Raw genomic sequence first — 57,671 nt, 5'->3', positions numbered from 1 at the left:
GGAATCGCCAAAGTACTCCAGGCCCAGAACCTGGGACTGGCCACCGATCAATGGGGAGCCGTACCTTTTTCGACCGCGACCCTGGGCGAGGAGGATTTCACCCCCTCGTTCGATAGTCAAGAGACTGTTTACACCGAGATAAATACTCTTCTAGACGATGCCATCTCCCTGCTGGGGCAAGCCAGTGGCGGCATTGGTCAAGAAGATTTGATTTTTGGGGGGGATATCTCAAAGTGGCAGAAGACCGCCCATTTTTTAAAGGCGAAATATGCGTTGCATCTGTCCGAAGTAGATCAAGATGCTGCCGTCAATGGGGTGCTCGCCAATGTGGCCAATGGCTTTGGAAGTAACGAAGACGATTTTCAATTGGTCTATAACACCCGAAACTTCAATCCTTGGCACGCGGGAGTGGTTTTACCGAATGCCACCGGTAACGCATCCGTCTTGCTTTCCGATCAGTTGGTCAGTACTATGAACGGTACTGCGTTCCCATTTACCACAATCGACCTCGATCCACGCCTGCCCCGTATTACTACGGTTGGGGAAGACGCAACGGAATATCGGGGCGGTATCAATGGATCCGCCGGGGTGCACAGGTTCGCTACGGATCAGGGAGCGGATTCCGTGAACATAAGCGCCAATACGGACTTTGGAGCAGATAACTTTTATTCTTCCCAAACCGCACCTATCATTCTCGGCAGTTATGCCGAGCAAAAGTTCATGGAAGCGGAGGCCCTCTTTCTTCAGAACGGAGGAAATGCCACTTCGGTCGGAACTACCCAGGCCGCCTATGATGCCTATCTAGAAGGGATTCGTGCCAACATGGAAAAGCTGGGGGTTGCGGCAGGAGAAAGTGCCGCCTACCTTGCCGAAGCCTCTGTTGACGTGGGAGCCCCGAACCTGACATTAAAACTGATTATGCGGGAGAAAAATATCGCTATTTTTCTCAATCCGGAATCCTTCGTCGATTTGAGAAGGTACGATTTTAGTACCGATGTCTTTGAAGGGCTGGAACTTCCGGTCAACCACAATCCGCTGTTAAACGGTCAATGGGTGCGAAGGGCGCAATACCCCGCCTCCGAACAAACGAGGAACGGTGCCGAAGTGGAAAAAGTGACCCAGGATATCGGAACCGGCGTTTGGTGGGATAGGGACTAAGATTAATCCGCTTTGCCGTTTATCATGTGAACCTCAGGCCCGTTGCTCGTTCAAGAGCTCGGCCAGGCGTAGTATATCCTTTTCAAGATGCTGCGCGCTTAGGACGATTCTGCTCATAAGTTGAGAATCCTCATCGGGGTAGGGGAAACTTGTCAAAACAATATCGCTCTGCTCCAAATACTCCATGAGCTGGACATCCGAGAAACTGAAGGCAGGATGATGTTTCATGTAACTGAGTTTTTGTGGGTTGGCCAAGGCATCCAAAAAGAGTGCGATGTTGCTTTGCAACTTTTCCCTTTTTTCAGAAAATATCGTCTCGGCCTCCAAAAGAGTGGCTAGGGCCGCGGGGGCCGGTGGACTCGCACCTCCGAAGAAAGGGGTCTCCGTCATGTAGGAAATTCGTTCCGTGCTTCCGAAAACCCCACCCGCCTGTATGCCAAAGCCTTTGCCCAACGAAGCGCAGACCAACAGTTCCTTAATAGGCAGTTCGGACAGCATACGGTAAACGCCGCCCCCATCTTCACCTACGATGCCGATTCCATGGGAGTCGTCAACCACAAGAATCAGCTTATCCAAGGGAAGAATTTGTAAGGGTATGAAATCGGGGAAGTTACAACCTGAAAAGTCGATGGAATCCAAAAAAATTACGGGCGTTTTATTGGGCTGTGAACTTAGATGTTCCCTGACGGCAATGTTCAGGGCCGTAAAGGTAGTATACGATTTCGTGGGAGCCGGGTAAAGCGCGGGATGGGTGTTGGGGGCATAAAAAAACCGATGCGTTTTGATATTCAAGGCTTGCGCCGTGAATTGTGCCGCCAAATAGCCCGATGATAGCGTTGCACAGGCCTCGGCCCCGACGAGTCCGGCCAAATGCTGTTCGGCTTTTCCGAAGATGGACATCCGAATGTTCGATTTTCGGGAGGCTCCGTAATTAGTACCGTATTTTCTGATATTCTTGACAAACAGCTCTTTAAAGCCATCATCTGTCTGCAGTCCCATATAGGCCGTGCCTCCGAAGTACAGGTGTTTTTTCCCCGCTATCGTGATTTCACGGCCTGGAAACGAATCGATATACTGCGCCATTATCCTTGAGCTTCAATAGACTTTACTAGTTGTTTTTCTTCCCATTGCAAAACCTTGTAAAATTCACCTACGCAGCGGAGAGTCCGTCCTTAACATGACCCCGCTCCCTCCCAATTTGGGAAAGATCAACTTTCCGCCGTCCAAAATCCGGATTCCGTCTGCGATGTCGTCCTTGAGCAATAGAGGCCCATCCATATCTACGTAATCGAGCTGGGGCAAGAGCTGGGCGATGGCCGAGATACCGACGGTCGATTCCGTCATACAACCGACCATGGTCTTTAGTCCCAATTCCTTGGCCCTTTTGATCATGCGTAGGGCCGGGGTGAGACCGCCACACTTGGTGAGTTTGATATTGATTCCGTCAAAATAGGGTCCGCATTTTTCCACATCCTCCTCGACAATACAACTTTCATCAGCGATGACGGGCAGAACGCTTTCCTGGGAAACCTTTTTCATGCCAGCCTCGTCATCGGCCTTGAGCGGCTGCTCTAAAAATTCCACTCCCAGTTCCTTGAGCAAAGGGGCATTTTCAATGGTCTCCTCGGCGGACCAGGCGCAGTTGGCATCGATCCGGAACACGGAGTTCGTATGTTTTCGCAATTCCCTCACGATGGCGACATCGTCTTCGGTGCCCAACTTGATTTTATAAATAGGCCATGGGGTCTCCTGCATTTTGGCGACCATTTTTTCCAAGGTTGCGATACCGATGGTGTAATTGGTGATGGGATAACGATCCAGATTTGTCCCCCAAATCTGGTAGAGCGGTTTGCCCAGTAATTTTCCATAAAGATCGTGCGCCGCCAAGTCTATGGCGCAGCGCGCGAAATACGACAGCTCCTTTCCCGAAAGACGTTCGTAAAGCTCCTCGGGTTTTTCAAAAGGGTAGGTCTCGATATCGCTTCGCACCGCCTCGATTTCCTCGGTGAGGCTTTGCATCGTTATTTTGTAATAGGGGTTGGAGGTGGATTCGCCGTATCCGGTTTTCCCATCCGATGAAAGGGAGACGACCAAGGTGTCTTGAAAATCGTGCGATTCCCTCGAAATACTAAAGGTATGCTTGAGGGGAAGGGTGTACTGTTGGAGCTTGAGTTGCATTAAAATTCAGTTTTGGCTAAGATACAAAAGACCCCAAAGGTTTCGAAAACCTTTGGGGTCTAAAGCAGGTCTCTTGATTGACGAATTTTTTAATACCTATCGACACTGCCAGAAAACGATTTCTTTTTCTGCACTTTGGGTTCACCCGAGTAGGAGATGTTTCCACCGCTGCTCGCATCTGCCACTAGGGATTCGGACACTCGTATTTTAAGGTTGCCACCACTGCTGGCATCGGCCGTACAGGCTTTGGTCTGCAAATCTTTGGCATTGATATTACCTCCGCTGCTGACGTCCACTTCGGCGCGGTCGGCCTCCCCAGAAAGGTTCAGGTTCGCGCCGCTGCTGGCATCGATTTCTATCGAATCGGCTTTGAGATCCAATTTGAGCTGGGCACCACTGCTGCCATCGACTTCGATCTCATCTCCCGTAAGCGTAGTTTCGCTCTGCAGCTGCGCCCCGCTTGAACTTTGTAGGGCGGTAATCTCGGGTAGGGACACGTATATTTTCTTGGTCGCCTTGCCGATGTTTTCACGGGCGTGAACGCGGAGCTTCCCGTTTTTGATGTCTGTCGCAATGAGGTCTATGATATTTTCGTCCGCTTCGACTTCTACACTGAAAGCATCGGCCTGGGTCACATAGACGCTTAGGCCTTCGGAGGCCGAAACTTCGGTAAAGTTCTCGGTGATGTTCCTGGTTTCGGAGACTACCTGGCCATTTCCTTTTTTACCGGGTCCGAAATTCGAGATATTGATGTCAAATCCGCACGAGGATAAAAATAGGGCTACTAGCGCGGATGCGGCGATACGTTTTAAGGTGTTCATGACTGTTGTTTTTTACTGTCCCCTAGTTTCGGTGGGCGCTTGACAGCAGCCTTTAGGGAAAAGCAGTTGTAATTATTACTGGTTTTAAGATTGATGTGAAATTGCACAATAGGATGATATTTCTCTAATTTGCGCTACTCAGTTGTCATATTTTGTTCCTGGATCGTAGTGGGGTTGTCGACTGCGTTCGAACGAACATCTTCTTTATCATGCCACTCCGGGCCGGTAGTTACTAGGTCAACGCTAGTTTTCGACTGCCCGCCAGCCTGATGATTTTGGGGTAGGCGTTGAAACGGACATCCATTTCTACAGGTCGATCGAATCCTTGTGCCCTTGCAAATCGATGTCCACCCCATCGCTATTGATATTGATTTCATGGTCCCCTTCACGCTCGCTTTCCTTGGCCTTTAGGTTAACACCGTCTTCGCTGATCTTAAGCGTGAACGACTCGCCGTTCTCCTGGATATCGATATCGACACCATCCTCGTTGATGCTAATCTTATTTTTTTCAGAAGTATTCGTTTGCTTGATGTCGGGACAGCCTTGACATACCAGTTCCCCCTTGGGGCCTACCTTCCAAACAAAATCCTGTAGATCACATCCACCTAAGTTCCTGTCATTGTCAAAATGAAAACGCCAGCAGCGGTAGCTTGTCTCGTGGTCGAACTCCACCAAGGTGCCCAGGGGAAGCCTTAGGTTGATACGGACTTCTTGATCCATCACCTTATTTTTACGGGCCGTGGTGATAAAATCGTTCAAGAATAAAACATTTCCCTCGATGGAATAACCATAGACGATGTCGGTGGCGATTTCTTCGGCCCTCTCGAACGAGGGTCCATCAGATTCCTTTATGATTTCGATACTGGCGAGGGTGTCTTTTGATTCTTCCAGATAGATTTCTACATCGTCTAGAACGATGACCTCCTCGCCCGCGTCGTTCCGGCTAAGAACACTTCCATCGCCCATTTTGACCGTACGCTTGTTTCGGTACGCGCGGTCGTAAGAAGCGATATCAATACGCAGGGTGTCGTTTACATCCTGAAAAGGGAGGTTTTCTTCAATCTGGACCGATTCGGAATACGCTCTGGCGGTCGCTTGTCTCACCCCAAAAACAATCAATAGTATTAGGGAAATCAACCACAGCCCGAGCAGGGAGAACTTGGCGATCCGTCCGATGGATTTCAGGTTGTTGACCAGAATTTTCAGCCCGAGGTACAATAGGAAGAAAAAGGGGATGCCGATGGCGAAAAAGCCCAGCAGCGAAACGAACCAAATGGGCATATTACTGGCATCGACGATATGGTACATGTTGAGTCCGGGAATATTGACAACATCGGCGATACCAACGGTAATCATTCCGATAAAAAGTCCAATAATTGTAGCGGCACCGATGATAATTAATAGAATACCAATGAATTTACCGATAACCTTGAACATGAAGAGAATGACATCGCCCACGGTATCGAAAAAGGTCTTTCCGCTGCTTTTTACTTTGTTTCCTACACCTTCGTAATCGACGCTCTTGATTTTTTGGGCAACATCATCAAAGCCTTCCTTGACCTTGCGTTCTATATTGCTGATGTTGACGTCCTCCCCCCGCATGTCGAGTTTCTGGGCGGTTGTTACCGCTTCCGGAACCAATAGCCACAAGAGACCGTACAACAAGATGAAACCGCCACTCGAACCAATGGTCAGTACGACCCATAATAATCTGATCCAGACGGGATCGATGTTGAAATAATGGGCCAATCCCGACGATACCCCGCCCACGTACTTCTGGTCCGTGTCGCGGTACAGCTTTCTTGTTCTTTTGGGTTCGGTGAAACCTTTGCCTGTTTGCGGTTCGTCTTCAAAGATATCCTCGTCAACGATGTAGTCCTCCGGCTGCCCCATGATGGCGATTACCTCGTCCACTTCTTTTTGGGTGATGACTTGACGTTCATTTTCTAGTTTTTCGTAGAAAAGTTCAGCGATACGGGCCTCGATATCGGCCAGGATCTCATCGCTACCGGGTGTATTCGCGAACGACCGTTTAACCGATTGAAGATACCGCTGCAGCTTCAGGTACGCCCCTTCATCGATGTGAAAGAGCCTATTGGCGAGGTTAATATTGACTGTTTTGTTCATTTTTTGATGATTTTACTTGCTGTCGTCCGAGGATGGATGGCTTCGGTAGAAAGCTAAGATATATTAGTTGATAGGTTTTTGTTTTTCAGGTTATTTGTTTTGGGTCACCAAATTGGTTGCCGTTCTCAATTCATCCCAGGTCGTATCCAGTTCTTTTAGGAATAAAATGCCGGTTTCCGTCAGGGCATAGTATTTACGGGGCGGCCCGGAAGTGGATTCCTCCCAGCGATAACTGAGTAGGCCCGCGTTCTTCAAACGGGTCAGGAGAGGATAAATGGTACCCTCGACCACGAGCATCTTGGCGTCTTTTAGGGTCTCCAGAATTTCGGAAGCATACTTGTCCTTTCCATTGAGGATGGACAGGATGCAGTATTCCAGCACCCCTTTTCGCATTTGTGCCTTAGTATTTTCTACGTTCATAATTTCCTTTTGCTTTTTATGCAGTTCCGCTTGATCGGGGGAACGCGGTTTTTGAATTGCCTTGTGTACCTGCATAGGTTGACTGCCTGTACCGAACCTTCCGGCCCTTGGTCGGGATAGGTTCGGTGTTTGTTTTCTGATGTCCGATATTGTGCGCTCGGCACAAATCGATGAATAAACTCCTTTTTAATGTTACGGGTGTGATTAAGACCCGGGTGGTAATGATTACTGATTATTAATTATTAATTATTAATTATTGAATTTATTTACTGCCTACTGCCACTGCCTACCTCCCTCACTCGTTATTTAATGAATTTGATCGTAATCGGATACTTGAACAGCTGTCCCTCGTTCGTGCGGAGGGTGGCTAAAATGGTATAGACGATGTTGATGACAAAAAGTGCGACATGCACCAAGCCGGCAATTCCCAAGGGAAGCATCCAAGGACCGAAATTAAAGTTATCGCTGTCAAAGTGGATGTTCAAGTTGTTGTAATCGCTCAGGCGTTCGAAACCGAAAAATCCTATCTCCAGAATATCGGGAAAGAACCCTAAAAAAAACGGGATGCTGATAAAGCCGAATACGATGGAGTAGAGGAGCAGGCTGATCTGAAAGTTCAGGGCCTGTTTTCCATTGTGGTCCACGAACTCGTAGTCCTTCTTATTGGCCATCCATAAAACGAGGGGAACGATAAAATTTCCGAAGGGGATAAAGAACTTCGAAAAGGTAGAGGCATGAATGGCCGTCGCTAAATTTCGCTCGTGCTTTGTCAAGGTAGTCTCCATTGGCTAATAGTTTCTAATGCAAATATATGGCTAAAAGAAGGTACTATGCAAAACAAAGTACTATAAATTAATAAAACTTTAACATATGAAGGTTCGCTATTTTTCAATATTTTTGAGGGAAAACGAATATAGAATGGGACTTTCCGCTGGACAATTCAACCGGTTCACTTTTTTTAAATTGCCGGCCGCTTGGTGGACCGGCGTACGGGTAAGGTCCATTTCCGAACAAATATGTACGGTTACCGTGAAGTACGGTTGGCGGAACCAAAACCCTTTTAATTCCATGTTCTGGGCGGTTCAGGGCATGGCCGCCGAGTTGAGCACCGGGGCACTGGTCATCAATAGAATTCGTGATAACGGCAAGAGGATTTCGATGCTGGTACAAAATAACAACGCCAATTTTTCAAAGAAGGCCAGGGGGAAGATTACCTTTACCTGCAATGATGGGGATTTGATTCAAGCTGCGTTAAATAAGACCGTAGCCACAGGAGAGGGACAGACCTTTTGGATGAGGTCCACCGGCGTTGACGAGGAAGGAACCGTAGTCTCCACCTTTAATTTTGAATGGACGGTCCGTATTAGAAAATAGTTTTGAGTTTATAAGTTCAGGAGTTGATGTGTAAAATTTTCACTTCGACCTGACTTAAAATGATTATTAACCTTTGTTATGATTATCAACCTAGCCCACTTTTACGTGCCTAAGCCTACGAACCTTTAACTTTATATAAATGAATTCACACGAAATTGATTACCAGATATTCGGCGAAGAGATGCAATATGTCGAAATCGAGCTCGACCCCAATGAGGCGGTAGTGGCCGAGGCGGGAAGCTTTATGATGATGGATTCCGGCATTCAGATGGATACTATTTTTGGGGACGGTTCCAATCAGGAAAAGGGCATTCTGGGCAAGATTTTTTCCGCGGGAAAGCGGGTGTTGACCGGGGAAAGCCTTTTTATGACCGCCTTTCTCAATGCAGGGCAGGGAAAGAAACAGATCAGTTTTGCTTCGCCCTATCCGGGAAAGATCCTGACGATCGATCTCTCGGAAATACAAGGGAAGTTCATCTGCCAAAAAGATGCTTTTCTGTGCGCTGCCCAAGGGGTGTCCATCGGAATCGAATTCTCGAAACGCTTGGGCAGGGGACTGTTCGGTGGCGAAGGCTTTATCATGCAGAAACTGGAAGGTGACGGTCTGGCATTCGTACATGCCGGCGGCACCTTGGCCAAAAAACAGTTGGTGGCGGGAGAGGTCCTAAAAGTAGATACCGGCTGTATCGTAGGTTTCACCCATACGGTCGATTACGATATCGAATTCGTGGGCGGAATTAAAAATACGATATTCGGAGGCGAGGGGCTATTTTTTGCCACCTTACGAGGGCCTGGAACGGTATATATCCAATCCCTCCCTTTTAGCCGTTTGGCGGGACGGGTGCTGGCGGCCTTGCCCAAAGGAGGAAAAGACAAAGGTGAAGGCAGTATTTTAGGAGGATTAGGGGATATTTTGGATGGAGACAATAGATTTTAATAGATGACTTGCAGTAATTTTTAACCAACCACACGACCAACAGACCAATATGCCTTTAGAAATATGGATCATCGATGACGATTTGGTTTCCCTTTACGCCACTCGGTACCGAATAGACCAAGCCAATGTCAATGCCAAAGTTTTGGATTTTGACAATGCAGAAATTGCGTTGAACGTGTATCTTGAAAAGCAACGCACGGAACAAAACTTGCCCGATATCATTCTTTTGGATTTGGTTATGCCGGAAATGTGCGGATGGCGATTTCTGGAAGAGATCGACAAGGTGCCGGAAACCCGAAAGAAGCCGGAAATTTACGTACTCTCTGCCTTTTCCAATTCCAAAGACCGTAAGCGGGCCAAGGATCACGGGGCCATTCACGGACATTTCGATAAACCACTTTCAAAACTCAACATGGAAAAAATGTTGATACCCTTGGATCCCCGTTCTTAAAGTTCGTCCGATGCCGGAATCAGTTGGGCATTCAAATCGGGTTGTTCCATGTCCTTGTCCAACGGAAACATCGGCCTTTTAATGCGCTTGTAACCCAATCGTTCCAAATCTTGATCCACACCCCCTGGAGTCAGGGCCATTAACCAGTCCCCACGCATATCGTAAAGCTCGGGTACGAGATAACCAATTTTGACCACGATAATATCCGTCTGCTCGGGATGGAGTCCCAAATCCGTAAAATCGCTTTTTTGATGGTAGGGCTTTCTTTTTTTGGTCACGATGACGTGCACGCTTCCGACTTTCACCACCACTTCGGTCACTGCATCCCTATCACCTTTTTTGATGGCTTCGACTTTGCCGGATAATTGGATAGGTGGGGCATATCGATCATCGACACTGGCACCTACCGGAGCGTTGACCGTTCCGCCGACCCCAACTTTCAGGGCTTCTTCGATCAGCTCCGGTCCGGGAAGGGAGGCATAGATCAACGAGGGACCGTCTTCGGATTTAAATTCCGGACGGGCGAGAATCTTTTCCAGGGTCCATGTGACATCCCCGGCACCCCCCGCAGTGGGGTTATCGCCCAGATCACTGATCATAAATGGTTTTTTATCGCTGGCGATGGCCTTGTCCAAGCTTTCCTTTAGGGATGCTACCGGAGCCACAAATTCAAATTCGTTACGTACGTCCCAAAAATGTTGTGCCAGTTTTTCGGCTCCGCTTGTCACTTTTACCTTGTCGTCTCCTGTGACCATGACTACCGCATGATTGCGTGGTTCGTCGGCCCAGGCATACCCGATCCAAATGGCGGCGTCGATAACACCTTCTTGATCGGCTACCGTAGGAACTTTGGCGTACAGACTTTTGCCCGGTTCGATACGCGTACTCGTCATTTCACCGGGCAGTAGAATCGGCACGGGCACATAGGCCTTGTATTTTGGCTTTCCCTTTCCGTTTTCGAGCCGGTCCAACAGGTTGTTTACGGCCCGTTGTTTTGATTCGATAGCGTCTTCGTGAGGCGCCATGCGATATGCGGTGATCAGGTCGGAGTGTTTGGCCAGGCGCTCGGAAACATTGCCGTGCAGGTCCATCGAAGTCGAAATCAAGGGATCAGTTCCGATGACCTCCCGGATGCGCTCGATGAGGTCCCCCTCCGGATCATCGAGTCCCACTACGCTCATCGCTCCGTGGATATCAAAGAAGAGTCCGTCATACGGTCCGTTCTCCTTTAACATCTTCAAGATCTTGCCCGTTAGCGATTCATAGGCCTCCCGGGTAACGATACCGCCCGGCAGGGATTTCCCCACCAAGGTCGGTACCCATTGCGCCCGCTGCCGTTCACTCGAACCTTCCGTCATAAAAGGATATCTTGAAAATATGTCTTCACCCGTATTGGCATGAAAGGCCTCCTCGGTGGATTGGGCAGGGGAGAAGGTGCTCGATTCAATGCCCAGGCCTGCAATGGCAATGCGGGGAAGGGGCTTGGATTGGGCAAAAAGATTGATGGTGATAAGAAAGGTGAGGCTAAGTAGAAGAATATTTTTTTTCATGGGTTTGAATATCTTTTGTTAAAAGCGGTAAGGATTGATTTTTTTAGGTAATGGAGGGTAACTTTCTCAAAACCCCGTCGGTAAAATTAACCGTTGCGGCTCGTGAATTTTGGAGAACTTCCGGAAAAGGCCAGGATGGATGCTAGTCGTTTCCAGGCTTACTTTTTCCATACTGTTCTAATGGGGTCGGGTAAGTAGCGCAACAACCAAAAAGAGGCCAATGCCAACAACAGGGAACCGATAAAAGTAGTCAGGGCAAAATATAGATTTTCTTCCAAGGCGTTGTTCAATGCACCAAATAGAAACCAGATCTGCATGCTTACAAATAGAATAAGCAACAAGATTATTCCCGTCATAATGGTACTGGTTTTATTGGGATGTGCCTTGTTTTGTGAAGCTCTAAAATCACTCATATCATTATTTTTTTTAGGTGGCATAGGGCTCTTCTGCCTGCCGGACATATACTTTTCCTTCTTTTCGGACTACCTCAAGTTGGGGTAGGGGCCGGGGTGGAGGCCCTTGAAGCACCTCTCCCGTATCGGCACTGAACCAACCGTTGTGACAGGGACATTCGATTTTTTGTTCCTCTTCCCGATAACGGACGGCACACGCCAGATGGGTGCACTTTTGTTCGAACGCGCGCCATTCGTTTTCCTGAAGATGAATGAGAATATAGGGTATCACCATGTCTCCCTGAATTTCAAATTGAATCATTTTACCAACCGGAACTTCATCCTCATTGCAAACGAAGTGGTCGCCTTCCAATGGCTTTGAAGGAAATGCAAGCGCCTTGATAACGATTGCGCCGTTGCTCAAGGCCAAAACTCCCGAGAGCAGACCAAGAAATTTTGCAAATTCCCTGCGGCTAATATGGGTAGCCTTTTCTGTGCTAATTGGAAAATCGCTCTTCCAGTTAGGTATTTTTTCAGGATTTTTTTGTTCCATTGCTATACCTTTTACTCGACGACTAACTGGTGGGTGCCTTTTGGCATCATAATGTTAACCTTGGTATTGACCTCCTGCGCTCCGAATTTGAACGAATTTACAGGTACGGAGTCCGGTCGCATTCTTTCTATTTCTTCCCGGGTGCCATAGTAGAGGGCCTGGCTGGGGCAAACAGTGGCGCACATAGGTTTCAGTCCCGCGCTGGTTCGGTCATAGCACATGTTGCACTTCATCATCAACTCGGCTTTTTCCTCTTTTTTGGGTACGCCAAAGGGACAGGCCAACACACAGTTGGAGCAGCCAATGCATCTGGAAGTATTCGCGGAATGTACGACCCCGAATTCATCTTGGTGGATGGCATCCGCGGGACACACATTGGCGCAGGTGGGATCTTCACAATGCATGCACACCTGTACCGTGGTCTGGGGACTTTTGGCCCGGTCCACATAATGCACGTGGATCATGCTTTCCTGGCCGTTGGTCTCACATTCGGCACACGCCATTTCACAGGCATGACAGCCGATACAACGTTGCATGTCTACAAAAAAAGCCATTTCCTGATCATAATTCGTTTCCGGCATAATTGATGGTTTTTTAGCTTTAGATTAATATTAGTTCCTACGCTCCGCTACAGCCAGCTTTGATAGGCTGTTTCGGTTCTTGTTTCACTTCCCTTTTTTCCGGTCGGAATCAGTTTACAGGCGCATACCTTAAATTCCGGAATCTTTGACACAGGGTCGAGATTGCCTATGGTAAGCTGGTTGGCGGAGAATTTGCCTCCCCAATGATAGGGAATAAAAACGGTATCTTCCCGAATGGTCTCTACCACATGCGCAGGAAATTCAGCTTCCCCCCTTCTTGTCTTTACTTTTACCAAATCACGATCTTCTATACCATATAGCGTTGCCATCTTGGGATGGATTTCCATCAAGGGCTCGGGATACTGGTCTATGAGTTTTCCAATTCGACGGGTCGACGTGCCACTCAGGTATTGGGAAACTACGCGTCCTGTGGTGAGAACCACGGGGAATTCCTTATCGGTGACTTCGGAAGCGGGTCGATATTTTACGGGATTGAAATGTGCCTTTCCGTCCGGGGTGGCGAACTTACGATCTTCCCAAAGCCTGGGAGTTCCCGGATGGTCTTCGGACGGACAGGGCCAGAAAACCCCCATATTGTCCACTACTTTTTTATAGGTGATGCCATAATAATCGGCAGTTCCTCCCTTTGAGGCTACCCGAAGCTCGTTAAAAATATCCTCACTGGTAGGATAACTGAATTTGTTTCCGGCACCCAACCGATCGGCCAGTTCCATTAAAATCTCACCATCGCGCCTACAGTTCCCCGGGGGCGGTACGGCTTCATTGATCTTGACCACGCGACCTTCCGCGGTGGTGACCGTACCTTCTTCTTCTTCGTGCAGGGAGCCGGCCATAACGATATCCGCGTGCCGGGCCGTTTCACTGAGAAAGGTATCAATGTTGATATAAAACTCAAGTTTTTCAAGTGCCTCCCGTACGTAGTTGTTGTTGGGGAGGGATACCAACGGATTAAAACAGATTGAGATCATTCCCTTTATTTCACCCCTGTGGATGGCTTCGATCTGTTCATAGGCGGTAAGCCCTTTCCCGGGCATATCCTTTTCATCTATTCCCCATACTTCGGAGATGTACTTTCTGTGTTCAGGATTGGTTATATCCCTGTTTCCGGGAAGCTGGTCACATTTATGTCCGTGTTCCCTTCCGCCCTGACCGTTACCCTGGCCTGTGATGGTCCCGTATCCGCAATAGGGTTTTCCTATTCGGCCTGTGGCCAGCACCAAGTTGATGCAGCTCAGTACATTTTCTACCCCTTTGGTGTGGTGTTCAATACCGCGGGCGTGCATTAGAAAGCTTGTATTGGCCTCGCCCCAGAGTTTGGCCGCTTTGTAGATCAAATCTTTGGGGACCCCGGATTCTTTTTCGGCCCATTCAAGGTCGTAGTCCTTTACGGCCTCGATGGTTTCTTCAAAGCCGGAGGTGTGGTTCTCGATAAAATCGTGATCGAGCCAGTCGTTATCCACCATTATTTTTAACATGGCTCCAAATAGGGCCGAGTCCCCACCGGGCCGTACCGGTAAATGCAGGTCTGCCGTTCGTGCGAACGGAATCTCGCGGGGATCGACCACGATCAGCTTCGCACCGTTATCACGGGCCTGCCATATGTAGTGGGTAAGGGTCGGAAAGGTTTCGCTGATATTGGCCCCTGCCACCAAAATCACCTTGGCATGTTTCAGGTCCGCCCAGCTGTTGGAGCTTCTGTCCAGTCCGAATGCCTTTTTATTTCCTCCGCCGGCACTTACCATGCAAAGTCGTCCGTTATAGTCAAGATTGGCCGTTTTCAAGGCAACCCTGGCAAACTTGCCGATCATATAACTTTTCTCGTTGGTAAGTGATACCCCCGAGAGCATGGCAAAAGCATCATTGCCATACTGTTTTTGGATGCGTTGTATCTCGCTTACGGTCTTGCTCATCGCCTTCTCCCAGCTGATGGGGTCGAAACCCTTTCCTTCGACGCGTTGAATGGGCCCCATTATTCTGTCGGGATGGTTGTTCTGCATGTACCGCTGCACTCCTTTGGGACATAGACGTCCCTCGTTAAAGGGGAATTCCATCCAAGGTTCAAAGCCGGCAATCTTTTCGTTCTTTACCTTTAGTTTGATACCGCATTGCATCCCGCAGTAACAACAGTGGGTTTTAACCAGTTTATCCGGCTCATGCGAGCCTTCAAATCCTGATTTAGGGGGGTAGGCCGCATGGGGCCCATGTTCCTTTATAATTTTATCTACTGAAGTAGGTAGTTTTGCCATTATTAGATTTAAATCCTATCCAAAATAATATCCTGCGTCCTTCCTTGCCTTGAGGTGCGCCTTGGCCAAAGCGGAGCGTTTTCCTTCGGGACTCAGGTCAAGATGATTGGTTCCATCTTTTTTATCATAGTCAAATCCCAAATTCTTAGTTACTTTTTTAAGATCGTCAACATGTATCTGAGATGCAAAATCCTTTTTAGTATGCGGACATTGGGCCATCCCGCGTCTTTTTCCTTCATGTTTATAGAGATTGGCCCCGAGTTGGGCGAGCCGTTGGAAGATGTGAAAGAACTTGCCGAAAGGCAGCCAGACCAAAAATAATATTACCGTTATCGCGTGCGTCACGGCCATGAACTGATAGGTCTTTCCCTGCAAAAAAGTGTAGTCATAGGAAATGCCCAGTCCCGTTACCGAAATGGCGATAAGAAGAATAAGGGGCAACCAATCGTTCTCAAAGGTCTGGGTAGCGATCAACCCGCCATCGGTAAACCTTCTCTTCATCATGATTACGGCCCCTATTGTCACCAGTACGGAACACCACACCAGGCCGTGAAAGGCAATAAAAGCTATAGGGGAACCCAACGCAAAAGTTCCGGCTTCGAATCCGAAAAGCATGGCGTGATAGGTGACATCGTCTCCCGGGCGTAGTTCAAAATGTATCCATCCGAAAGTTAGCGGAATGGTAATGGCAAAAGCAATTAGACAACCGGTAGCTAACATAAAATGGGCGATCCACCTCGTTCGGCTCCGATGGGCTATAAAACGTTGCAACATGATATTCCTTAAAAAGAGCCGGAAAGATCTCAGCGCGTTCGGAACAAAGTCCTTGCTAAAAAGAAATTGCATACTCCTGCGCCAATAAAGCTTGGTAGGCGGACGCTGGATCCAAACCGAATAGCGGTAGGCGATACCAAAAACAGCAAAAACGGTCCCGATAAGGTAGGCTACTAGGGCAGGATCGAAATTCTGAAGATTCCTAGAACCCAGAAGAACCACTGCAACAGTTAAAACAGCGGCAATCGTGGCCTTGATAAGAGCCAGACGATCCAAAGTTTTAAATAGCTTGAACATAAATGTGCCGATTTGAGTGGTCGATTTAAAATTAGGAGGTTTTATGACAAACAACAAAAATTAAACCGGCAAATATTGGATATTTCAAGTAATGATCGAATTTTAGAAATATTCTAAATAATCATAGGTTCACCACGTAAAAGTTAAATGAGAGATGACGTATCAGGAAGCCCCGGATTTTGGCTTTTGTAAGGCCCAATCCAATAAATGTCTAAAAAAACCGATAACAACTGCCAGCCAAGCTAATACGGCGATATAGACGAAATAGGTCGGTATCTGCTCTAAAAAAGGAACTTCCAAGGCTTGGCTCAATCGAAATGTAGCCACTGTGTACATGCCCAAGGGAAAAACCATTCCCCAATAACTGGGATCGTACCCATTTGGAGAAATGGGTGCCGGTACTTTCATGATAAGGTGGCGCCACATTCCAAGAATGATCAATAATGGAATCCACCAGGTCCCCGCAGCCCAGAAAAAGAGGGTAAACCCTTTAATAAACGGCATTATATCCATGATGAAATTAAAATGTTGCTCGTGCAGGATCAGCAGAGATCCCGCAAGGGTAGTAATGGCCGTTGCCCCCATGTTGATCCAATAAGGTGCTCCCAATTCGTTGGCGTTAAGTAGGAAAAAGGACATCCTATAAATGATGAGGGACATTATGAACAAATAAAAGATACAACCGATCAGGAAAAGGCATAAAGCCACGAACAGGAGGATATAATCATGGGTTTGGCTGCCTACTGTGAGGGAAGATATCAATCCCGACAGGGCCTGTATCGCTACTATAATAACTAGCCAAGTACCATTTATCCCTTCCCTAAGTGGTTTTTTTGCTCCTGAAACGGTGATATTGTAAAAGAAACCGTACCCTACAAATAGCCATATTATACCCGCCAGTATTAATAGCAGGGTTGCAACTGCCGTATTTCCCGTGAGCATGATGAATTGATTGCCGATAATACACAGGGCTGCCACAATGGTAAAGAAACCGGGGCCTTTCACATAACTCCTAAAATCGTTTAGAACTTCCCGGGAATAAGATAGGCACCGATAAAGAAACATCATGCTTAGGCCTCCCAAGAACACCAGGTTCAGGTAAAACAGGGAATAGGCAAAAAGTTCAAAACCGTTTAAATAGGAGGCGATCGAAACGATACCCGTGGCCATTACCATGGCGAAATAGGCCGGCAGGAGATTTTTTATTTTTTGCAGAAAAATGCTCATACGGATGATTCCTTTCAAAGTTATAAATTCTGGACTATATTGTGGGTCAGATGTCTACTCTTTAATAAACGGCCGCCAATCTATTCATTTAAACGGAAAAACTAACTATGCTCCAGCGAGTCATGTTCTGAAGGCTTTCTTTGTTCCAGGGTAGAGGTGTGATCCCGCCTTTGATATTTTTTTGTTAAAGGGATTGGGGCAATTTCTGACCGGCCAGGTCCGCAAAATCCTAGAGTTAGGCTACTAAACCTTTATCTTTGTATTTCCATTTTAAAATTGATCTCTTGAAAAACGGTAGCATAAAAAACATCCAGAAAGAAGTTTTATCCGATAACTGGTACACGCTCGAGAAGTACACCTACGACTACCAAAAAGAAGACGGGTCGTGGGAAACTCAGGAACGGGAAAGTTACGATAGAGGGAGCGGGGTTTGTATCCTTCTTTACAATAAGGACAAGGGAACGGTGATCTTGACCCGTCAATTTCGGATGCCGACCTATGTAAACGGGAACCAAAACGGGATGATGATGGAGGTCTGCGCGGGCGTGTTGGACAACGCCCTGCCGGAGGTTCGAATTAAAAAGGAAGTGGAAGAGGAAACGGGTTTCCGAATCGAAAAGGTGGAGAGAGTACTGGAGGCCTACACCTCTCCGGGAGCGGTAACCGAAATCATGCATTTTTTTGTGGGAGCCTATGAGGATAGCATGAAAGTCAACGCGGGCGGCGGCGCCCAAGACGAAACGGAGAACATTGAGGTATTGGAAGTTTCGTTCGAAAAAGCCATGGAAATGGTCAAAACCGGCGAAATAAAGGATGTGAAAACCATCGTTTTATTACAACATGCGACGATACAAGGGCTGTTTGAAAAATAAAGGATTCGCCCCACCCGTCTTCCGTTACATCCATCTACCGTCCACCGTCGCCTGTTACCCTTCTTGTCTCTTTGCTCTACCTTTTCGCTCTACTCTGGAATTCAGTACGTGTCCCGAATAGTCTCAAAAATAAGTTGCATCCTTTTTTTTATTTCCGAGCTTTGATGCCGATAGTGGTTGTTCATAAAACTGAATATCAAGGTCTTTCCCGAATTTGTGACCAAATAACCGCTGACACAATGTACGTTGCCCAAGGTTCCGGTCTTGGCATAAATGTAGGGATCGGGATTACCGGGGTACCAATCCTCGAGCGTACCCGACACGCCCCCTGCGGGAAAAATATCGAACAGGCGCTGCTCCGGCACTTGCTCATGTAATTTCGAAAGTACCTGTACCATCGATTCGGGAGTGAACAGGTTGTAGCGGGAGAGCCCCGATCCATCGACCCAGCGCGGGGGCTGTTCGAGGTCCGCCAGTTGATTGCTCAAAACGGAATCCCGAACTTTTCCGCCATCGAGGGTATCGGATAGCGTAGAGGAAGCCAAAATCAGAAGTTGCTCCGCGATCATGTTATCACTTTTGTGCATCATCCGTCGGTAGAGGGAATCAGAGGGAAGGCTATATAAAACGTTCTTTTCGCCCGCGGGCATCCGGTCGGCAAGGCTAAGTTTTTTTCCTAAAACATCCTCCAACAGCGTTTTTATTAGAGTGGTATCCGTCTTAAAAGGAATTTCGAGGGTATCTTTTCGGGTCTTCCCAAAGTAGAACAAATTCCTGTCCAATTCGCGGCGTAGGGTATAATCGATGGGCACCACTTTGTCATAAAGATATGTGGGCACCACCTTGACGGATTCGGAATTATGTAGGGTCACGACGTTCCCGTAGAGGGGAAATGCAGTCCGCTCGGGCTGATAATAATATTGATAGTCGCCCCATGCCCATCCCGGTCCATACCTGTTCTCTACAAAATTGTCCAAGTGTAGGGAAATATTCCGATGGCCGTGCAAAAAATTCAAAGCGGTACTATCCATAAAATGCGGATGTAAAAACGAGGGATCACCCGTGCCCTCTACATATAGCGTGTCGTTTTGCGTCACATATTTTAAGGCGGGAATTTTGTCCGGTAAAAACTGAAGGGCGGCAAAAAGGGTGAAAATCTTGGTATTGCTTGCCGGGGTGAAATATTTTTCGCTGTTCCGGGCGTAGAGGGTGTCTTTAGTACCAGCATCCAAAATAAGCACCCCCGTAAACTGTTGGTCATAAAATGGGGATGCGAAAACGCTATCCGTCGTGCGTTGAACGTTTTTTTTGGCGGAGGCACATCCCAACAATAGGGATGCCAGCATAAACCCAAAAAGTAGAGGTTTCATATTGATCAGGTATTTTTTTATGATGTGGACGAAGTTATTGAGTTAAGGAATAATTATCGGGAAGAAACACTGTTTTTTTGTACATATAGTCCCATAGGCACATTCCCCATATTTTAAAGATAGTCTTACCATTGACATGAATTTTAAATTGATATTGAATCTCCGGTGACTTCCCTTATGGCGGCCCATGAAGTGCGTCTTTAACATGATCTTGATAAACATTTAACTACTGCCTCACAACATGGATAAGACTTTTTTGTTTAACTTTATACGGACCAAAGCGGCATAAACGACTAATCTCTTAAACATTTTTGGATATGGCTAACAGCATGCTTGAGTACACCAAGACAGTACTCAAAAAAGTCAGTTTCGATACACAGCTTTTTTATAAGGAACTGAAAAAAGCGATTTCAAGATTGCTTCCGGAGGAAATCGAAGAACTTAAAAACTGGTTGCAACAGTTTATTACCGACAAGCCGGAGCTACAGCAAAGTCTTCTTTACATAAAAGTTTAATCACCGGCCCTTCGAAATTAGAGGGGCCATTCTTATCTCTTTCCTAGGGGACTGACAATCTTCACATCCTGAAATGCGATCGCACCCCTTACGATTCCGGCGATTACATCTTTCATGGCCTCGGTAATCTGAATTTTCAGTTCGCTCTTGTGATGAATAAGGCTCACCTCGCGGGCGGGCGAAGGCTTTTTGAAATGGCGCAGGTTCTTCTTCTTTCCCCCTTCGAGTTCCAAAGTGTGCAAAAAGGGCAAAAGCGTCATGCCAAGGCCCTCGTCAGCAAGGTTGACCAAGGTCTCAAAACTGCCGCTTTGTAGTCTAAAGTTCGAATCTTCAAAATTTTCGGAAGCCTCGCAGAGATTGATAATCCCTTCACGAAAACAGTGGCCGTCCCTCAAAAGTAATATATCGTTGATGTCCAGGTCTTCGGGGGTTATATTATCATGCTTCGCTAAACGATGGTTATCGGGCACATAGCCCACAAATGGTTCGTAATAGAGGGGGCGTTCCCTGAGATTTTCGATTTCAAGAGGCGTCGCGGCAATGCCAGCATCTAGATGGCCATCTCTAAGGTTCTGTATCAGACTTTCGGTATGCTGTTCCTTAATAATCAGGTTTACCTTGGGGTATTTGGTGATGAACGTTTTTAGGAACATCGGAAGCAGGGTTGGCATGACCGTAGGGATTATGCCAAGTGTAAAATCGCCGCCGACGTATCCTTTTTCCTGATCGACGACGTCTTGAATCCGGTTGGCCTCATTGACGATATTTCTTGCTTGGGCGACGATTTTTCTACCGACCTGGGTAACACCGATAGGCTTTTTGCCACGGTCGAAAATCAAAATATCCAACTCATCTTCCAACTTCTGCACTTGCATGCTCAAAGTCGGCTGGGTCACAAAACATTTTTCGGCGGCTAAAGTAAAATTTTGATATTCTGCAACGGCCAGTACGTAGTGCAATTGGGTGATGGTCATAGTTCGATGTTTCAGCGGATAAAAGTAAGGAAACTATCGATAAAAACTATGGGGTTACGAACGGTAATAGTTATTTCCCAAGAAGCGCGTCCATTCCGGGAATGTTGGGCATGCCTTCCTTGGCCACGGCGGCCAGTTCGGTTTCGTTGACCTGGGTCGCTTTTTCAATGGCTTTATTGAGGGTCAGGATCAGGTAGTCTTCCAACTGGTCCTTATCCTCTAAAAGACTGTCGTCTATTTCAATCTTCTTGATTTCCCGGTTGGCGGTTATCGTGACCTGCACAGCGTCCTCGGCGGACTTTTCATCCAGCAGTACCGTATCCAACCGTTTTTTGGTAGCGGTCACTTTTTCTTGGGTCTCCTTGAGTTTTCCCATCATTCCCATCATATCTCCGAACATAATTGTAATTTTTAAAAATTTGCGTTTCCAAAATTACTAAATTGTCGCAGGATTTGCGCTATCGGCCCGCCACTATCCGTCCGGTGCAGAAAGATTGTTGTAGAAGGTGTGCTGTAAAGGGTGCCGAGACCATCCTAATACCGGTAAGCGATTGAGCTGGCCATTTGGTCAATGCAGGGCCATTGTCGCCATTTACGTCCAATAATACCCTAAACTAAAACATCCCCTTGCATATGAAACATCCCTTTAAAAGAAATGTCCTTCTGACGCTATGCCTTACATTTGCGATCTCAAATTATAGTCAAGAAAGAGATATGGAAGAAGTTACCACTCCCGTAGCCAAAAAAATTCCCGAAAAACTGGAGAAGCACGGCGATGTTAGGGTCGATGATTACTATTGGATGAAAGATAGGGAAAATCCCGAGGTGATAGCGTATCTGGAAGCCGAAAATGCGTACTACAATGCGCTGACTGCCCACACAAGGGCTTTTCAGGATTCGCTTTTTCACGAAATGAAATCCCGTATCAAGGAGGATGATTCTTCCGTACCCTACAAAAAGAACGGGTACTGGTACATATCCCGCTACGAGACCGGTAAGGAATATCCGATCTATTCCCGAAAAAAGAGAACTTTGGATGCCGAGGAAGAGATTATGTTCAACGGGAACGAAATGGCCGAGGGGCACGACTACTTCAGTATCGGAGGTATCGCTGTGAGTCCCGATAACACCATGGCCGCTTTTGGCGTCGATACCGTTTCCCGCCGACAGTACCACATTCAAATAAAAAATTTGTGGACCGGGGAAATATACGACGATAAGATCGAGAACACGACCGGCGGTTCCGTTTGGGCCGATGACAACAAAACCCTGTTCTACAGCAAGAAAGATCCTGTTACGCTACGTTCCGATAAAATTTATAAGCACAAATTGGGTACCCCTTCCAAAGACGACGAGTTGGTCTTCGAGGAAAAAGACGATACGTTCCGCACCTTTGTGTACAAAACCAAGTCAAAAAAATATATTGTGATCGGCTCGGTAAGCACCCTGACCTCGGAATACCAGATACTGCGGGCGGACAAGCCCGATGCGGCCCTCAAAATGTTTTCCCCCAGAACTAGGGGTGTCGAATACAGTATTGCCCATTATGACGACCATTTCTACGTACTCACCAATAAAGACGGGGCGACCAACTTTAAATTAATGCGTGTCGGGGAAGACCAAACGGCTGCACAGCATTGGGAGGAGTTCATTCCCCATCGGGAGGAAGTACTTTTAGAGGATATCGATATCTTTAAGGAGTATTACGTGCTTTCTGAACGTGAAATGGGACTCAACAAAATTAAGGTTGTCCGATGGGATGGTTCGGATAGTTATTATTTACCCTTTGACAGTGAAACCTTTACCGCTGGGGTAAGCCGAAATCCCGATTTCGATACCGAGACCTTACGCTATGTCTATACTTCAATGACCACGCCCACTTCTGTTGTCGATTTCAACATGCGCACGAAGGAAAAGGAGGTAAAAAAGGAGCAGGAAGTACTTGGTGGCAATTTTGATAAGGACAATTATGTGGAAATAAGGGTTTGGGCCACGGCACGCGACGGGGTGAAGGTACCCTTATCGATTGTTTATCACAAGGATACAAAATTGGATGAAAACACGCCGATTCTGCAATATGCCTACGGTTCGTACGGGGCGACAATTGACCCTTATTTTTCCAGCGTACGCCTGAGCCTTTTAGACCGGGGCTTCGTTTACGCCCTCGCCCATATTCGCGGGGGACAGTACCTTGGCCGACCTTGGTACGAGGACGGTAAACTGCTCAAAAAGAAAAATTCCTTTACCGATTTTGTGGACTCCTCCAAATATCTGATTTCCGAGGGCTATACCAGTCCCGGTCACCTTTATGCCATGGGCGGTTCCGCGGGTGGCTTGTTGATGGGGGCGGTAGTCAACATGGCACCGGAACTTTATAATGGGGTAATCGCCGCGGTACCTTTTGTCGATGTCGTGACCACGATGCTCGACGATTCAATCCCCCTCACCACGGGGGAATACGACGAATGGGGCAATCCCAATGAAAAAGAATCGTATGACTACATGAAGTCGTACTCGCCCTACGACCAGGTCAAGGCGCAGGCCTATCCGAACATGCTCGTGACAACGGGACTGCACGATTCCCAGGTCCAATATTTTGAGCCGGCCAAATGGGTGGCCAAACTGCGAGAGGTAAAGACCGATAACCATCAATTGCTGTTCGATATCAATATGGATGCCGGGCACGGTGGGGCTTCCGGCCGATTTGAAGCATTGAAAGAGGTAGCCAAGGAGTATGCCTTTCTGCTAGATTTGGAGGGAAAAATTTAGGGTCTGTTTTGAATTGTGCGATTGCATTTTTATAGATTGGTGTTGATGCCGTTCCAGGAAAGAAATAATCGACAGCGTTAAAACAGAACCTTATGGCTGCCCTCAGTGTTGGCTTTAGGTGAATTGTGAACCGTATTTTGCGCACCTTTCTAAGTCCAGCGTAACTGCGAAGTTCTAAAATAGCGTAGTGAATGGGATATTGCGCTTGCGGATTACCGAAAGGTGAACAGAGGGCCGGCAACAATCGATGCACAGTCCACTGCGCCCAGCAACGGTTCAGGATGCCATTTTTTGCATTTCCGAAGGAGGCTTTGCGAAATAATTAGTAATTTTGCCAAGAAATTGGCGCATTCCACGGCATAAGGATTTGCTAGGGACACCGAAATCAAATAAGCTATATGGCACAAAAGATAAATGCTTATAATAATATTCTAGAGCTCATAGGAAATACTCCCCTAGTTAAAATCGATAAACTGACCAAAAGCTTTCCCGGTAATTTCTTTGCCAAGGTCGAAGCCTTCAATCCCGGCCATTCCTCGAAAGACCGTATTGCGATGCATATTATCGAAGCGGCGGAGCGCAAGGGCATCCTCACCGAAGGCAGTACTATCATCGAGACTACTTCAGGCAACACCGGTTTCAGTATTGCCATGGTAAGTATCATAAAAGGCTATGATTGTATTCTGGCCGTGAGCTCCAAATCCTCAAAAGACAAAATAGACATGCTCCGCTCTATGGGAGCTACCGTCTATGTCTGTCCCGCACACGTAAGCGCTGAAGATCCGCGATCTTACTATGAGGTGGCCAAACGGCTGCACGAAGAGACCGAAGGATCGATTTATATCAACCAGTATTTCAATGAGCTTAATATTGATGCGCATTACGCGAATACCGGACCTGAAATCTGGGAACAGACCAAGGGGCAGATAACGCATTTGGTAGCTTGTAGTGGCACCGGCGGCACGATTTCGGGCACGTCTAAGTATCTAAAGGAACAGGCCAAGAAATCAGGGACGAAAATAAAGGTTATCGGGGTGGATGCCTATGGCTCGGTCTTGAAGAAGTACCACGAAACCGGGAAGTTCGACGCCAAGGAAGTATATCCGTACCGCATTGAGGGACTGGGAAAAAACCTGATTCCAGGAGCAACGGACTTCGACCTGATCGATGAATTTATCAAGGTGACGGATTCCGAGAGCGCACACACCGCTCGAGAAATAGCACATACGGAAGGTATTTTTGCCGGGTACACCAGCGGTGCCGCAATGCAGGCCATTAAGCAATTGAACGAACGCGGCGAATTCGGCGAGGACGATAACGTGGTGGTCATCTTTCCCGATCACGGATCGCGCTACATGAGCAAAATTTACAGCGACCAATGGATGGAGAATCAGGGTTTTCTCACTAATGAATCCGTCGGGGAGACCCAAGAGATACAATATGTCAAGGGATAGGATAGCGACCTAATTCCCATTCCCGTAATTTTTTTGCCGGTTAAATTCCTACAAGGTATAGGGATTCATCGGCAGCGCTTATTAACAATACTACCTTTTTTTGGGGATAATTATTACTCAATTATTCCCCTTAAAATCATACTTTTGCAATATACCAAAGCGAATCGCATGCAAGATCTATTTGATAGAATACTGGAAAATAAAGGCCCCTTGGGCAAATGGGCGTCACAGGCGGAAGGATATTTTGTATTTCCCAAACTTGAAGGTGCTTTGTCCAACCGTATGAAATTTCAGGGCAAGGAAGTCATTACCTGGAGCATCAACGATTACTTGGGGATGGCCAATCTTCCGGAAATAAAGAAAGTCGATGGAGAGGTCGCTGCGGAATATGGGGCCGCCTATCCCATGGGTGCTAGGATGATGAGCGGCCATACCGACTTTCACGAGCAATTGGAACGGGAGCTGGCGGAGTTCGTGGACAAAGAAGCTGCCTACCTGCTGAATTTCGGTTATCAAGGTATGGTGTCCGCAATCGATGCCCTCGTTTCCAAAGACGACATTATAGTATATGATGTGGACTCACATGCCTGTATTATAGATGGGGTGAGACTCCATATGGGAAAACGCTTTACTTTCGTCCATAATGACATGGACAGTTTGGAGAAAAACCTCGAAAGAGCCAGCAAACTGGCGGAGCAGTCCGGAGGAGGGATACTCGTGATTTCTGAAGGGGTCTTCGGAATGCGCGGGGAGCAAGGCAAACTAAAAGAGATAATTGCGCTCAAGGAAAAATATACGTTCCGTCTTTTCGTCGACGATGCCCACGGATTCGGTACCCTCGGAAAAACAGGGGCCGGGGCAGGGGAGGAGCAGGGTGTACAGGACGGTATCGACGTCTATTTTGCCACCTTCGCCAAGTCCATGGCCGGTATCGGCGCTTTTTTGGCAGCGGACCAAGAAATCATTGATTACCTAAAATACAACCTACGTTCGCAAATGTTCGCTAAGTCCCTTCCCATGATCTACGTAAAGGGCGCGCTCAAAAGGTTGGATATGTTGCGTACCCGACCTGAAATGAAAGCTAAATTGTGGGAAAATGTCAACGCATTGCAGAACGGCCTCAAAGACCGTGGCTTTAATATTGGTGACACCAATACCTGTGTCACCCCTGTATATCTGAACGGAAGCATACCCGAAGCCATGGCGTTGGTAAAGGATTTGAGGGAAAACCACGGCATATTCTGTTCTATAGTCGTTTATCCGGTAATACCTAAAGGATTGATTCTACTACGGATGATTCCCACCGCTACCCACACCATGCAGGATATCGAAGAGACTTTAGATGCTTTCTCCGCTATTCGCGACCGGTTGGAAAATGGTACCTATAAGAAATTGTCCGCTGCCGTTGCGGCCGCGATGGGAGAATAACAATAGTAGGTCGCATCGAGCGCAGTCGAATGTCATATCGAGCGCTGTTCCCATCTGAACCTGAAAACTTAAACATCAAGGCGGTACGTACACCTTCTCTTGTGCACGGTCGGCTGCACGTGCTTCCAGATTTGCCGTGCGGCGAGATTGTCACTTAGTTCTGGGGTTCGGATTCCGGTTTTTACCCCTCGCTTCGTGAAGGTTTTGTGGTATTGATTGAAGATAATCGCCGTAACCCCTTTATTCTGATAGTCAGGATGCACGCCGATCAAATAAAAAATGGCCCGTTCGCAGCTCTTACGCGCTTGCATTAAATGGTACCATCCGAACGGAAAAAGTTTGCCCTTGGCTTTCTGCATGGCTTCCGCGAATGAGGGCAAAACTACTGCGAAGGCCACAAGGTTATCGTCTTTGTCCACTACAAACTTGATAAACTCGGGATCCACAAAGCCCATAAAGCGATTCTTGATGTATTCCCGTTGCTCCTCTGAAATCGGGGCGTATGAGGCCAAGCCACTATACGTCAAATCTAACAGGTCGAACATCGGGTCCACGTATTCTAATAGCTCTTTTTTGTTTTTTACATTGACCTCTCGTAAGGAGTACCTTTTTTTGACCAGTTCGTTGATGCGGTAAAAAAAGGAGGGGTCTGCTTTTGCCGTGGGCATGGTATTTTCTACATACTCCTTTTCCTTTTGAAATCCCAGACGCTCGTAATGCGATTGGTAATATGGATGGTTGTACCAGGTTACCATGGTGCCCAAGGTTTTGAAGCCCTCTGTGAGAACGCCCACCTTGTCGAGGTTCGAAAAGCCCAAAGGCCCCTCGACATGGTCCATATTCTCGGATTCCGCCAATTCCTTAACCTTATCGATCAAGGTTTCCGAAACCTCGGTATCATCGATAAAATCACACCACCCGAACCGCATTTTCTTAATGTTCTGTTGTTCGACTTCTAACGTATTGATGATGGCCGCCACCCGGCCTACGATTTTATCGTTTTTATAGGCCAAATAGAGCCACATGCGTGCTGTCTTGAAAGCGGGATTCTTCTCTTTGTCGAAAGTATCCATCTCATCGGTGATCAACGGGGGTACCCAATAGGTCGAACCCTTGTAGAGCGAAAAGGGAAATTTAACAAATTCCTTTATATCCGATTTGGAGGTAGCTTCTTTAAGGGTGACCATTTATCGCAATTTGTGGAGTCAATATTAGGTATAATTGTCGATTGTACGAAGGTTTTTGGTGCCCTTTTTACTGTTTTGGATTGATTTTAAAGAAAGAAATTTCGATGGACGTTTTATTGACTCTCTGGAAAACTTAAAGAGGATGATTCAAGTTAAATTAGGACACGGTATCCCAAATGGTAGCACTCCTATTTTACCTCTTCTTGGTCCCCGCCTGTCCCATTATCCGGAACACTTATTAAGAAGTTTCAGATGGGTACCCTCCGGCCCGGCAGCGTCCCTACTCTTTGTTCTCTTTTCTATCTTTCTTCTTCATAGCGTTTTTCTTGATGGCCCCACCATTGGCATCGGCGCTCTGCTCATCGATGGCCTTGATTTTATCGACATGGAGGTCAAAGCGATATGAAGCTCCGGCGGTTACAAAAATCCGGGTCGGCGTATTCTTGAAACTCGCTCCGAGGTTAAGATCTACCTGCAGGTCGTCGGTCAAGAGATGGGCGACTCCGCCCCGGAGCAGCACATCGGAATACCGGTCGCTCTGAATGCCTTGGTTCTCTAAAAAGGCGCTCCATTTCGGATTGCCGAAAGCGTGCGACAGGGAAACCAGATAACTGAGTTCTGGAAAATCCGTGCTGATCCGGTCGTAGGCGATATTGGTGATCAGCACAAACCGCGGTGTAAGTTTGCTCTGCGTCGCGACCATGCCGCGATACGATACGGCAGGGTCACCCACATAAAAGGGATTATCTCCCATGTTGAACGTAGCCCCGCCGTAAATGGAAACGGAGGGAATCAGGTTCTTCAGCTGAAACACATTGTTAGCCCGCCAGCTGTACAGGTTGGGCTTGCTACGCTCCTCCGATTTGTAGCGATCGTAGATCAGATACTTAAGTCCGATTCGATTTCTGGAGAAATCCGTCAAATTCTCGGAAACGTCCGTACCTATCAGGCTAATATTTTGGTTTTGGTAACTGCCCTCGTAGTTCAATTCCAGTTGTTCGAACAGCAATCCGTAGCGCAGGGAAATATCGGTGCCCCAGATGTCGCTTTCGGTGTTCAAAAGCTCGTGGTCGCTCTGTTCGTAAAAGAGTCCCGCTTCCATTTGAATTACGTTGGTGCCCACCGCGTAGGCACTGACGGACAGTCCCGGTCGGTTCGAATTGATGACGTCGGTATATTGGGCAAGACCTGTTAGAGGTAGGGCGAATGCGACGAGATAGAAAAGATTTTTCATGGGATGAAGGACTTGGTGAAATTATTGAAATAGGATGAGTTGCAGGAGCAACTGCCTGTTGATTCCGTTTTTACCATTATTTTAGCGTTTCGATCCTACCAATACAACGTAAGAATCGTATTTTTGATATATTCATTCCTAACAATATGGTGTTTTTAAAGACAATTCTTGTAATCCTGCTGATTTATTATGGATTGAAGATACTGGTTAAAATGTTTGCCCCCAAGATTTTCGGATACGCCGCCAAAAAGACAGAGCAGCATTTTCGGGAGAAATTCGGGGATTTCGCCCAGCAAAATCCGCATACCGAAGAGCGTGTCGGCGATGTCATCATCGATAAAAAATCCCGTTCCAAGAAAACTTCCAAGAACGATTCCTCCGATCAGGTCGGTGACTATATCGACTTTGAGGAAATTGATTAGTTTTGCCTTTCTAAAATGAATCCTTTGCTGCTTGGCAGTAGGAGGTAGTTTCAAGATGCCCTTGCATTGATACCGGAAGATTCAAGTGTAACCTTTTCTACCTTTAGGATGTATTATCTTAGATTTATGAACAAGGGAAGGTTAACCGCTTTTTTCATCCATTTTTTTGTAATCGTTTTCTTTGTCATTGCCGCCCTGGCCTATTTTTCGCCAGTACTTCAGGGGAAGGTCATCGAACAATCCGACATCATCCAGTTTACGGGGATGGCCAAGGAACAGGTCGATTTCCGGAAGAAAACGGGCGAAGAACCCTACTGGACGAACTCTGCCTTCGGAGGCATGCCGACCTATCAATTGGGTGCATATTATCCCCATGATTATGTGAAGGAATTAGACCTTTTTATCCGATTTCTCCCACGTCCGGCAGATTATCTCTTCCTCTATTTTATAGGATTTTACATCTTGCTCTGTTGTATGAAGGTCGATTTTCGGTTGGCCGTTATCGGGGCGCTGGCTTTCGGATTTTCCACTTATCTCATTATCATTCTTGGGGTAGGGCACAATGCCAAAGCGCATGCTTTAGCCTATCTGCCTTTGCTTCTGGGGGGTATCTTACTCGTTTTTCGCAACATCTATTTATGGGGATTTTTATTGACCGCTGTAGCCATGGCTTTGGAGGTCAGGGCGAACCACTATCAGATGACCTACTACTTTATGTTCTTAGTGCTGGCCTTGGGGGTGGTCTATTTGGTGGATGCGTTTCGCAGGGGTGCCTTGAAAGGATATTTTAAATCGGTGGGAATCTTGGTTCTCGCGGTAGCGTTAGGGATTGCCGCCAATACAACTTCGTTAATGGCCACCAAGGAGTATGCGGACTGGAGTACTCGCGGCAAATCGGAACTAGGCATTGAGCCGGATGGCTCGGCCAAGACAAACTCAGGGGGGCTCGAAAGGGAATATATCACCCAGTGGAGCTACGGTATTGTGGAGTCCCTTGATCTCTTTGTACCGCGGCTCTTCGGAGGATCGAGTAGCGAGAATTTGGGAGATAACTCCAAAAGCTATGATTTTTTGATCGACCAAGGTATTTCCCGTTCCCAGGCGCTGAGCTTTTCGAGCGGATTGCCCCTCTATTGGGCCGACCAGCCTGGCACTTCAGGTCCGGCGTACATCGGGGCCATTGTTTTCTTTCTTTTCATTTTGGGTCTCGTTATGGTCAAGGGCAGGGCGAAATGGTGGCTTCTGAGTGGCACCTTGCTGTCCCTTTTTCTTTCTTGGGGGAAGAATTTCAGCATCTTGACGGACTTCATGATCGATTACTTCCCGCTTTACGACAAATTTCGGGCGGTATCCTCGGCACAAGTCGTACTTGAGCTCTGCGCCCCCATCCTGGCCGTGTTGGCGCTTCGTGAAATGTTCGGGGCATCTGTAGATAAGGTGGAAAAGATCAAGGGATTAAAAACTTCCTTTTTTATCGTTATCGGGCTGATCGCAGCGCTATTTCTGTTCAAAGGGATGTTCAGTTTTGAAGGCCCCAACGAGGCCTTCTTGATAAAGAATTACGGTGACGAGCTGGTTTCGCTGATACAGGCGGACCGGAAAGCGGTTTACAATGCCGACCTCTTTCGTTCGCTGATCTATGTATTCTTGGCGGCGCTGGCCTTGTGGTTTTTTCTAAAGGATAAGCTGAAAACCAATCTGGCGCTCTTCGCAATTGGCATCCTAGTCGTTGCGGATTTAGTGGGAGTGGATAGACGCTATGTGAATAACGACAACTTTGTATCCAAACGCCAAATGCTGCAGCCCTTTCCGGAAACGGCAATGGATCAACAGATCAAAAAGGATGATGGCATTTTTAGGGTTTACGACCCGCAGGAGGGCATCAACGGTGCCCGCATGTCGTATTACCATCAGTCCATCGGTGGCTACCATGCGGCAAAACCCGGGCGCTTGCAGGATCTGTTCGACTTCCATATCTATAAAGGCAATATGGGCGTGCTCAACATGCTCAACGTCAAATATGTGGTGCAGCAGGATGAAAACGGCCAATCGTATCCCGCCGTCAATCCGGCAGCCAACGGAAACGCCTGGTTTGTAGAAAATTTGGTCGAGGTCGATAACGCGGATGCCGAAATCCAAGCTTTAGATACCTTACGGGCAAAATCTGTCGCAGTGATCACCCCCGAGATGCTCAAAGGGGTTTCCGATACTAATTTTAAGGTGGATTCCCTAGCTACTATTGAATTGACGGAGTATGCCCCCAATCACTTGATTTACACCTCGAATAACACCCAAAAAGGGGTAGCCGTTTTTTCGGAAATGTACTATGCCAACGGATGGAACGCCTACATCGACGGGCGGAAGAAGGACCATTTTCGGGTCGATTACACCTTACGGGCCCTTGAAGTACCCGCGGGCGAACATACCATAGAATTCAAGTTCGAACCCGAAGTCATCAAGATCGGAAGCAAGATTACATTGGCCAGTTCGATTGTGTTCATATTAATACTTTTGGGAGGGGTATGGTTTAAGTTTTACCGTTCCCGCGGAGAAGAGAAGACATAGTACAAATGATTGCTCGCTTGTGGTTTCCATGATGAAAAGAGCTTCCCCCAACGCAGGGTTCAAAGTTCGATCGCTGCTAAATCAGCTGGCTAAAGTTCAAGGTGGTTTCGGTAACCTTAAGACAGCTTTAAACTTTAAATGTCTCTTCGGCACACTTGGACTTTAAACCCTGAAAGCTAAAATGTTCTGGCGGCCGTCAGTGCCCAATTAACCAACCGGTATCATGAAAAAAGTCCTCATCATCACGTACTACTGGCCACCTGCGGGAGGACCCGGGGTGCAGCGATGGTTGAAATTCGTGAAGTATTTGAGGGATTTCGGGGTAGAGCCGGTGGTCTATGTGCCCGAGAATCCTCATTATCCAATAGAGGACGCTTCCCTCGAACAGGAAATTCCCAAAGACCTGACCCTATACCGCCGGCCTTTGTTCGAGCCCTATGGCCTGGCCAAGCTGCTATCCTCAAAAAAAACCAAGCGTATCAGTTCGGGCATCATTCAGACGAAGAATCAGTCCGCCTTAGAAAAAGCGATGCTGTGGGTCAGGGGTAACTTCTTTATCCCCGACGCTCGAAAATATTGGGTAAAGCCTTCCGTGAAATTCTTATCGGAGGTGTTGGATGGGGCGCATGCGGACAGGACAAGTGCGAATTCCGGCCTTGGGCGGGCGACCATTGACACCGTCATTACTACCGGACCGCCACATAGCGTCCATTTGATCGGGCAGCGCCTGAAAGCGGAAAAAGGAGTACGCTGGCTGGCGGATTTTCGGGATCCGTGGACTTCAATCGGGTATCATAAAAAATTGAAACTGACGAAATCCTCGCGAAAAAAGCACAAGGAGATGGAACGTTCGGTATTGAACGAGGCCGATCGGATAATCGTGACCAGTCCGGCTACCCGACGGGAATTCCAACAAATGACACAGCGACCGATCAGCGTTATCACTAATGGTCATGATTCCGAATACGAAGGGGGGGCGGATTTGGACAAAGAATTTACCATCTCCCATATCGGCTCCCTGTTGACAGGCAGGAATCCCAAGAACCTTTGGAAGGTTCTTTCCCAAATTGCTTCCGAAGACGCTGTCTTCCGGTCCGACCTGCAACTGGAATTTATGGGCGTGGTGAGCAAGGCCGTGATGGACAGCCTATACCGCTTCGAACTTGGTCCTTACATTAAGATGCGCGGTTATGGTTCCCATGCCGAGGCCCAGCGACGGCAACAGCGGTCACAGGTTCTGCTTTTGGTGGAGATCGACTCCGAGGAAACCAAAGGCATCATTCCCGGAAAGCTTTTTGAGTACATGGCCGCCCAACGGCCGATTTTGGCATTGGGACCCAAAAATTGGGAAGCTGGAAAGATTTTGAACGAGACCGGGGCCGGGGCCGTCTTCGACCATCAGGGACACGTTGAACTAAAGAAAACGATACTAAATTGGTATGCCGCTTTTAAAAAGGAAAATTTAGAATCAAAGTCAGAAAATATAGAAAAATACAGCCGCAAGGCCTTGACCGAACAGCTGGCCAATATAGTATTGAGTACTTAGTATTGAGTATTAAGTAAGAACTCAGCAACTGACGATGTATTAGGGGGAAATGAAAAGTGAAAAATGAAACTTGAAATGCACAAAGGGAGGCCACCAACCGCCAACCAAACACAAACTAACGATTAAAGACTAACAACCGTTCAAAGGTCAAACCGACAACCGACAACCAACAACCAACAACTAACGTCTAACGACTAAGAACTAACGACTATACAAAAATGGGTGTCGTATTCAAACAATCACTGAACAATACCATCGTCACTTACCTCGGCTTCGGGGTGGGGGCGGTCAACGTGCTGTTCCTGTACACCAATTTTATGTCCGAGGCGTATTTCGGATTGGTCAATGTGGTGCTCTCCGCGGCTATGGTACTTATGCCCATTTTGGCCTTTGGGGTACCAAATACCCTAATAAAATTCTACAGCAGCTTTTCAGATACGAAAACAACGGACGGTTTTATGACCCTGATGCTGTTGCTTCCCTTGGTCCTGGTTGTTCCCATTGCGGCGCTTTTCTTTTTGGGCCATGAGGCTATCGGTAACTTTTTATCCCAAGAAAACCCGATCGTCAAGGATTATATTTGGCCCATTTTCTGGATCGGGACGGCCATGGCATATTTCGAGGTATTTTATGCGTGGGCCCGCGTCAGTATGCGCTCCGTTTTCGGTAATTTCATGAAAGAGGTTTTTTCGAGGGTCGGGGTCACCCTGCTGTTGTTCTTGCTTTATTTCGACTTTATATCCGTAACGGCCTTTATCCCCATTGCTGCAGGCATTTATTTTCTGCGCATGCTCATTATGGCCGGATACGCCTTCAGTATTCGTAGACCGCGATTGGACTTTGATTTCCCGAAAAATATCCGGAATATTCTGGTGTACTCCTCCTTGATTATCTTGGGAGGCTCCGCCGCGATAGTACTGTTGGAAATCGATAAGGTGATGATCAACCAATTCATCGAGATCGAGAACGTCGCCTATTACAGCGTGGCCGGATTTATCGCCATGGTCATCGCCGTGCCCTCGCGATCGATGCACCAGATTACCTATCCCTTGACGGCCGAACTCTTGAACAATAAAAACAAGAAGGGGCTGAAAGACTTGTACCAACGCAGTTCGTTGACCCTGTTTATCGTATCGGGACTGCTGTTCATCCTTATTTTAGTGAATCTCGACGACCTCTACGAACTGCTTCCCGAAGCGTATCGAAACGGCTTTGTTATCTTCGTTTGGTTGGGATTGGCCAAAATGTATGACGCGCTTTTGGGAAACAATAATTCCATCCTCTACAATTCCGACTATTACCGCGCTATCCTCATTTTTGGGGTGCTGCTGGCCACTATGACAATCATTTTTAACCTGTGGCTAATTCCCGAATTCGGACTCGATGGTGCCGCTATCGCCAGTTTTTCCGCCTTTTTCATCTATAACACCATTAAATTGGCCTATGTCAAATCCAAATTTGGCATGCAACCCTTTACCTCCGAAACATTAAAAATTTCCGCGCTGCTAATCGGAATTGGGCTGGTTTTTTATCTTTTGGATTTTCCGTTCCATCCTATTCTGAACATCGCCATCAAAGGTAGCCTGATCAGTGCCCTGTACGTGGGGCTTCTTTATAGGTTCAGAATTTCGGAGGATGTCATTGGGGTGCTGTCCCGCTTTATCGGCAAGTGATTGGATTGAGCAAGACCGGAAAGCGGATTTCTTCATTCCAATACATACCAACATCCTCAAACTGAATAGTTGTATTTCATCCTACCAAGTGCTAACTTGGGATGCTTATCGCATTTAAGGCATGCAACCATGGACAACGACTTTAAAAGGAAGGTTTCCCTGCACGGGTCCCAAGAATTTTCGGATAATTTTGAGCTTAAGGAACCCCTGCAAAATGCCGCTGGTATATTGGGTGTTCGCGAAACCCTTAAACACGGTTTCCGGGAAATGGGGGTCGCCCGTTCCATGCGGGCCCTGCTCGATATGAACCAGGAAGGCGGCTTCGATTGTCCCAGCTGTGCCTGGCCCAATCCCGAAAATCCCTCTCCCATCGCCGAATACTGTGAAAACGGCGCCAAGGCCCTTGCCGACGAGGCAACGACCGAGCATATCGGGGCGGAGTTTTTTGCCGAAAATTCCGTCGAAGATCTCTCCCGCCTTACCGACTACCAGCTGAACAAATTCGGACGCCTGACGGAGCCTTTGGTGCTCCGACCCGGAAGCCTTCACTACGAACCGATTTCCTGGGCCGACGCCTACGCCCTGATTTGCGAAAACCTGCATAAGCTGGACTCGCCCGACGAAGCTATTTTCTATACCTCGGGACGCTCGAGTAACGAGGCGGCCTATCTCTACGGGATGTTCGCCCGCGCCGTCGGTACCAATAACATGCCGGACTGTTCGAACATGTGCCACGAATCCAGCGGTGTGGCCCTGGGTGAAACCTTGGGAATCGGCAAGGGGTCGGTCAAACTGGAGGACCTCTATGAAGCTGAGGTGGTTATCGTAGCGGGACAAAATCCCGGTACGAACCATCCCAGAATGTTGTCCGCCTTGGCAAAGTGCAAGCAAAACGGCGGTAAGGTCATCAGCATCAATCCTTTGGAAGAAACGGGACTCGTCAATTTTAAAGATCCCCAAAAAATAAAGGGATGGATTGGTGGGGGAGAGGCCATGGCGGATATCCACCTTCAAGTCCGAATCAATCAGGACATTCCCCTGGTCAAACTTCTGATCAAAAAGTTGGCTGCGCTTGACGAGGCCAACGCAAACGTATTCGACCACGATTTTTTGGATAGGTATGTCGATGGATACGACCAATTGATGGCCGATATCGCCACCTATGATGAAAAGGAACTTTTAAATCAATGCGGGGTCGATGCGAAAGACATCGAGAACACGGCCTTGTTGCTGGCCCAAAACTCCAAAGTCGTAGTCTGCTGGGCCATGGGGCTTACCCAGCACAAAAACGCGGTGGAGACCATTCGGGAATATATTAATCTGCTGCTGCTAAAAGGAGCCCTCGGCAAGCCAGGTGCCGGTACCTGTCCCGTTCGCGGCCATAGCAATGTGCAGGGAGACCGTAGCGTGGGCATCCAACATTTTGTAGACGCGGCGATGAACAAACGTATCGAAGAACATTTGGGCTTCACCCCGCCGGACGACGAGGGCGTTGACACCGTCGGAGCGATGAAGGCCATGCACCAGGGCAAGGCCAAGGTGTTCGTCTGCTTGGGGGGCAATTTTCTGATGGCCGCCTCCGATACGGAATATACGGCCGTGGCGCTGCAGAACTGCGATTTGACGGTACAGATCAGTACCAAACTGAACCGTACCCATCTTGTCACGGGGGCGTCCGCCTTGATGCTGCCCACCTACGGCCGTTCGGAAAAGGATATGAAAAACGGTCACCTGCGCTATCAGACCATGGAGGACAGTATGGGACGAGTACGACAATCCCGGGGATTGTTAAAACCCGCGTCCGACAACATTAAAAGTGAGCCGGAACTGATCGGCGAATTGGCGGATATCTATTTCGAAGGAAAGCATCCCGTACCTTGGAAGGCGATGGGAGAGGACTATGCCTTGATCCGTGAAAGTATCGACAAGGTCGCCAAGGGCTTTAATAAGACCGCTGAGCGCTCCAAAGGTGTCGGATACTATCTGCCGAACAACGTGCGCGACCTGGATTTCAGCATGTTGCCGAACGGCAGGGCGCAGCTGACCTCGAATGCCTTGCCCGGCCATACCCTAGGGAATGATGAGTTTGTGTTGATGACCATCCGTTCCCACGACCAGTTCAATACTACCATTTACGGACTCGATGACCGGTACCGCGGCGTCTATAACGAAAGAAGGGTACTCTTCATGAACCAAAAGGATATGGATGCCCACGACCTAAAAAAACTCGATGTCGTGAACATCCAAAGCAATTACGACGATACGCTTAGAACGGCACGGAACTTTAAGGTCGTTCCCTACAATATTCCCAAGGGAGATTTGGCGGCGTATTTTCCCGAGACCAACGTGCTGGTGCCGTATAACCATTTTGCGGACAAGAGCAAAACGCCCATTAGCAAGTCCATCGTAGTCAAGGTGAAAAAAGTTTCGCAATAATCGTTAGGATTGAAAAAACCCCCGAAGCGAACGGATCCGCTTCGGGGGAAAACAACTAACCAACCTAAAAACTATGAGCTCTTATCCGTTTGAAAACCTAAACCGACATAGGACGGTAAGATTTAAAACAAAGGATTGATAAATCTTCAAAAAGCGGCATCAACGGTATCCCCATTCTCTCAATATTTTCTCGAACTTCGGCTGGATGAAGTTCGAGCCGTGGAATTTCTACTGCTTCGTGACGGAGCTTTGCTTATACTTCTGCTTGAAGACGTGCTTCTTGATGACACATTGCTTCTGCTCCTCGACGGAGCTTTGCTTACGCTCCTGGAAGCGGAGCTTCTTTTTGCAATGCTACTTCTATTTCTAGATGGTGCTTTGCCCACACTTCTCCTTGAGGAAGTACTTTTGGAAGAAATCATGCTTTTACTTCGCGAGGGCGCTTTGCTCGCACGTCTGGAAACGGAACTCCTTTCCGTAGCCCTGTTTCGACTTCTAATTGGAGCTTTGCTAAGGCTTTTTACGGTGGAACTTCTTTTTGCGACACTACTTCTGCCACTTGAAGGAGCCTTGATTGCTTTTCGCGATGAGGAGCTTCGGGTCGAAACACCACTTCTGTTTCTTGAGGTCGCCTGTGGCGCCGATCGGTCCACAGTCGCCCGTTGGGTACGGTTGTAGCTTTGGTTACTTCGGCCACGGTCCGTTCTTATGGCATCGTTACGTTTGGCAATCGAGCGGTTACTTCCGGCTCCTCTTGCGCTTGAGTTTTGTTTGGCCACGCTTCGATTGCTGCGCACTGCATTGTCGCGCACCGCTACCCGTCGATCGTTCCTATAGATTCGCGAACGTTCACTGCGCACCTTGCTGTAACGGTGTGGGCGTCCGATTTTCGCATAGGCCCTTCGGGTGTTATAGTGATAGGGACTGTAGTAGGTATACCGTACCGGGCTATAATATCTTCTGTAGGGGCGATTGTACACCAGGCATAGTTCCACGGCCGGTCTGGCGAAAAAGGCGTGAAAGGGTCGGTACAGGTAATGTCTGTTGAACACGTTGATGTATCCGGTATGGTAATCGTAGAATCCCCTACGGTTATAATAGACGTGCATTCCACCTACGCGACGAACGCGATTGCGGCGGTAGTCGATATCCACATCCCCAATTTGTACCACCCGGCCGTAATGGTCATAAAAAACAGGAACGTTTTCCACTTGAATAACAGCTCCGTAGTCGTCGTACTGGACATAGGGATTGTAGTTGTATCCTGAATTGAACGTAATGCCGTGGCGTCGACCGCTCACCTGATTTTCAATATAGAAATCGAATTCCCCGTCCGGATATACCGAAAATGTAATACCATCTTCAACAAAAATGAAAGAATCGTCGTAACGATAGGCGCGGCTTTCCAAATTCTCAGGGGTATCCAAAGCTTTGGCGAAAGCACCCGAGGTACCTACAAAGAGTACGGATAAAAAGAGGATCAGGTTTTTCATGATTCAAGGTTTTGTGCCTGCCTACCGGCAAACCGGTTCCGAGCGCAATTAGTTACGTTCGCCTTTAATAAAACAAACAACGTGCCAAAAAGGGGGTTCGTTTTATAGATAATTGAAAATCAGTTTATTGTAAATATTTTTTTGATGAATAAATATTTAAGACACTACAGTGAAGCTGTTTTAAGACCCAGTCGGTCCGTTCGGTTAGACTGAGGAAGGGGTTCTCGTGTTGTGGTAGATATGACTCCCCACGATGTACTGATTTGCCATCAGCATATCCGTCAAGATTTTTAGCGATGAGACTCAAGGGTGTTACCCACTTTAAATATGTTTGAGAAAAATAGCATAGGCGATTAGAGATAGTGATTTAGCCTTTGCATAAATTCAAAATTAAAATTATAGCAATGAAAATGGATTTAAGTTTAAACGGACTAATTCTTATGGCGTTTCTGGCACTGGGGTTTGTATCCTGTAACAATGATGACAACTACGTGGACCCGATTCCCGATTCCGATGAGAATATTGTAGAATTGGCCACGGGCGAACCCCAATTGGAAAATTTGGCCGCGGCCTTACAACGAGCGGAATTGGTCACTACCCTACAAGGTGATGGACCCTTCACGGTATTGGCCCCGACCAACGAAGCGTTTGACGATTTTCTTTCCGATAACGGGTATGCCGGATTGAACGATGTCCCCGTCGAGGCTTTAAAACAACTACTGCTCAACCATGTAATCAGAGGACGCTTTTCTTCGGTAGATTTCCTGGCCAGTCGTGCCGGGTACACCTATACCCTCGCCGATGCCACGCTGAACGATGACCCGGATGCTAAATTGAATATTTTTTATGAAGCCGACGACAATATTGAATTTAATGATGATGCCGAAATAATCCAAAATGGAACGAACATTGGGGCCTCTAATGGGGTAGTGCATATGGTAGACGATGTAATCGACCTGCCTACCGTCGCCACCTTTCTCGAAGCCGACCCAGCCTTTGAAAGTTTAGAGGATGCTCTAGATGCGGACGGTCAACCTGATTTCGAAACCATTTTAGAGACCCCCAGTAATTTGGCACCAGCACCCTTCACGGTTTTCGCACCGATCAATGAAGCGTTTACCGCTTTGGGGGAGCTGCCTTCCGGGGATGAATTGACCGCGGTCTTGCAGTATCACGTAATTACGGAAAACAACATTCTTTTTTCCGATATTACGGATGGCTTGGAGTCCCCCGCCACCCTTCAGGGCGATAGCCTAACATTTTCGAAGGCTGGAAATGTGGTCGATATTACTGATGGCTCCGGAGTTTCCAATTCTAATATTATTCCGCAGCTGGCGAACATTCAGGCGGCCAATGGTATTATTCACGGCATTACCGATGTGCTGCTTCCCAACACGGATGAAGATACCAACGCTGCTGAGCAGTAAGAGAAATCTCAAAACTAAACTATTAATAAATGGCGGTCGTTAGGCCTCCATTTTTTTATGATTGCAGAAGCTTATTTCTTTCATAATTCCATGTTCGACCCGCTGGCCTACGGCAATCGGACTATCTCGAAAAACTAACTGGCAACGGTTTCAAGTAGGAAGTTATATTACTTTAACGGGGTGGCAGCGCTTCAATACGGTTATTTCCAGTTTGGGCATTACTTAAGAACTTTAAAGGTAAGGTTGTTGCTCACCAAAGATGTTGCTTTCTCGGCAAAATGTCAGGTCGAGCCTCTCGACCCCGCTCGAGACAGGCTCGGTCGAGACCTAGTTGGAACGGATCGAAAAGTTCTCGACTGTATGCCCGTGCTGAGCGCAGCCGAAGTACTCGAACGGACATCTCGAACATTTTCTATGTTCCGATTGTCAGTTATTCAAACTAGGTTAGTGGTGTGTATGGGAGTCCATTTTTCAGGGAACTCGATAGTCCCATTTAAGCAAATCTCTTATAATTTTTCCTTCAAATATCCCGCCGTGAACGATGTTTTGCTTCTGGCGACTTCTTCGGGGGTACCTTCAACCAATAGTTGTCCCCCTTCTTCCCCGCCGCAGGGGCCGAGATCAATAAGGTAGTCGGCGCATTTGATGAGTTCGATATTGTGTTCGATGACAATGACGGAGTGTCCTTTACCAATTAGCGCATCGAAGGACTTCAACAGTTTTTTGATGTCGTGGAAATGCAGGCCCGTAGTGGGCTCGTCGAAAATAAAAAGCACTTTGTCCTTAGAGGTGCCCTTGACCAAAAAAGAGGCCAATTTGATGCGTTGTGCCTCACCTCCGGATAGAGTAGAGGAAGACTGCCCCAAGGTAACATAGCCCAGCCCGACATCCTGCAAGGGTTGGAGCTTGGTTACAATCCTGTCCTCTTTATGCCGAGCGAAAAAGGTGATGGCATCGTCAATGGTCATATTGAGCACATCGTCGATATTGGCCTCCTCGAATTTAACTTCCAACACCTCTTTCTTAAAGCGTTTGCCGCCACAGGTATCGCATTCCAGATGTACATCGGCCATAAACTGCATCTCTACGGTGATTTCTCCTTCGCCCTTACACTTTTCACAACGGCCGCCATCGACATTGAACGAAAAGTGTTTGGCCTGATAGCCGCGTATCTTGCTCAACTTCTGTGAGGCGAACAGACTGCGAATGTCGTCATACGCTTTGATGTAGGTCACCGGATTGGACCGGGATGAGCGTCCGATGGGGTTCTGGTCCACAAATTCCACATGCTTGATAGATTTGTATTGTCCCTCTACGGTCGCGTACTGTCCCGCCTTTTCCCCATAACCGCCAGTTTCTTTAAGTATAATGGGATAAAGCAGCTTTTTGACCAAAGTGCTTTTGCCACTTCCGGATACCCCGGTCACCACGGTAAGCATATTCAAGGGAAAGGTCACATCAATATTTTTCAGGTTATGCGCGCGGGCCCCCTTGATGGTAACGTAGTTTTTCGAGGTTCGCCGTTTCTTGGGGACCGGAATTTCCAAACTTCCGTTGAGGTACTCCGCGGTAAGGGAATTTGATTTTAAAATGTCGTTCAATGGGCCGTAGGCCACCACTTCGCCCCCGTGCGTACCGGCCTCGGGACCGATGTCGATGACCTCGTCCGCGGCCTTCATGATATCTTCATCGTGTTCGACCACGATGACGGTATTACCTAGATCACGCAGCGATTTTAGCACCTCGATCAGGTTTTCGGTATCCTTCGGATGTAAGCCGATACTGGGCTCATCTAAAATATACATGCTTCCTACTAAGCTACTGCCCAAGGAAGTGGCGAGGTTGATACGCTGGCTCTCCCCACCCGAAAGGCTGTTGGATTTTCGGTTGAGAGTGAGGTATCCCAATCCCACTTTATCCAAAAATCCCAATCGGGTATTGATTTCCTTTAAAAGTCGGGCGGCGATATGGGCATCGTGATCATTCAATTTTATTTCCTCAAAAAAGCCGATCAACCGCTTGATCGGTAGTCCGACCAGGTCCGAAATACTTTTACCGTCCACTTTTACGTAATCGGTCTCCTTGCGCAGACGCTTTCCTTTACAGAGGCTGCAACGGGTCTTGCCGCGATAGCGCGAAAGCATCACCCGGTTCTGGATCTTATAGCTTTTTTCTTCGAGCTGCGTGAAGAATTTGTTCAGGCCGATAAAATGAGCGTTCCCGTCCCATACCAATTGCCGTTGGTCTTCGGAGAGTTCGAACCAGGGCTTGTGAATGGGAAAATCGAATTTATAGGCGGAATTGACCAACTGGTCGCGGTACCATCCCATGCTTTCGCCCCGCCAGGCAAAAATCGCATTCTCGTAAACGGACAATGCCGTGTTGGGTACCACGAGATCTTCATCGATGCCGATCACATCCCCGTAGCCTTCACATTTGGGGCAGGCTCCATAAGGGTTGTTAAAGCTGAACAGGTGTACGTTGGGTTCCAAAAACTCCATCCCGTCCAACTCGAACTTATTACTAAAGAGCTTTCTGTTTCCGGTGGATAGTTCTTCGATGGTCAATTCGCCCTTTCCCTCGAAAAACGCGGTATCGACGGCATTGGCCAGCCGGTTGAGGAAATCCTCGTCATCCTTTGTGATTACCCGATCGACCACGAGGTCGAATTCCCGTCCGATATCCTCCGGGGCGGCGTCGATCCGTATGACCTCCCCGTTGAATTTGATACGCGCATAACCTTGTTTGGACAATAATTGTAGGGATTTCAGGGTATCGCGTTTTTCATCGATATGCAATGGGGCCAGTAATAAAAGTTTGGTCCCCTCATCAAAGGTTCTGATGTAATCGATGACATCACTGACCCGGTGCTTCTTGACCTCCTTGCCTGAAATCGGCGAAAAAGTTCTCCCGATTCTCGCATACAACAACTTGAGGTAATCGTAGATTTCGGTCGTGGTACCTACCGTCGAACGGGGATTGGTGGAATTTACCTTCTGTTCTATGGCAATGGCGGGGGCTATCCCTTTTATATAATCTACCTTCGGCTTATCGAGCTTTCCCAGGAACTGTCGGGCGTATGCGGAAAGACTTTCCACATAGCGCCGTTGACCCTCGGCATAGAGGGTGTCGAAGGCCAAACTGGATTTTCCCGACCCGGAGAGTCCCGTGATGACCACCAGCCTGTTCCTTGGAATAACAACATCGATATTCTTTAGATTGTGCAGGTTCGCCCCCTTGATTATAATGTTCTCTTTCGGATTTACGTCTTGTAATGCAGGTGTACCGTTGTTCATTTTGCAAAGATACAACTTGAACATAGCATGAGATGTGCTTTAAAGGTCAAAAAGTGGCCGGTGAGGATTCGATGAACCATCCGGCCCACATTCCCGTATGTACGTACAGGACAACCAGATCGCACAATTTTTTTCTCAGGTCATTTATTTTTTTCTATATTTGACCCTAACAAAACGTTAATAAAACCTTCAGGCCTATAGCATACAATTACTTTTTTTAAAATTTTGAATTTATTTGACACGGCCCTATCTACAGTGGTGGGACACTTGTCGTAAACCCAAAAAAGTAATTGTAATGAAGCCACAACCCGAAGATTCCCTTCTAATTGAACGCTATATCTCCGGCGACGAAAGTGCGTTGGAAGGTCTTATCGACAAGCACAACCAACGTCTGAGCAGTTTTATCTATTCCAAGGTCCGTAACCGCAGCATTACGGAGGATATTTTTCAGGATACCTTTATAAAAGTCATCAAGACCTTGCGAAAAGGTAAGTACAACGAGGAGGGGAAATTTCTGCCCTGGATTATGCGTATCGCCCACAACCTCATCATAGACCATTTTAGAAAGAGCAGTCGGATGCCGATGTTCGAGGGGGCCGATGTCCATAATATCTTTTCCCTTATGGGAGACGACCGGCTCGATGCCGAGCGGCAGATTATCAAAGATCAGATCGATTCAGATCTTACGATATTGATAGAGAAACTCCCCGTAGACCAAAAAGAAGTGCTGGTCATGCGTATCTATAAGGACATGAGTTTTAGGGAAATCTCCGAAAATACCGGGGTCAGCATCAATACCGCCCTGGGTCGAATGCGCTACGCTTTGATTAATTTGAGAAAGATCGTCGAGGAGAACAATATAGTTTTAACGAATTAACCCGTCATAGGTCCGACAAAGGTATTTCATTCAGGTGCGGTTGCGTTATTGTAGCGAATTAAGATCGAATAATATGGATGAAACCAATTTTCAGTTACTGTATAATTGTAAATTAGTTAGGACAAGGAAGGGAAGCGTCGATTTTCTTTTGGCGTACTCAAAATCCCTTCAAATAACCAAGGTCAAAGAAGTCTATTACGAAACGAACTTAAACTGAGACTTCTACAGATTAATTAAAAAGTCCCTGCAGCAAAAGTTGCAGGGGCTTTTTTGATGGAATGCATCCAGATTTTTCGGATTCAACGCTATCGACTGGGTTTTATTTTACCGACCATGCAAAAAGTAGGATTTCACATCAAGAATTGAGGGTTTGACAACATAGTTTTTCTGAAACGAGCACTTCTCTCTAGTTTTACTTCAGATTAAAAAAGCAGATATACCCCCCACGGGGCAAGCAAAACACTCAAAAACCGAACTCTAACTCGGAATTTTCCACTCGAAATTCCCAATCAAAAAACCCAACAAGATGAACCAACAAATCGAAGATTCCGTACTAGTAAGCAACTACATCAGCGGTGATGAAAAATCCCTCGAAGTTTTGATCAACCGGCATAACCAACGAATCAGCAGTTTCATTTATTCTAAGGTCTTGGATAGGGACGTTACCGAGGATATTTTTCAGGATACATTTATAAAGGTAATCAAGACCTTAAAAAAAGGATCGTATAGCGAGGAAGGAAAATTTCTGCCCTGGGTTATGCGTATCGCCCACAATCTAATCATCGATTATTTTAGAAAAAGCAAAAGAATGCCAAAGTTCGAGGGCAGCGACGATTTTAATATTTTTTCCGTAATCGGGGACGATAGGCCGAATGCCGAAAAGCAATTGATCAAAGATCAAATCACCTCTGATCTTAAAGTATTGATCGAAGAACTGCCGGATGATCAAAAAGAGGTCTTGGTCATGCGTATCTATAAGGATATGAGCTTTAAGGAAATTTCCGAAAACACTGGTGTCAGTATAAATACCGCCTTGGGCAGAATGCGCTATGCGTTGATCAACCTTCGTAAGGTCATCGAAAAAAACAAGATTGTTTTGACCAACTAAAACCCGTAGTTGGATAAATAGTAGATCTTGGTCTCTTTTTGACAATATTTCAAGTGTAGTTGCGTTATTCATAGTAAATAAAGCAACTATTATGGAAAAAATTTACACTGAAAACCTTGAGAAAGGAAAAAAAATTGCCGCAAGGCCCGAAACCGTTCAGTTTCTATTAAGTTTCTCTAAATCGCTTCATATCGTGAAGTATCAAAATTTCAGGTTCGAGAACAGTTTGAACTAGACCTTGCCGCTTGTAGTTTGTTCTAAAGCAACTGATTTGTTTTGCCGAACGTCATGTCCCGTTTGCACTAATGCAACCGGTGCATGGCTTTTTGCGTTTTGCCACTACTACTTCCTCTTTTTCCGATAGTATTCTTTCAAGACCGATTTTCTACCGACGGTCTTGGTAATGATGTCCTTTTCGAGATTCCATCCTCTTGCGGGGGAATACTCCCTACCGTACCAGATGATCTGAAGATGCAGGTCGTTCCAGATATCTTTCGGGAACAGCCGTTTGGCATCCCTTTCGGTTTGTACTACGTTTTTTCCGTTAGAAAATCCCCATCGGTACATCAGTCGATGAATGTGGGTATCCACTGGAAAGGCCGGAATCCCAAAAGCCTGCGAAACTACCACACTGGCCGTTTTATGTCCCACGGCGGGCAGTTCTTTCAGTAGTTCGAGGTCCATCGGCACCTGTCCCCCATACTTATCGATCAATATTTTTGAAAGCCCGTGAATGCCCTTTGATTTCATGGGGGACAGTCCCACTGGTCTAATGATTTCCCTAATTTCCTCTACCGATAGCTTGACCATGTCATAGGGGTTGTCGGCTCTTTTAAAAAGCAGGGGTGTTATTTGATTTACCCGCACATCGGTACTTTGGGCGGACATCAATACCGCTATCAACAGGGTGAAAGGGTCCTTATGGGCCAAGGGAACAGGGATTTCGGGATAGATTTCTTGGAGGGTTTTTATGGTAAACTGAACCTTTTCGGCTTTCGTCATTTTTGCTTAGTTTCGTACGTCATTAGAAATGCTAAAAATAAAGAAAATGGATAGATTGCAAGTGGGTGACAAAGTCCCGGAGTTTACATCGAAGGATCAAGACGGTACCCCCGTCAAACTATCCGATTACAACGGTCAAAAATTGGTAGTATTTTTCTATCCGAGGGCAAATACTCCCGGCTGTACTTCGGAAGCCTGCAATTTACGGGATAATTATTCCGAATTGAAGAGCGCAGGCTACGAGCTGCTAGGCGTCAGTGCCGATTCGGAAAAAAAACAGTCCAACTTCAAGAAAAAATACGACTTGCCCTTTCCCTTGTTGGCCGACGAGAATCGTACCGTACTCAACGCCTTTGGGGTTTGGGGGCCGAAAAAATTTATGGGCCGAACGTTCGACGGAATCCATCGTACGACCTTTGTTATCGACCAAGACGGGGTGGTAGAGAAGGTTATTGACAAAGTAAAGACAAAAGACCACGCCGCGCAGGTCTTGGAATAGTCGGTGGATCGGAATTAATACTTATTGGGCGGATCGCTGGATGGCAAATAACCGCTCAAGAGAGGATAGCGGGTTTTTGGTAGTCTAGCGGCACATATGCTCTTGATGTTCGAAGTAGAAATTCGCCATCCTAGACGAAGATATCCTCTTGTATTTCAATGTGCTAGCTCTAATGATAATTTGATGATTACTTCGGGTAAGGTAAAAAGCAAACTCATGTTCGCAGGTTTGCAGCCCTAATTTTATAAGGGGAGGAATCACCTAAAAAAACGCTATTACCCCTTTTCCGCCTTGACCAATTTTTTGGTAAAAAGATTCTCCTCCTTGATTGTATTCGCGATACCCTCAGGCAGCATTTCTTCCCAACCTTCTTCGTCGTTGATGATTTTTTTGAGTACGTCCCTGGAAAAAATATGCATGATCTCGGGGTCGTAATCGATGATGTCCATTACTTTGCCGTTGTACTTAAAGAATTTATAGAGTTCTTTCATTCTCGGATGTACCTTGACATTATTGCTGGTCATGATTTGGCCGGTATCCGGATTTTTCATCGGATAGAGATAGACCTGAAGGTCCTTGAAGAACAATTTTCCAAAAGCTTCAAGGATACCTCCGCTCAGATGACGATAGTATTTCTCGTCGAAAATATCGATGAGGTTGTTGATGCCCATGGTCAGCCCGATTTTCTCCTTGGTGTAATTGTTGAAATACTCGACCAATTTGTAGTATTCCTGAAATTTGGATATCATAACGGTGTGTCCCAATTCACCCAACAACTCGGCCCGATCCATAAAATCGCGCTCATCGATTTCCCCGGCAGCCTTTAAGTTGGAAAGGGTTATCTCGAAAATGACAATGGTACGCTCGGGATCGACCGCGGGATCTCGCCGGAAAATATCGTAGGATTTTTGGAACATATCCAAGTTCACCTTGGTTACCGGTCGAAAACTGCCCCGAAGGGCCAGGATGTTTTTTTTGTACAGTACTGTCGCCGGCAACAGATTATTTCCGTCGGAATCGAACATGACCGCATCGGTCATATCGTTCTTGATCAATTGAAGGCTCATCAGTCGGTTATCGACCTCTTTGAAATTCGGTCCTGAAAAATTGACCATATCTATTTCTATGGTATCCTTATCGATATGGTCGTAGAGGTATTTGAGCAGGTTCCTCGGTTTGTGATATTTGTAGAAGGCCCCATAGATCAGGTTGGTGCCGACCACTCCCAAGGTCTCTTGCTGTAAACGTGCCTCGTTTTGTTTGAATCGTATGTGTAAAACGATTTCGTCATAATCCTTTTGATGGGGGTCGAGCTGGTAGCGTATGCCCAGCCAACCATGGCCTTTATAGCGTTTGGAGAAATCGATGGTAGCCACCGTGTTGGCATAGGAAAAGAACAACCGGTCGGGATGGGTCTCCCTGCTTATGCGCTCTTCCATGAGTTGCATCTCATGATCAAGCATCTTTTTCAATCGGGGCTGGGTCACATATCTGTGGTCTTTCTCGACGCCGTAGATAGCATCGCTGAAATCTTTGTCATAGGCGCTCATGGCCTTCGCGATGGTGCCTGATGCCCCGCCAGATCTGAAAAAATTCCGTGCGGTCTCCTGACCTGCCCCGATTTCGGAAAACGTACCGTAGATATCGGGATTCAAATTGATTCTCAAGGTCTTGGCCTTGATCGAGGGGATGTTTTCGAAAGCGGGGTCCCGGTCTAGAACTGAAGCCATAGCGATTTTTTTGTTAAACAAAGTTAACAAGATCGGACAATCTAATAAATTATTTAGTTATAAATTTGGATCTGAATGGACGAAGGATTAAAAATCACTTTTTTAGGGACCGGAACATCTCAGGGTATTCCCATTATCGGTAGCACCCATCCCGTTTGTTTGAGCGATGACCCCAAGGATACAAGACTTCGGGTATCGGTTTCGATTTCATGGCAAGGGAACAGCTACGTAATAGACTGCGGTCCCGATTTTCGGCAGCAAATGCTTGCGCACCCAGTGGACCGATTGGATGGTATCCTCTTCACCCATGAACACGCCGATCATACGGCGGGGCTCGATGACATCAGACCCTATTTTTTCCGACAGGGTGACATCCCTATCTATGCCCATGAAAGGGTGGCCCGATCCCTGCGCAGACGCTTCGACTACATATTCGCCGATACCAATCGGTATCCGGGAGCGCCCTGTGTGGACGTGAACCTAGTAGAAAACAACCGTACTATCCAATTGGGAGGTATTTCGGTCATTCCCATATCCGCCAGACATAACAGAATAGAGGTTTTCGGATATCGTTTTAGGGATTTTACCTACATGACTGATGTAAAGACCATTGCGGAAGAGGAAATTGATAAGATCAGGGGAACGAAGGTTTTGGTGGTCAATGCCCTTCGGAAAGAGGCCCATCATTCCCATTTTAATCTAGAGGAAGCCTTGGCATTTGTCGAAGAAATAAAACCCGAAACTGCCTACTTTACACATATCAGCCACCTGCTTGGATTTCATGAAGAGGTGGAGCGGGAACTGCCGAAAGGCGTTCACTTGGCGTACGATGGGCTTGAGATTAACCTGTAGTGTAAATTCGCGCCTCGGCTCTGCGTAAATACATGCGTCATATATACTATTGAATTTGAATTGATGAAAAATAAGATTCTTCTCTACCTAGTCGTTTTTATGGCCCTTATCAGCCTCTATCTGTTTGTGAGCGGTGGCAAGATGTCGAAAGCCAAAGACGCGCGGATCACGAGTTTAAGGTCCGAGGTGGAACACTTGCAGGATTCCCTCAAAAACACTCAATTGCGAGTGCTCGAAATGCAATATTTCTCTCTGGAAAACAATGATGATGCCCTGGTCTATTACGACCACCTATCACTGGAAAACCCTTCCAGCTATATTAGGGATAAACTGTTGGAAACCAATGAAAGCAATGGTACCAATCCGCTTGTGCCTTATGAGGGGATGGAAGGTGATTTCAAGATCAATAAAATCGAGGTGCTGAACCATAAATGGATATTGGCCGATTTTTCCGATGGAAAGTATTGGGGAGAACTATTGATCGGCTACGAACTTAAGGATGATCTAGGGGTAGACTTCACCTTGATCGACCACCTGCTGTATGCTAGAAGTAATTAAATTCTCTCCATAAGCCATTTATTGAACGCATGGAAATTCTGCGGGGCGACCCCGTGGCCGACGGGAAACTCTTCGTACACGTGTTCAATACCCAGTTTCTCTAAAAATGCGGGGGACTTTTGGGCCCATTCCGGCGGAATTACCTGGTCCACTTGTCCGTGGGAGGCGTATATCCTAAGATTTTCGAAGTTGTTTTTCGAGTAACCTTCCACCAGGATATTCTCGTTGATATAGCCGCTTAGCGCAATAACGTTTCTAATTTTTTCGGGATAGGACAAGGCCACTGCGTAGCTTAGAATCGTTCCTTGGCTAAATCCTAAAAGGTTGATATTCTCCTCGTTTAGGCCGTAAGTTTTACAGGCCTCATCGATAAATCCCACAATTTTTTCCCGGGACAGTACAGCCTGTTCGTCATCGCTCCATTTTCCCTGCTGTGCATCGAAATTGATGGCATACCAGGCGTTTCCGAAAGGCTCCATAGGGTAGGGGGCCCGCACCGAAATGATACATAGTTCCTTAGGAAGTTCCGGGGCAAAGGAAAATAAATCCTCCTCATTACTGCCATACCCGTGAAACAGGAACAATACGGGGGGTTTCCCCTCTGTTATCGATGAGGGCCGAATTAGGTGTTCGAGGGATAGGGGAGCTGTAGTCATGGGATAAATGTAAACCATTTTTGAAAATAAGGACCTAAAATCGGGATGGCTTGCTTTTTTCCGTTAAGCGCCCCGAGAAATCCATAGATCCATAGAATAAAATAACAAAGATAGAGTCCGTATAGGGCATACGGATTGTACCAGACACTGGAAAATAAAGCGAACCCGTGAAAAATTAAATGGATGCCGAAGGCCTGTCGAATATGAAAACGGGCAAAACCGTTCTTGGGATCCATGTTTAAGGTTATGGCTATCAAGCATCCGATTATCGTGATGTAGGCGACAATTGCCGTGGTCTTTCCTTCTTTTACGGTCTCCATAAGGTCAAAGGTAAGAATCAAATAAGAATTTGCCCGTTATTTATGATGCCGTACACCCGGCCTTTGAGCTTCGCCCCTAAAAACATACTATTTTTAGAAGAGGATGTGATGTCCCCCTGGTCAAATCTATACTCCGCATCCGGGTCGAAAAGCGTGAGATCGGCCGGTTCACCTTCTTTGATCTGTGCCAGTTTTAATCCATATCTTTCCCTTCCTTTCGTGAGGAGACCGATGGCGGTTTCCATGCCGAATATTCGGTTCAGGCTGCCAAAGGCACTTTCCAATCCGATGCTTCCAAAGGCTGCATTTTCAAACTCCATCTCCTTTTTTTCGATGTTCATGGGAATATGGTCGCTGGTTACGAAATCGACGATGCCATCCCTTAGCCCTTCGGTCAGTGCGTCCATGTCTTTTTTGGTCCGCAATGGGGGCAATACCTTATAAGCGGCGTCGAATTCCTTCAATTCGGAATCCGAATAGAACAGGTTATGAACCGCTACGCTACAGCTGACATCTAATCCTTTCTTCTTGGCGTCGGCAATCAATTTCACCGAACCTGCGGTCGAAATTGTGGGAATGTGTAGTTTTCCTTCGGTGTATTCGAGGATGAACAGATCTCTAACAATCCGTAATTCCTCCGCCAGGGCGGGAATACCCTTAAGGCCCAACCTGACCGAGGACTCCCCCTCGTTGACATTTCCCTTTCCCGCAACACTGGTGTCCATCGGAAAGGAATAGGCCAGTCCCCCGAAATTGGAGACGTACTGCAGGGCGATCTTTAGGAGATTTGCATTTTCGATGGGATGTTTAAAATCGTAGAAACCCACCGCTCCCGTATTTTTCATGTCGTAGAGTTCTGCCAGATCATTGCCTTCGGCCTTTACGGTCAATGCGCCCAAAGGATGTAGGTCGGTCAGATGGCCCTTTCCGGCATTGCGCAAGAAAACGATATCGGAACCGCTATCCGGAACCGGATGGGTATTCGGATTGAGTACGATGTCGGTAAACCCGCTTTTGGCAGCCGTTTGCAGCCCGTTTGCGATGGTTTCCCGCTCCTCAAAGCCCGGTTCACCGAAGCTGACCCCGCTATCGAACCAGCCTGGGGATATGTGCAGATTGGTTAAGGAAACTGTCTCCGTCTTATTTTCAGGTGCAATTTCGACCGCAATTTTGTCGATTACCCCATTTTTAATGAGGATGTCCCGCTTTTTTGAATGAAGCTTCCCATTGTGGGAATCAATAATTTTGGCGGATTTGAGTAGCAGATTCATTGCAGGTGATTGTTGATTTTAAAATGCTTATCATTAGTTACTTATGACGTTGTACCTATATTCTTGGTTAAGGCGATCGTTTCCATTATCTTGCTTCAAGAACATCGATAAAGACCCACAAAAACTCTAATCACATCGTTCAGGCACAGTTCCTAAGCGAGAAACTTTTGGATTAAAATTTCCGCGGCCATCATCAGTAGTGCTAAAATAACGAACCATTTCCAAAGCACCGTGATGCGATTGTCTTTTTCCAGGCTATCGAACAGGGAGGCAATAGAGGGGGACTGTGATAGCGCAGAAAGGTCGTTCAGGTCCATATAGTTTAACTCGCTTTCCCCTCGGTCGTAATTAAAGCTTATGCGTTGCAAAGGCTCATCGTTTTGAGAGATAGTATATATACCGTCTTCTTTTAAGTTTTCGTCGAAAGTGAGGGTTACCTTATTCGCGTAGGCCTGCTGTCGAGGAATGAACTCGTAATCTCCCTTTTTTACTTTTAGGATGGTGTCATCGGACAAGCTGGCCGATACGTCTATCGATACATCGTTCCCAAGAACCCCGTATAGCGGGGGCAGTTTTAAGCTGTTATTCCCCATATTATAGAAAGTCGGTACGATTAAAGGAGAATTTTTAAAGTTGGAATTTTCAAGGGTAATCGATGCGGTAAAGAGGTAAAAGCCCTCGCGACCGATTAAGAACGGGGTGTTATTTTGAAACGCCAAAGCCCAAGCCGCGGTCGTCTTGACACCGAAATGTTGCGATACCTTTGGAAATTGAAAATTAGTCACATTCTTTTCGAATACGTTGCGGAACAGGGGATGTGAAAAAGAAATGTTGGTGACGCTTCGTTCGGCATAAACTGTTTCTTTAAGCGAACTCGAAAAGTAGTTGGATATCAATAGGTTGTAAGAGTTCAAGTCAATTTCGCCGGAGGGCACAATCGTAAGGCTTCCTCCATTATCGGTAAAGGAGCGCAGCCGGGTAGTCAGGGCTGGGGGTATGGAGGGTAGTTCATTCAGGATAATCAGGTTCTGGATGTCTAAGTCACCGTAATTCAATTGATCAAGCGAAGTGGTGGTAAGATTGAATTCCGCGACATTGTAGATTTTTTCTAAATAATCGTCCGCGACGTTACCGATCACAAGTACTTTTATCTTTTCCTTGGAATCGATGTTGAAATACAGCCGGTTGTCATAGTTTAATCCTGAATCGGAGACCTCCAGTTTGCCATCTAGCTTCTCGTTCTTGGGAAGCGAAAACTGGACCTTGGTCTGATTGTTTTCTTCAAAGACCGCTGCCGTTTTTGCGATGAGCCGCTCCCCGTTGAAGAGGGATACGGGGGTGCCTTCTATAGAACCAGTGCGTGAGACAATAGCCGTAAGTTCTATATTATCAGAATTTTGTCCATCGAGGTAGAGGGAGTCCAAGGCTACATTTTCAATGTCTCCCTTGGATAGCGGCACCAGGTATTTTTTTACCGTACCGGGGACGGTATCTATGTTCGATGAGGCCATCCGGGCTTGAAAATCGGAGACCAACACTAAGTTTTTTGCGGTCTCGGGGTCCTTTGTAAATAAAGTATTCGCTTTTAGATAAATTTGGTTCAGTTGAAGCTGCTCGGAAGTGGACTCGATATCCAGCAGGTCGTTCTGTGCCTCGGGCAAGGAAATTTGATTGAATACCTTTTCATTCGTGAACAGGCTGAAACTTTGGTTCTTGGGTATGGATTTTATAAGTGCCTGTATCGCATCCTCTAGCATTGTGGTATTTGCAGACTTAGCCTGTACACTAAAAGAATTATCTAAGTAAATAACGGTTTCTTTCTGACGTAGTGCGTATTGATCTGCAAAAAAAGGTTGTGCAAATGCCAAGATCAACGCCGCTAGAAGAATGAGCCTCGTACACAGTAACAGCCATTTCTTCAAGATATTGCTGCGCCGAGATTCCGCAACGACCTGCTTTAAAAATTTGACATTGGTAAACGGCGTTTTCTCAAACCGCCGCAGTTGAAAAAGATGAATGATAACGGGAATCAGAAGAAGGAAGAGGCCCCAAAGAAGTTCTGGATGTTTAAACTGCATTTCCCGGATTGAGACTGCAAAGGTAGGTAAAAGTACTTAGTACTTGATTAGTACAAAGTACAAAGTATTGAGTACAGAGTACGATGCGCTAAATGAATGTAGATATTGTATGGGGGAATTTGCTGTTTCTGAATACGCAGTATATATTAGGTCGGTTTTAGGTACAAGACCATTCACAATACAGCCTCCCGCGCTCATCGTAAATTAAATTTTTTCCAAATAACTGTACTCGATACTCAATACAGACATATTAGCAGAAGAAAAAATAATCCGCCATATGCTTTAGTCCCATTTCGGCGAAGTACGTTTTTATCATTTTTTGTGCCTCTTCATTGGCCACGGTAACGATGCTTTGTGGGTTTTTAAGAGCTTTCAATTCGCTGTAGTGCAGCATCGTTTTACCGTATATCTGCTTCCCGATTTTCTTTGGATTATCGCAGAGCCAATAAAAATCGAGGCGGCGCTTTTGGAGTCCCTTTGCGATTTCCTTGCCCTTCTTGCCTGCACCCCAAATGGCCAGGGGGCGCTGCGGATTCCGGTCGAGCTCGATGAAGTAGTGCAGCTTGATATCCAGAAAATAATTTTGCGCATAGTGCTTGCTGGTTCGGGAAGTGCGGGTGTCATAGTCCCGCCATCGGTGCAGGACTTGGTTGCTGGGAATGCATTTGAGTCCCTCTGCATAAAAGCGGAAGGTCAAGTCGTAATCCTCGGGATAGCGATTGGGTCCGAAGCCTCCGCAGGCATTCAGGTCCTCCCGAAAGACCATCCAGCAGGGAGATGGGATAACACATTCCTTATAAATTTCAGAATAATTTTTGCCCGCTGCAGTGAGCCCGTTCAGCCATTTCTCGTAGCGGGCGTAGCCGTCACTAACCCCCCGATGGGAGAAATATTCTACTTGACCGACCGCCAGGTGGCCGCTCCCATTTCTGCGAAGGGAATCAACCATGACCTGTAATTTATTGGGGAGCATGATATCGTCGGAATCCATACGGGTGATGAGCAGGCCGCTGCTTTTACCGTAAGCCGTGCGGAGGGCGTGGATTATTCCCTTGCCTTCATTTTGAAACACTTTGATTCGATTGTCATTGTCAGCATAGCCATGGACGAGAGATAAGCTATGGTCGGTGGAGTGGTCGTTTACCGCTAGTACCTCCCAATTTTCGTAGGATTGGATACGGATTGAATCCAGACAATCATTTAAAAACCGTTCGGTATTCTTAAAAGGAATAAGGATGCTGACCAAGGGAAGTTGCATTTCGGCAATTTAGGGAATTTGACCTTTAGACGTGAGTAAATTGTTTCCTCTGTTGACGAACTTATATAAAATCGAAAAAAAGGTTTATCGGTACGAAAAAGCTTTCTATATTTGCACCCGCCAAGTTGGCCTGTAATGCAGTAACCATCTTGGTACCTTAGTAGTAGTATGGAGGAATGGCAGAGCGGTCGAATGCACTGGTCTTGAAAACCAGCGAGGGTCACACCTCCGGGGGTTCGAATCCCTCTTCCTCCGCTTATTAAACACCCAGTACATTAACTATCAATGTATTGGGTTTTTTATTTTTTCATAATTGCACACTTAATGCACACATAGTAATTTTTTCACACTAATATTAGTTCAAAATGTAGCCTTACCACTTTGATATGGGTTGTGTCGTCCACAGGAACACTCAGTTATTAGCGATACCATTACACGTCTTGGTTATTAGGATATTTACTTAAGATTGTAATCCATCGAAATTTGTCATTTGCTTGTTCAGTGATGCTGTTGCATCCTTCTTATGATTGCGACGGTGAAATCGTTACTTTTAAAGTACTCGCTCAGGTTGCTCCCTACGAGGGCTGGCCAAAGCCAGCATCTAAGAAGGAGTGATTGTCGGTCTTCCAAGCAACTCCTAGCAATTGCAGCCATTACTTAGGCGCTATATTTTCATTAAGGGTATTGGCAAGCGTTAAGTCTGGTGCGAATTCACAAGTTATTGGTAAATGATCGCTGAATTTAAGCCATTTATTTACATCTCCGACCTCCATTTTCTTTAGAGCGTTTTGAAATTCCTTACTCCCAAAGACATAATCGATGTGATAGGGTTTTAATAAGTTTCTCTGAAGAAAAAGGGTAGGCCGAGTTTCTTTACCTTGTTCTTCAGACCAATATTTGTGATACAGGCTTTCAATACCAATTTTTTTGAGTTCCCGAACAACGTCCGAGTGGTTCCACCATCTACTCCGTTTGTCCCAGAAGACGTTGCTATTGAAATCCCCTAGAATTAGACTATTTTTGAAGTTTGCTTTATTTACTTGGATATATTTCCATAATTGTCCGATATATCCAAACGTGGGGGCATTGTTTTTATGAGTCCAAACGGCCAATAAATTAAAATCGCGATTTATTCGGCAGGGTAAGAAATGTTTTACTTTTTGACCTTCATAACAGTCTGACCAATTTAGCTTGTCCAATTTTATGCTTTTGTCGGCAAAAATTCCGATTCCTCTATTCTTGCTATCTCCAATCCAACAATGGTTTTCTGCCCACTTCCTGTATTTGTCATGTTTGATTTCGACCGGATTCTCACATTCTTGAATTACATGAATATCGGCTTTAAAGGACGATAAATGTTCAAACTTATTCCTTAATGCTCCATTACAATTCCAAGTTAAAATCTTCAAAGCAGAAGTTTCTTTACTACTTAGCGCCCTATTTGCTATTGACAAATAGCCCGTTGCGCGATTTGTGTTATTAATTGTTCTACGCTGACCTTTTACCTAATTATATTCCAATACTGCTCAGTTTCTTTTGAATATTTACCGCCAAGAATTTTATCCGTTATGCCCTTTCGGATCAGATTGTATTTATATAAGTTTATCAATTCCTGGGGAGGTTGCTCCCAAATAGAAAAATAAACTCCAGAACCATTCAAGTACGAATTTAAAGAACCAAAAATCGCCTGGCTT

The 57,671-nt window shown here is 46.7% G+C and carries 50 protein-coding genes and 1 tRNA gene (1 of these 51 running past the window's edge); 22 read left to right on the top strand and 29 right to left on the bottom strand.

Annotation, left to right across the window (positions count from 1 at the left end; all coding sequences use genetic code 11):
* On the top strand, positions 1–1,158 hold the 3' portion of the coding sequence (locus tag RQM65_RS00255) for a SusD/RagB family nutrient-binding outer membrane lipoprotein (protein WP_314011888.1). It extends 351 nt beyond the left edge of the window; the window shows 1,158 of its 1,509 coding nt (coding positions 352–1,509); its start codon lies off the left edge, out of view; the stop codon is at positions 1,156–1,158.
* A gap of 33 nt (positions 1,159–1,191) precedes the next feature.
* On the opposite strand, the gene RQM65_RS00250 is transcribed toward RQM65_RS00255, so the two are convergent.
* The 6 genes from RQM65_RS00250 to RQM65_RS00225 all read right to left on the bottom strand — a co-directional run bounded on the left by RQM65_RS00250 (position 1,192) and on the right by RQM65_RS00225 (position 7,489).
* Positions 1,192–2,241, bottom strand: a complete 1,050-nt coding sequence (locus RQM65_RS00250) for a pyridoxal phosphate-dependent aminotransferase family protein (protein WP_314011887.1) — start codon at positions 2,239–2,241, stop codon at positions 1,192–1,194.
* Between the two features lie 63 nt (positions 2,242–2,304).
* The gene (locus tag RQM65_RS00245; protein ID WP_314011885.1) at positions 2,305–3,336 is read right to left on the bottom strand and encodes a dipeptide epimerase; all 1,032 of its coding nucleotides are present in this window, start codon (positions 3,334–3,336) and stop codon (positions 2,305–2,307) included.
* Positions 3,337–3,425: 89 nt separating this feature from the next.
* Positions 3,426–4,157 carry a head GIN domain-containing protein gene (locus tag RQM65_RS00240; RefSeq protein WP_314011884.1) on the bottom strand — a complete coding sequence of 244 codons (732 nt, stop codon included), beginning with the start codon at positions 4,155–4,157 and terminating at the stop codon, positions 3,426–3,428.
* Between the two features lie 306 nt (positions 4,158–4,463).
* Positions 4,464–6,284, bottom strand: coding sequence for a PspC domain-containing protein (locus RQM65_RS00235; protein ID WP_314011883.1), 1,821 nt, complete (start codon positions 6,282–6,284; stop codon positions 4,464–4,466).
* 90 nt (positions 6,285–6,374) lie between these two features.
* Positions 6,375–6,704: a PadR family transcriptional regulator gene (locus RQM65_RS00230; protein ID WP_314016757.1), complete on the bottom strand. Its 330-nt coding sequence runs from the start codon at positions 6,702–6,704 to the stop codon at positions 6,375–6,377.
* Positions 6,705–7,006: 302 nt separating this feature from the next.
* Positions 7,007–7,489, bottom strand: a complete 483-nt coding sequence (locus RQM65_RS00225) for a DUF4870 domain-containing protein (RefSeq protein ID WP_314011882.1) — start codon at positions 7,487–7,489, stop codon at positions 7,007–7,009.
* A gap of 133 nt (positions 7,490–7,622) precedes the next feature.
* Between RQM65_RS00225 and RQM65_RS00220 the strand changes: the two genes are divergently transcribed.
* The 3 genes from RQM65_RS00220 to RQM65_RS00210 all read left to right on the top strand — a co-directional run bounded on the left by RQM65_RS00220 (position 7,623) and on the right by RQM65_RS00210 (position 9,466).
* Positions 7,623–8,078, top strand: coding sequence for a DUF4442 domain-containing protein (locus tag RQM65_RS00220; RefSeq protein WP_314016756.1), 456 nt, complete (start codon positions 7,623–7,625; stop codon positions 8,076–8,078).
* Positions 8,079–8,217: 139 nt separating this feature from the next.
* Positions 8,218–9,015, top strand: coding sequence for a TIGR00266 family protein (locus RQM65_RS00215; protein WP_314011880.1), 798 nt, complete (start codon positions 8,218–8,220; stop codon positions 9,013–9,015).
* Positions 9,016–9,064: 49 nt separating this feature from the next.
* Positions 9,065–9,466 carry a response regulator gene (locus RQM65_RS00210; RefSeq protein ID WP_314011878.1) on the top strand — a complete coding sequence of 134 codons (402 nt, stop codon included), beginning with the start codon at positions 9,065–9,067 and terminating at the stop codon, positions 9,464–9,466.
* On the opposite strand, the gene RQM65_RS00205 is transcribed toward RQM65_RS00210, so the two are convergent.
* The 7 genes from RQM65_RS00205 to RQM65_RS00175 form a co-directional block, all read right to left on the bottom strand.
* Positions 9,463–11,016 (bottom strand): M81 family metallopeptidase, encoded by a 1,554-nt coding sequence (locus RQM65_RS00205; protein ID WP_314011876.1) that lies wholly within the window; start codon positions 11,014–11,016, stop codon positions 9,463–9,465. The genes RQM65_RS00210 and RQM65_RS00205 overlap by 4 nt on opposite strands.
* Positions 11,017–11,174: 158 nt before the next feature.
* Entirely contained in the window at positions 11,175–11,429 is a 255-nt protein-coding gene (locus RQM65_RS00200; protein ID WP_314011874.1) for a DUF6755 family protein, read from the bottom strand.
* Positions 11,430–11,442: 13 nt separating this feature from the next.
* On the bottom strand, positions 11,443–11,961 hold the full coding sequence (locus RQM65_RS00195; RefSeq protein ID WP_314011872.1) for a QcrA and Rieske domain-containing protein: 519 nt from the start codon (positions 11,959–11,961) through the stop codon (positions 11,443–11,445).
* Positions 11,962–11,972: 11 nt separating this feature from the next.
* Positions 11,973–12,542, bottom strand: coding sequence for a 4Fe-4S dicluster domain-containing protein (locus RQM65_RS00190; protein WP_314011869.1), 570 nt, complete (start codon positions 12,540–12,542; stop codon positions 11,973–11,975).
* Positions 12,543–12,589: 47 nt separating this feature from the next.
* Positions 12,590–14,809, bottom strand: a complete 2,220-nt coding sequence (locus tag RQM65_RS00185) for a molybdopterin oxidoreductase family protein (protein ID WP_314011868.1) — start codon at positions 14,807–14,809, stop codon at positions 12,590–12,592.
* A 15-nt stretch (positions 14,810–14,824) separates the two neighbouring features.
* Complete coding sequence (locus tag RQM65_RS00180) at positions 14,825–15,880, bottom strand: MFS transporter (RefSeq protein WP_314011866.1); 1,056 nt, start codon at positions 15,878–15,880, stop codon at positions 14,825–14,827.
* A 162-nt stretch (positions 15,881–16,042) separates the two neighbouring features.
* On the bottom strand, positions 16,043–17,107 hold the full coding sequence (locus RQM65_RS00175) for a tellurite resistance/C4-dicarboxylate transporter family protein (protein WP_314011864.1): 1,065 nt from the start codon (positions 17,105–17,107) through the stop codon (positions 16,043–16,045).
* A 284-nt stretch (positions 17,108–17,391) separates the two neighbouring features.
* On the opposite strand from RQM65_RS00175, the gene RQM65_RS00170 reads away from it, so the two are divergent.
* A complete protein-coding gene (locus RQM65_RS00170; protein WP_314011862.1) occupies positions 17,392–17,979 on the top strand; it encodes an NUDIX domain-containing protein in 588 nt (195 codons plus the stop codon).
* Positions 17,980–18,080: 101 nt separating this feature from the next.
* On the opposite strand, the gene RQM65_RS00165 is transcribed toward RQM65_RS00170, so the two are convergent.
* Positions 18,081–19,349: a D-alanyl-D-alanine carboxypeptidase/D-alanyl-D-alanine-endopeptidase gene (locus RQM65_RS00165; protein ID WP_314011861.1), complete on the bottom strand. Its 1,269-nt coding sequence runs from the start codon at positions 19,347–19,349 to the stop codon at positions 18,081–18,083.
* A 317-nt stretch (positions 19,350–19,666) separates the two neighbouring features.
* Between RQM65_RS00165 and RQM65_RS00160 the strand changes: the two genes are divergently transcribed.
* Positions 19,667–19,864 (top strand): hypothetical protein, encoded by a 198-nt coding sequence (locus RQM65_RS00160; protein ID WP_314011859.1) that lies wholly within the window; start codon positions 19,667–19,669, stop codon positions 19,862–19,864.
* A 32-nt stretch (positions 19,865–19,896) separates the two neighbouring features.
* On the opposite strand, the gene RQM65_RS00155 is transcribed toward RQM65_RS00160, so the two are convergent.
* Together RQM65_RS00155 and RQM65_RS00150 are read right to left on the bottom strand one after the other, a co-directional pair.
* Positions 19,897–20,838: a hydrogen peroxide-inducible genes activator gene (locus tag RQM65_RS00155; protein ID WP_314011857.1), complete on the bottom strand. Its 942-nt coding sequence runs from the start codon at positions 20,836–20,838 to the stop codon at positions 19,897–19,899.
* A 70-nt stretch (positions 20,839–20,908) separates the two neighbouring features.
* Positions 20,909–21,238 carry a YbaB/EbfC family nucleoid-associated protein gene (locus tag RQM65_RS00150; protein WP_314011855.1) on the bottom strand — a complete coding sequence of 110 codons (330 nt, stop codon included), beginning with the start codon at positions 21,236–21,238 and terminating at the stop codon, positions 20,909–20,911.
* A 314-nt stretch (positions 21,239–21,552) separates the two neighbouring features.
* Here RQM65_RS00150 and RQM65_RS00145 point away from each other — a divergent pair, with 314 nt between their 5' ends.
* The 3 genes from RQM65_RS00145 to capB all read left to right on the top strand — a co-directional run bounded on the left by RQM65_RS00145 (position 21,553) and on the right by capB (position 26,489).
* Positions 21,553–23,607 (top strand): S9 family peptidase, encoded by a 2,055-nt coding sequence (locus RQM65_RS00145; protein WP_314011853.1) that lies wholly within the window; start codon positions 21,553–21,555, stop codon positions 23,605–23,607.
* 398 nt (positions 23,608–24,005) lie between these two features.
* On the top strand, positions 24,006–25,061 hold the full coding sequence (gene capA / locus RQM65_RS00140) for a cysteate synthase (RefSeq protein WP_314011851.1): 1,056 nt from the start codon (positions 24,006–24,008) through the stop codon (positions 25,059–25,061).
* A gap of 168 nt (positions 25,062–25,229) precedes the next feature.
* Complete coding sequence (capB, locus tag RQM65_RS00135) at positions 25,230–26,489, top strand: cysteate-C-fatty acyltransferase (protein ID WP_314011850.1); 1,260 nt, start codon at positions 25,230–25,232, stop codon at positions 26,487–26,489.
* A gap of 68 nt (positions 26,490–26,557) precedes the next feature.
* On the opposite strand, the gene RQM65_RS00130 is transcribed toward capB, so the two are convergent.
* Both RQM65_RS00130 and RQM65_RS00125 read right to left on the bottom strand, forming a co-directional pair.
* A complete protein-coding gene (locus RQM65_RS00130; protein ID WP_314011849.1) occupies positions 26,558–27,676 on the bottom strand; it encodes a GNAT family N-acetyltransferase in 1,119 nt (372 codons plus the stop codon).
* A 280-nt stretch (positions 27,677–27,956) separates the two neighbouring features.
* Complete coding sequence (locus tag RQM65_RS00125) at positions 27,957–28,910, bottom strand: transporter (protein ID WP_314011848.1); 954 nt, start codon at positions 28,908–28,910, stop codon at positions 27,957–27,959.
* Between the two features lie 146 nt (positions 28,911–29,056).
* Between RQM65_RS00125 and RQM65_RS00120 the strand changes: the two genes are divergently transcribed.
* The 5 genes from RQM65_RS00120 to RQM65_RS00100 all read left to right on the top strand — a co-directional run bounded on the left by RQM65_RS00120 (position 29,057) and on the right by RQM65_RS00100 (position 37,552).
* A complete protein-coding gene (locus tag RQM65_RS00120) occupies positions 29,057–29,332 on the top strand; it encodes a DUF4834 family protein (protein WP_314011847.1) in 276 nt (91 codons plus the stop codon).
* 126 nt (positions 29,333–29,458) lie between these two features.
* Positions 29,459–31,897: a YfhO family protein gene (locus tag RQM65_RS00115; protein ID WP_314011845.1), complete on the top strand. Its 2,439-nt coding sequence runs from the start codon at positions 29,459–29,461 to the stop codon at positions 31,895–31,897.
* Between the two features lie 223 nt (positions 31,898–32,120).
* On the top strand, positions 32,121–33,443 hold the full coding sequence (locus RQM65_RS00110; RefSeq protein WP_314011844.1) for a glycosyltransferase: 1,323 nt from the start codon (positions 32,121–32,123) through the stop codon (positions 33,441–33,443).
* Positions 33,444–33,661: 218 nt separating this feature from the next.
* Positions 33,662–35,116: a lipopolysaccharide biosynthesis protein gene (locus tag RQM65_RS00105; protein ID WP_314011842.1), complete on the top strand. Its 1,455-nt coding sequence runs from the start codon at positions 33,662–33,664 to the stop codon at positions 35,114–35,116.
* Between the two features lie 129 nt (positions 35,117–35,245).
* Positions 35,246–37,552: an FdhF/YdeP family oxidoreductase gene (locus tag RQM65_RS00100; protein ID WP_314011841.1), complete on the top strand. Its 2,307-nt coding sequence runs from the start codon at positions 35,246–35,248 to the stop codon at positions 37,550–37,552.
* Between the two features lie 179 nt (positions 37,553–37,731).
* On the opposite strand, the gene RQM65_RS00095 is transcribed toward RQM65_RS00100, so the two are convergent.
* Entirely contained in the window at positions 37,732–39,045 is a 1,314-nt protein-coding gene (locus tag RQM65_RS00095; RefSeq protein ID WP_314011839.1) for a hypothetical protein, read from the bottom strand.
* A gap of 410 nt (positions 39,046–39,455) precedes the next feature.
* On the opposite strand from RQM65_RS00095, the gene RQM65_RS00090 reads away from it, so the two are divergent.
* Complete coding sequence (locus RQM65_RS00090) at positions 39,456–40,472, top strand: fasciclin domain-containing protein (RefSeq protein ID WP_314011837.1); 1,017 nt, start codon at positions 39,456–39,458, stop codon at positions 40,470–40,472.
* A 506-nt stretch (positions 40,473–40,978) separates the two neighbouring features.
* On the opposite strand, the gene uvrA is transcribed toward RQM65_RS00090, so the two are convergent.
* Positions 40,979–43,792 carry an excinuclease ABC subunit UvrA gene (gene uvrA / locus RQM65_RS00085; protein ID WP_314011835.1) on the bottom strand — a complete coding sequence of 938 codons (2,814 nt, stop codon included), beginning with the start codon at positions 43,790–43,792 and terminating at the stop codon, positions 40,979–40,981.
* Between the two features lie 271 nt (positions 43,793–44,063).
* Between uvrA and RQM65_RS00080 the strand changes: the two genes are divergently transcribed.
* From RQM65_RS00080 to RQM65_RS00070, 3 genes are all read left to right on the top strand, one after another.
* Positions 44,064–44,645 (top strand): RNA polymerase sigma factor, encoded by a 582-nt coding sequence (locus RQM65_RS00080; RefSeq protein ID WP_314011833.1) that lies wholly within the window; start codon positions 44,064–44,066, stop codon positions 44,643–44,645.
* A gap of 526 nt (positions 44,646–45,171) precedes the next feature.
* On the top strand, positions 45,172–45,753 hold the full coding sequence (locus RQM65_RS00075; RefSeq protein WP_314011832.1) for an RNA polymerase sigma factor: 582 nt from the start codon (positions 45,172–45,174) through the stop codon (positions 45,751–45,753).
* Positions 45,754–45,844: 91 nt separating this feature from the next.
* Positions 45,845–45,988, top strand: coding sequence for a hypothetical protein (locus RQM65_RS00070; RefSeq protein ID WP_314011831.1), 144 nt, complete (start codon positions 45,845–45,847; stop codon positions 45,986–45,988).
* A gap of 107 nt (positions 45,989–46,095) precedes the next feature.
* On the opposite strand, the gene RQM65_RS00065 is transcribed toward RQM65_RS00070, so the two are convergent.
* On the bottom strand, positions 46,096–46,755 hold the full coding sequence (locus RQM65_RS00065) for an endonuclease III domain-containing protein (RefSeq protein ID WP_314011829.1): 660 nt from the start codon (positions 46,753–46,755) through the stop codon (positions 46,096–46,098).
* 46 nt (positions 46,756–46,801) lie between these two features.
* Here RQM65_RS00065 and bcp point away from each other — a divergent pair, with 46 nt between their 5' ends.
* The gene (gene bcp, locus RQM65_RS00060) at positions 46,802–47,254 is read left to right on the top strand and encodes a thioredoxin-dependent thiol peroxidase (RefSeq protein ID WP_314011827.1); all 453 of its coding nucleotides are present in this window, start codon (positions 46,802–46,804) and stop codon (positions 47,252–47,254) included.
* A gap of 275 nt (positions 47,255–47,529) precedes the next feature.
* Here the strand turns inward: bcp and RQM65_RS00055 are convergent, their stop codons facing one another.
* A complete protein-coding gene (locus RQM65_RS00055; protein WP_314011825.1) occupies positions 47,530–48,984 on the bottom strand; it encodes a TonB-dependent receptor in 1,455 nt (484 codons plus the stop codon).
* Positions 48,985–49,059: 75 nt separating this feature from the next.
* Here RQM65_RS00055 and RQM65_RS00050 point away from each other — a divergent pair, with 75 nt between their 5' ends.
* Both RQM65_RS00050 and RQM65_RS00045 read left to right on the top strand, forming a co-directional pair.
* Positions 49,060–49,836, top strand: a complete 777-nt coding sequence (locus RQM65_RS00050; protein WP_314011824.1) for an MBL fold metallo-hydrolase — start codon at positions 49,060–49,062, stop codon at positions 49,834–49,836.
* Positions 49,837–49,899: 63 nt separating this feature from the next.
* Positions 49,900–50,394, top strand: a complete 495-nt coding sequence (locus tag RQM65_RS00045; RefSeq protein ID WP_314011822.1) for a hydrolase — start codon at positions 49,900–49,902, stop codon at positions 50,392–50,394.
* Here the strand turns inward: RQM65_RS00045 and RQM65_RS00040 are convergent.
* The 5 genes from RQM65_RS00040 to RQM65_RS00020 form a co-directional block, all read right to left on the bottom strand.
* The gene (locus RQM65_RS00040; protein ID WP_314011820.1) at positions 50,391–51,050 is read right to left on the bottom strand and encodes an alpha/beta hydrolase; all 660 of its coding nucleotides are present in this window, start codon (positions 51,048–51,050) and stop codon (positions 50,391–50,393) included. The two genes, RQM65_RS00045 and RQM65_RS00040, sit on opposite strands and share 4 nt — an antisense overlap.
* Positions 51,047–51,370: a hypothetical protein gene (locus RQM65_RS00035; protein WP_314011818.1), complete on the bottom strand. Its 324-nt coding sequence runs from the start codon at positions 51,368–51,370 to the stop codon at positions 51,047–51,049. The genes RQM65_RS00040 and RQM65_RS00035 overlap by 4 nt, the downstream gene beginning before the upstream one ends.
* 17 nt (positions 51,371–51,387) lie before the next feature.
* Positions 51,388–52,641, bottom strand: a complete 1,254-nt coding sequence (locus RQM65_RS00030; protein WP_314011815.1) for a dihydroorotase — start codon at positions 52,639–52,641, stop codon at positions 51,388–51,390.
* A gap of 152 nt (positions 52,642–52,793) precedes the next feature.
* Complete coding sequence (locus RQM65_RS00025; protein ID WP_314011813.1) at positions 52,794–54,719, bottom strand: BatA domain-containing protein; 1,926 nt, start codon at positions 54,717–54,719, stop codon at positions 52,794–52,796.
* Positions 54,720–54,969: 250 nt separating this feature from the next.
* On the bottom strand, positions 54,970–55,977 hold the full coding sequence (locus tag RQM65_RS00020; protein ID WP_314011811.1) for a glycosyltransferase: 1,008 nt from the start codon (positions 55,975–55,977) through the stop codon (positions 54,970–54,972).
* 170 nt (positions 55,978–56,147) lie between these two features.
* Between RQM65_RS00020 and RQM65_RS00015 the strand changes: the two genes are divergently transcribed.
* Positions 56,148–56,232, top strand: a tRNA-Ser gene (locus RQM65_RS00015).
* Between the two features lie 398 nt (positions 56,233–56,630).
* Here RQM65_RS00015 and RQM65_RS00010 read toward each other — a convergent pair.
* Together RQM65_RS00010 and RQM65_RS00005 are read right to left on the bottom strand one after the other, a co-directional pair.
* Positions 56,631–57,386: an endonuclease/exonuclease/phosphatase family protein gene (locus RQM65_RS00010; RefSeq protein WP_314011809.1), complete on the bottom strand. Its 756-nt coding sequence runs from the start codon at positions 57,384–57,386 to the stop codon at positions 56,631–56,633.
* Positions 57,387–57,478: 92 nt separating this feature from the next.
* Positions 57,479–57,671 (bottom strand): hypothetical protein (locus tag RQM65_RS00005; RefSeq protein ID WP_314011807.1); only part of this gene is annotated, 193 nt, incomplete at its 5' end.

The sequence above is a fragment of the Pricia mediterranea genome (assembly GCF_032248455.1).
GTDB classification, from domain to species: Bacteria; Bacteroidota; Bacteroidia; order Flavobacteriales; family Flavobacteriaceae; genus Pricia; species Pricia mediterranea.
Note: the sequence above shows the minus strand (reverse complement) of the source record. Positions and strands in the feature narration are given on the sequence as shown.

Excerpts from the sequence above, each read along its gene's own strand:
- RQM65_RS00250 (WP_314011887.1), bottom strand. The coding sequence starts at position 2,241 with ATGGCGCAGTATATCGATTCGTTTCCAGGCCGTGAAATCACGATAGCG.
- RQM65_RS00245 (WP_314011885.1), bottom strand. The coding sequence starts at position 3,336 with ATGCAACTCAAGCTCCAACAGTACACCCTTCCCCTCAAGCATACCTTT.
- RQM65_RS00240 (WP_314011884.1), bottom strand. The coding sequence starts at position 4,157 with ATGAACACCTTAAAACGTATCGCCGCATCCGCGCTAGTAGCCCTATTT.
- RQM65_RS00235 (WP_314011883.1), bottom strand. The coding sequence starts at position 6,284 with ATGAACAAAACAGTCAATATTAACCTCGCCAATAGGCTCTTTCACATC.
- RQM65_RS00230 (WP_314016757.1), bottom strand. The coding sequence starts at position 6,704 with ATGAACGTAGAAAATACTAAGGCACAAATGCGAAAAGGGGTGCTGGAA.
- RQM65_RS00225 (WP_314011882.1), bottom strand. The coding sequence starts at position 7,489 with ATGGAGACTACCTTGACAAAGCACGAGCGAAATTTAGCGACGGCCATT.
- RQM65_RS00220 (WP_314016756.1), top strand. The coding sequence starts at position 7,623 with ATGGGACTTTCCGCTGGACAATTCAACCGGTTCACTTTTTTTAAATTG.
- RQM65_RS00215 (WP_314011880.1), top strand. The coding sequence starts at position 8,218 with ATGAATTCACACGAAATTGATTACCAGATATTCGGCGAAGAGATGCAA.
- RQM65_RS00210 (WP_314011878.1), top strand. The coding sequence starts at position 9,065 with ATGCCTTTAGAAATATGGATCATCGATGACGATTTGGTTTCCCTTTAC.
- RQM65_RS00205 (WP_314011876.1), bottom strand. The coding sequence starts at position 11,016 with ATGAAAAAAAATATTCTTCTACTTAGCCTCACCTTTCTTATCACCATC.
- RQM65_RS00200 (WP_314011874.1), bottom strand. The coding sequence starts at position 11,429 with ATGAGTGATTTTAGAGCTTCACAAAACAAGGCACATCCCAATAAAACC.
- RQM65_RS00195 (WP_314011872.1), bottom strand. The coding sequence starts at position 11,961 with ATGGAACAAAAAAATCCTGAAAAAATACCTAACTGGAAGAGCGATTTT.
- RQM65_RS00190 (WP_314011869.1), bottom strand. The coding sequence starts at position 12,542 with ATGCCGGAAACGAATTATGATCAGGAAATGGCTTTTTTTGTAGACATG.
- RQM65_RS00185 (WP_314011868.1), bottom strand. The coding sequence starts at position 14,809 with ATGGCAAAACTACCTACTTCAGTAGATAAAATTATAAAGGAACATGGG.
- RQM65_RS00180 (WP_314011866.1), bottom strand. The coding sequence starts at position 15,880 with ATGTTCAAGCTATTTAAAACTTTGGATCGTCTGGCTCTTATCAAGGCC.
- RQM65_RS00175 (WP_314011864.1), bottom strand. The coding sequence starts at position 17,107 with ATGAGCATTTTTCTGCAAAAAATAAAAAATCTCCTGCCGGCCTATTTC.
- RQM65_RS00165 (WP_314011861.1), bottom strand. The coding sequence starts at position 19,349 with ATGAAACCTCTACTTTTTGGGTTTATGCTGGCATCCCTATTGTTGGGA.
- RQM65_RS00160 (WP_314011859.1), top strand. The coding sequence starts at position 19,667 with ATGGCTAACAGCATGCTTGAGTACACCAAGACAGTACTCAAAAAAGTC.
- RQM65_RS00155 (WP_314011857.1), bottom strand. The coding sequence starts at position 20,838 with ATGACCATCACCCAATTGCACTACGTACTGGCCGTTGCAGAATATCAA.
- RQM65_RS00150 (WP_314011855.1), bottom strand. The coding sequence starts at position 21,238 with ATGTTCGGAGATATGATGGGAATGATGGGAAAACTCAAGGAGACCCAA.
- RQM65_RS00145 (WP_314011853.1), top strand. The coding sequence starts at position 21,553 with ATGGAAGAAGTTACCACTCCCGTAGCCAAAAAAATTCCCGAAAAACTG.
- capA (WP_314011851.1), top strand. The coding sequence starts at position 24,006 with ATGGCACAAAAGATAAATGCTTATAATAATATTCTAGAGCTCATAGGA.
- capB (WP_314011850.1), top strand. The coding sequence starts at position 25,230 with ATGCAAGATCTATTTGATAGAATACTGGAAAATAAAGGCCCCTTGGGC.
- RQM65_RS00130 (WP_314011849.1), bottom strand. The coding sequence starts at position 27,676 with ATGGTCACCCTTAAAGAAGCTACCTCCAAATCGGATATAAAGGAATTT.
- RQM65_RS00125 (WP_314011848.1), bottom strand. The coding sequence starts at position 28,910 with ATGAAAAATCTTTTCTATCTCGTCGCATTCGCCCTACCTCTAACAGGT.
- RQM65_RS00120 (WP_314011847.1), top strand. The coding sequence starts at position 29,057 with ATGGTGTTTTTAAAGACAATTCTTGTAATCCTGCTGATTTATTATGGA.
- RQM65_RS00115 (WP_314011845.1), top strand. The coding sequence starts at position 29,459 with ATGAACAAGGGAAGGTTAACCGCTTTTTTCATCCATTTTTTTGTAATC.
- RQM65_RS00110 (WP_314011844.1), top strand. The coding sequence starts at position 32,121 with ATGAAAAAAGTCCTCATCATCACGTACTACTGGCCACCTGCGGGAGGA.
- RQM65_RS00105 (WP_314011842.1), top strand. The coding sequence starts at position 33,662 with ATGGGTGTCGTATTCAAACAATCACTGAACAATACCATCGTCACTTAC.
- RQM65_RS00100 (WP_314011841.1), top strand. The coding sequence starts at position 35,246 with ATGGACAACGACTTTAAAAGGAAGGTTTCCCTGCACGGGTCCCAAGAA.
- RQM65_RS00095 (WP_314011839.1), bottom strand. The coding sequence starts at position 39,045 with ATGAAAAACCTGATCCTCTTTTTATCCGTACTCTTTGTAGGTACCTCG.
- RQM65_RS00090 (WP_314011837.1), top strand. The coding sequence starts at position 39,456 with ATGGATTTAAGTTTAAACGGACTAATTCTTATGGCGTTTCTGGCACTG.
- uvrA (WP_314011835.1), bottom strand. The coding sequence starts at position 43,792 with ATGTTCAAGTTGTATCTTTGCAAAATGAACAACGGTACACCTGCATTA.
- RQM65_RS00080 (WP_314011833.1), top strand. The coding sequence starts at position 44,064 with ATGAAGCCACAACCCGAAGATTCCCTTCTAATTGAACGCTATATCTCC.
- RQM65_RS00075 (WP_314011832.1), top strand. The coding sequence starts at position 45,172 with ATGAACCAACAAATCGAAGATTCCGTACTAGTAAGCAACTACATCAGC.
- RQM65_RS00070 (WP_314011831.1), top strand. The coding sequence starts at position 45,845 with ATGGAAAAAATTTACACTGAAAACCTTGAGAAAGGAAAAAAAATTGCC.
- RQM65_RS00065 (WP_314011829.1), bottom strand. The coding sequence starts at position 46,755 with ATGACGAAAGCCGAAAAGGTTCAGTTTACCATAAAAACCCTCCAAGAA.
- bcp (WP_314011827.1), top strand. The coding sequence starts at position 46,802 with ATGGATAGATTGCAAGTGGGTGACAAAGTCCCGGAGTTTACATCGAAG.
- RQM65_RS00055 (WP_314011825.1), bottom strand. The coding sequence starts at position 48,984 with ATGGCTTCAGTTCTAGACCGGGACCCCGCTTTCGAAAACATCCCCTCG.
- RQM65_RS00050 (WP_314011824.1), top strand. The coding sequence starts at position 49,060 with ATGGACGAAGGATTAAAAATCACTTTTTTAGGGACCGGAACATCTCAG.
- RQM65_RS00045 (WP_314011822.1), top strand. The coding sequence starts at position 49,900 with ATGAAAAATAAGATTCTTCTCTACCTAGTCGTTTTTATGGCCCTTATC.
- RQM65_RS00040 (WP_314011820.1), bottom strand. The coding sequence starts at position 51,050 with ATGACTACAGCTCCCCTATCCCTCGAACACCTAATTCGGCCCTCATCG.
- RQM65_RS00035 (WP_314011818.1), bottom strand. The coding sequence starts at position 51,370 with ATGGAGACCGTAAAAGAAGGAAAGACCACGGCAATTGTCGCCTACATC.
- RQM65_RS00030 (WP_314011815.1), bottom strand. The coding sequence starts at position 52,641 with ATGAATCTGCTACTCAAATCCGCCAAAATTATTGATTCCCACAATGGG.
- RQM65_RS00025 (WP_314011813.1), bottom strand. The coding sequence starts at position 54,719 with ATGCAGTTTAAACATCCAGAACTTCTTTGGGGCCTCTTCCTTCTTCTG.
- RQM65_RS00020 (WP_314011811.1), bottom strand. The coding sequence starts at position 55,977 with ATGCAACTTCCCTTGGTCAGCATCCTTATTCCTTTTAAGAATACCGAA.